Here is a 57,671-nt window from a genome sequence, read left to right on the forward strand (position 1 = left end):
CCAACCTCTGCTGTCGCCTCCTGTTGCAACCGAACCTGTAGCAACTGCTCCTGTATAAATTTCTTTACCCATATTTACAAGATAAACTGCGTTATCAGAATCATTTGCTTTAATTTCTTCAATCGCAGTATAACCTGCCGGGAAATTTCCGTTTACATCATCTATATAAACTTCATTAGCCGGATTAAAATTAGCAACCTGAACCAGATTCTTCAATGATGTAACACTAGCTTCTGTTACCTGATCAATGTTTGTAGCACCCGTAATTTTACCCGCTGCCATCATAATTGATGAATTCAAAACTACTTTAAAATTACTTCCCGAATAAAAAGCAAGATCCCAGTCTGTTCTATTGGTAAGGACTTGAGAATTTGTCCCCAAATCAAACCAAACCTGATTGGGCTGAGTTGCTCCACCTACATCAGGATTTACAACTTCACCATCAGAAGGAGCGATAAAAACAGGATCTTCATTATCATTAATACATGACTGAGAAATAAAAGAAGCTCCTATTAAAAGGCAAAATAGTATTTTTTTCATTTTTAATTTATTTAAAAATTATAATTTAATCTGGCAAAATAACTTCTGCCATAGAATAGATTTGAAGCTGAATCGGCTGCATTATGGGCAGTTCCGCTAATGGTAGTATCATTTACTGAAGACACATCAAAAATATTTTTAACACCAACACTCACATCAAAATGATTTTTAAAGAAAGGTTGTGTTACAATAAAGTTCATCATGCTAAAGTCTTTTCTTTCACCAATTACAAAGTAAGAAGTTGCAAGATCAGGAGAAACTAATACAGGAATTTTGGTCTTTCCAGTATATTTATAGTATAATGAAAGTGTAGTATTAATTTTTGGAAGTGTATAATTTGCTGCTAGATTTGCTTCAAGAGTATAAAAGAAATCATCCGGCGAAGTTACTCCTCCCGCTTTCAGCCTTCTTGAAATTCCATAATATGATGCATTAGCAGAAACACTGAAACTGTCTTTCTGAGCTCTGAAATTACCTTCAAATAGATAGGATTCAAAATGATCTATATTAATGTATTGATATTTAAGAGGCGATTGATTAATAAGTGCTAATTCTATTCTGTTCTTCAGATTTAAATAAGTTCCGCTTGTTCCTACTTTTAAATTCCAGCCAGAATTGGTATTAATTTTTTTATCTGCATTTAGCGAAACAGTCATTCCTTCTTCAGGAACAAGATCTTGATTTCCCTGTATATCATGATTACTATCAACCATATAAGTATAAAGCTCATCAAAATTCGGAAATCTGTTTGCACTTCCAACTACCAATCTTATATTATCGTTATCTGTAATTTTGGCTCTTGCTGTTAACGAGTAATTATGCTGAGTATCAAACTTATCGCTTAGTGCCAAACGATATCCGGGACGAATAGATAACCAATCGGTTGCTGTCCATTCTAACGTCATAAAGTTAGCGTAATTGAAAATCTTTCTTTTTACATCATTTACGCTTTCAAAAGTACCTGCAGCATTTCCTGCAAAACCTGAGGTATGATCTAATTCATAACCCAATTGAAAATCAACTTTTTTGTTGTCTAAAAAATTACTGAATACTCCTCTAGAATATAAAACGTCTGCTTTATTGTAGGATTTATATTCATTTTTTTCTTCTGCTTTTCTATTAGGAACATCATATTCGAAGTCTCTGAATTTTCTATCCTGAGTCTGGTATGAAAAATCTCCTGTATAGTTAATTACCCCAAGTTTTGTCTGTACATTTAGTTGATTAAGATATCTTGTAGTAAGATAATCTCTATCGGTTGCCATGTACGTTCTGTTTCCTCCTCCTAAATAAAGTTCGGTAACTAATGGATTATAAAAATTTAGCTTTTCGTTTAAAAAACCAAACTTATAGAAAATTGAAGTTTTATTTTTACTATATCTTAAGATTCCATCAACATTCAAAACATCTTTTGGCTGCCAATCATATCCTCTTTTTCCGTCGTTAGTTTCTGTGAAATATTTATAGCCTTCTCTAGCTCCCTTGAAACCCTGAAAATCATTATGATTAATATTAGCACCTACATACCAATTCTCATTGATATTATATCCTACATTAAGATTTTGAATATGTCTGCCTTCTCCTTTTTTATACCAATCATATTCTTTGCCTACGGTTTCCTCCTGTAAAGACGCTGACAGAGTAAGCTTTTTCTGACTGTTCTTTTTTGTAATTATATTAATAACCCCTGCAACAGCATTAGAACCATAATCTACCCCCATTGAGCCTCTTACAAGTTCTATTCTTTCAATGTTGTTTACATTTAATTTGGTTAAATCAATATTATTTCCCAAGCCGATATCACCTACAACAGGAATATTGTCAATTAATATTTTTGTGTATTCACCTCCAAGTCCCATAAGACTAGCCGTAGAATTTCCAGAATTACGATCAGGTATGATAAGAACATTTAAACTTTGATTAAGAACTTCTGCAACATTTGTTACAGCCATATTTTTAATCTGCTGCGCATCAATCACCTCAACTTTGTAAATAGATTTATTAATTGACTGCTGCATGTATTGCCCTGTGATGACAACTTCCTCTATTTTCTTTTGATTAAGAGAATCATTTTCCTGTGCATTCATCCATAAAACTGTGGATAAAGAGAGAATAGAAAGCACTTTCTTCTTCATAGACGCAAAAATTTTCGACAAATATAATGCTTTATTTAGAATAGTTAAAAATAAATATGTATTTTTGTGGAATAATTCTAAATAAAAATAACGTTATGAAATTAAGACTACTTATTGGAACTTTAATGTTTACGGCTCTTACAGCGAATGCACAAGTAGCTACAATTAATGAAAATTTTAATAGTTTTACACAAGGTCAGGGACAAACTGTTTTCCCTCAAAATCAATGGACTGCTATTTATCCTGCTGCTGTAGGTAATCCTGCTCCTATGATGAACGTGATAGCTAATGGTGCTACCGATAATTTTATCCAAGCTTATTCCGGAGCTAATCAAAATAGTCCTGAATATTTAATTACACCACAAATTGTTGCTCCGGCGGGAGACAAAACTTTAACATTTAAAGCAAGAAGAAATACAGGATCTGCTCCAGGATCGATACAGGTTGGTTTAGCTTCTAATCCGGCTGATATGACAACTTTCGTAGCTTTGGCGAATGCTACAACTTTAACAAGTGATGTATTCCAAACAATTACAGTTCCTGTAACCGCTTCAACTTCTCAGTATATTGTTTTTAAATTCGTAGGTGCTTTTGCTCCACATACTGTATTAGAAATTGATGATGTTGCTTACAATACAGCTTCTAACCTTGCAGTTTCAGACAATGTAAAATCTAAAGCAGACGTTCAGTTTGCTGTAAATGCTGATAACACTGCTTTACAATTCGTAACTAAAAAAGATCCTAAAAATATCAATATTTACTCTGCTGCGGGACAAAAAGTAGCTGAAGGTAAATTAAACGGACAAGAATTCAATATCAATGCTCTTCAGACGGGTGTTTATTATATCATTATTGAAACTGCAGAAGGTTCGGTAGTGAAATCAAAATTCATTAAAAAGTAAGATTTATTAGACTAGCTTACAATTTTAAAAAGGCTGATTTATGATATTCATAGATCAGCTTTTTTTATGAACAAGATTTAACAAAGTGATTCAAAATATGATCGTTAAAGAGATTTCATTTAAATAAAATGTAAAACACGATAAATGTCATGTTTCTATTTAGAATAATTAAAAATAATTATTTAGTTTTGTGGAATCATTCTAAATAAGAAAATATAACATTAAGATATTATGAAAATAAAATTATTTTTTGCTGCGATGCTTGCTTTTGGGATAAATCAAACAGTTTTATCTCAGGTAGATGCAAATGGATATACTACAGTAAATCTTACAACCGGAGCAAATTATCAGAACCGTGTGTTTTTTGATTTTAGTGATAATGCTATTGTTTCTCAGCCTGCAGATTCTTGGGACATTGCTTTTTACAGAAACTCCAGCATGAATTTTGGATCAAGAGTAAATGACGCGCAGAATATTGAAGTTTATCAGGCTTCAAGTGTACCGACAGACTGGGATAATATCAATATTGCTAATATTTCGTCTTGGGGAAGTCCAAAATACAATCCGGATCAGACAACTTCACTTCAGAATGGAGCATTCGAACAAGGTTCTGCAACTTATGGATGGGGAGAATATAATGTAGGAAATCACCATATTGATGGGAAAGTAATTTTTGTTTTAAAATATCTAAACACCAACACTTATTATAAATTCATGATCACTGATTATTACAGTGGTTATACCTTCAAATATGCAAAATGGAACGGTACAACTTGGGATGCTACACAGACAAAAACGATAGCAAACGGTACTGATGATGCATTTTTCAACTATTTTTCATTCACAACAAATGATAAAGTAGCCAACATGGAACCTGCGAAGGCAAGTTGGGATCTTATGTTTACAAGATACTGGACTTTTTATGCAAACATCATGATGTACAGATTATCGGGAGTTATCCAAAGTCCAAATATTTCTGTAGCAAAAGTACAGCCGGAAACTCAGGAGACAGCAACTGCTACTCTTCCTGCATCAACTGCTTTTTCAAATAATATTACAACCATTGGTCACACTTGGAAGCCTACAACTGGCGTTTATGGAGATGTCGTTTATTATGTAAAACAGGGATCTGATTATTACAGAATGTATTTTACACAAAACGGAGGTGCAACAACAGGAAATATGTATTTCAAATACAAAAATATTAACTCAGTTCTTGGAACCACAGATATTGCGAATAAAAAAGCAACTTTCGGAATTTATCCAAATCCTACAACTGCAGACAAGCAAGTGACTGTTTTATTTGATGTTAAAGAAAAGGTAAACAGCAAAGGTAATGTGGAAGTTTATGATATGTCCGGTAAAAAAGTATATTCGGCAGAACTGACAAATCAGACAGGTTTCTATAAGCAGGATCTAAATCTTTCTCACCTTTCTTCAGGAAATTACTTAGTTAAAATTTCTTTCGGAGGAAGCACAGAGACTAAAAAGCTGATTGTAAAATAAATAAAAAAGTGAATTGTGAATCAAACGGTTAATTTTTATACCTAAAAAAACAATTCAATCAAAAACTAAAATTTTAATACTTTCTATTTTTTCTAATAAAAGGCTGCTCACAATTGTGGACAGCCTTTTAGATTTTATATAAATTTTAAACTCTCTATAAAGTTTTAAATCCTTTATAAACCAAAGTCGAACTTTCAAGCATTTTCGAAACATCTCTTCTGAAATCAAGTAAGTGATCCTGTCCATTGTGACGGTTCAGATGTTCTTCGCTTTCCCACAATTCAACCATAAAAAAAGTGTCTTTATTGTCTTTATCTTCAACAAGGTCATATTGCAGACAACCTTCTTCTTTTCTGGTTTCTCTTACCAAGATCTGAAAAAGTTCCACCGCTTCCATCAAATAATTCTCATTAAATTTAAAAAGCGCAACTACGTGTAAATTCATTTATTATTTTTTTAATGGTGTAAATGTAGAATATTTTCGAAGCTGAATGTATATTTCAAACCTTTATTTTTCAACATTTAAGAGAAATTAGCATTAAAAAACAGATTTATAAATAGTTATAGAACTCATCACAATTACTAAAATCCCGATGACTATAAACATACTTTTCACAGGAAGTTTTGCAGTAAGCATTGCGGAAAAAGGCGCAGTAACAATACCTCCGATTAAAAGTCCCAGAATAATGTTCCAATGTTGGATTCCTAAAGTAAAAACAAAAGTAATTGCGGCAGTTAGAGTCAAAATAAACTTAGCTACAGTCGAACTTCCTACTGCAAATCTTGGGGTGAAAGAATTCTTAATTAATGTTCCTGTTACAAGCGGACCCCATCCTCCGCCGGCAAAAGAATCGATGAAGCCACCGATCAATCCTAATCTTGTAAGATTGGTTTTCTTTTTTAATTTTTTATCCTGTTTTCCTTTAAAAGCATTCGACAAAATCTGAATTCCCAGATATAAAGTATAAAAGGAAATAATGGTTTTTGTGATTTTTGAATAATATTCTCCAAGATAAGTCAGCGAAACAGCTCCGATAATCGCTCCGAAAATTGCAGGAATCGCCAGTTTTTTGACTAAACCTTTACTTACGTTTTTCAATTTGATATGACTGATGCTTCCGGCTGCCGTTGTAAAACTTTCCGCAGAATGAATACTTGCACTTACCGCATGTGGAGGAATTCCCAAAAATAAAAGTGTTGTAGTGCAGATTACGCCATATCCCATTCCCATTGATCCTGCGACAATTTCAGCTAAAACTCCAACCAACATCATCCAGTAAAAAATGTAGTTGTCTTTGGCTAAAATAGTTAAAAGTTCATCAAGATAGCCCATTTCGTACATCGAAAAAACTACGACAAACAATAAAGCCAATGTCACAAAAAACACATTAAGCCTGATCTGAATTTTCCTTGAGATTACCATAATTATAAAATCATTACAGCTCCAACAGTCGAATTACTTGTCTCGTCGATCAAAACAGCATTTCCTATTGCACTATTCTCTTCAAAACTGTCAAAAACCAATGGTGAAGCTGTTTTTAAACGAACTTTTACCACTTCATTTAGTTTTACACTTTCAGAAATTGGTGTTTTCTCCAATGTATTGACATCAATTTTATAATCAATTTCTTTTACGATTGTTTTTAAAATCTTGCTTTTATGTTGAATGAAATATTTGTTGCCTTCATTTAATTCCTTTTTATCGAGCCAACAGACAATGGCTTCAATTTCATTCTCAACTTTAGGAAGGCTTTCAGTTTTTACTAAAAAATCACCTCGACTGATATCGATATCATCTTCAATATGTAAAACGGCAGGCTGATTGGTAAAAACAGATTCCACTTCTTTTCCGCCGGTTTCTATTTTTGAAATTTTAGTCTGAATATTTTGTGGAAGAACTGTAATTTCGTCGCCTTTTTTATAAATTCCTGAAATCACTTCTCCTGCGTAACCTCTGTAGTCGTGCAATTCATCGGTTTGCGGACGAATCACATACTGCACCTGAAATCTTGGATTTTCAAAATCTTTAGCAGGATTAATTTCAACTTGTTCTAAGAAATCCAACAATGTAAAACCTTCATACCAAGTCATATTTTCAGATCTTTCGACAATATTGTCACCGTGAAATGCAGAAATCGGGAAATAATTGATATTTTCCAAGCCCAATTTCTTTGCAACCAATTGATATTGAGCTTTAATATCGCTATAAACTTCTTCAGAATATTCCACCAAATCCATTTTATTAATCGCCACAACAACATTTTTCATCTTCAACAAAGAAGCAATAATAGAATGCCTTCTGGTTTGTTCGATCACACCTTGTCGTGCATCAATTAGAATCACAATCAGTTGTGAATTTGAAGCACCCGTAATCATATTTCGAGTGTATTGAATATGTCCCGGCGCATCTGCAATTATAAATTTCCTTTTCGGTGTCGAAAAATATCGGTAAGCGACGTCAATCGTAATTCCCTGTTCTCTTTCGGCTCTTAATCCGTCCGTTAAAATCGCAAGATCAATTCCGTTTTCGTTCTTGTTTTTCGATTGTTTTTCCAACGCTTCAAGCTGGTCAATCAATATATTTTTGCTGTCATACAAAAGCCTTCCGATCAGGGTACTTTTCCCGTCGTCTACACTTCCAGCTGTTATAAATCTTAATATGTCCATGAGTTTTTTTTTATTAATGATAATTGATCAATGATAAATCATTCATTTTTTAAGCATATTTCAAAATCATTTATCAACTATCTTTCATCATTTATAATTAAAAGTATCCTCCTTTCTTTCTGTCCTCCATTGCGGCTTCCGTCACTTTATCATCGATTCGGGTTTCGCCACGTTCGGAAATTCTGGAAGCGGTAATTTCTTTGACAACTTCATCTAATGTTTCGGCAGAACTTTCAACCGCTGCGGTACACGTCATATCTCCAACGGTTCTGTAGCGAACTCTTTTGTTTACAATCGTATCATTTTCATCAATTTGAATAAAATCAGAAACAGCGATTAACTGTCCGTCAAACTCAATCACATCACGATCATGAGCAAAATAAATCGGAGGAAGTTGGATATTTTCTTTTTTAATATAATTCCAGACATCAAGTTCCGTCCAGTTGGAAATTGGAAAAACTCTTACATTTTCACCTTTATTGATTCTTCCATTGTAGATATTCCATAATTCTGGACGTTGCAATTTCGGATCCCATTGTCCAAACTCGTCACGAACAGAGAAAAAACGTTCTTTTGCTCTCGCCTTTTCTTCATCTCTTCTCGCACCTCCAATGCACGCATCAAACTGAAATTCTTCGATCGTATCTAATAAAGTATGAGTTTGCAGCCAGTTTCTGGAAGCAAATTTTCCTTTCGGTTCTGTTAAATTTTTAGCTTTAATCGTATCTTCAACTTTTCTTACAATCAGTTCTGCACCGATATTTTCCGCCAGATAATCTCTGAACTGTAATGCTTCCGGGAAATTATGTCCTGTGTCAATATGAACTAACGGAAATGGAATTTTCATCGGAGCAAAAGCTTTTTTCGCCAAATGAACCAATGTGATAGAATCTTTTCCGCCACTGAAAAGCAACGCAGGTTTTTCAAACTGAGCCGCAATTTCTCTCATGATATAGATGCTTTCAGCTTCTAACTGTTCCAGATAGTCTAGTTTATATGTACTCATTTTAGTTTAAATTTTTGAATTAATGCGTATGCAGGCCGCATTCTTTTTGTGAAATTTCCCACCACCAACGCCCGGCACGAGGGTTTTCTCCTTCCTCGATTGCTCTCGTACAAGGCTGACAGCCAACACTGATGAAACCTTTTTTATGCAAAGACAATTCCTGAACTTTATTTTGTTCCAAGTAATCTAAAACATCTTGATAACTCCAGTGAATCAATGGATTATATTTGAATAATTTCCTATCTTCTTCCCACTCGATGATCGGCATATTTTCACGGTTTTCTGATTGCTCGGAACGTAACCCAGTAATCCAGATTTTTGCATTTTCTAATGCTCTGTTTAAAGGTTTAACTTTCCGGATAAAACAACATTCTTTTCTATTTTCAATGGAATGATAAAAAGCATTGATGCCTTTTTCATTCACATATTTTTCTACATCAGAAGGTTCCGGAAAATAGACTTCCGTTTTTATTTTATACCGTGAATTGTTTTGTGAGAGTAATTCGTAATGCTCATAAAAAAGTCTTCCTGTGTCTAATGTGAAAACTTTTATCGGCAATTGGTTTCTGAAAATTATATCGGTGATCACCTGATCTTCCTGACCAAGTGATGTGGAGAAAACAACTCCATCCGAGAATTTTGATGAGATGAATTTCAATCCCTCCTCTGCTGAAAGTTGCTTCAGTGTATCTGCATCTTCTTTTGAAATCATATTTTGTTCATTTGAAGTAATGCAAATATCTGATAAAATAATTATCCTACCAAACAAGTAGACTAATTATTCAAAAAAAGGATCAGATCAATCGATCAAATCCAGTAAAGTTTTTTCTTCCAATATCTTAAGCGAGGCATCACGAACTTCTATCAAAACATCATGCAAACTACAGTGATCTTCGTTGCAATCATCACATTTTTCGTAGAAATTTAAGCTTACACAAGGAAGAAGTGCAATCGGACCGTTCACTAAACGAATAATCTTTGCCAATTTTACATTTTCAGGATTCTCCTTGAAAAAATATCCTCCTCCTTTTCCCTTTTTACTATCAAGAATGTCCGCTTTTTTGAGTTCAAGCAAGATATTTTCTAAAAACTTTAAAGGAATTTTCTTTCGTTCCGCGATTTCGGAAATAAGAATTGGCCCGTCATTCCTTCTTTCTACAAGATATGACAGTGCCTTAAAAGCATATTGAGATTTTTTAGACAGCATTACAGCAAAAATAAGAAAATAGTTTTAAATAGTGGAAAATCATAAAATCGATGAATTATTAAACTCTGAAGGCTTAAAAAAAGCAATTTAAAAGCTTGCATTTTTGCAATTTTACCTATTAATCATTAAGTTTGTTATATGTTCAGTAAACAGGAAGCACAGCAATTAAAGAAAGAATTTTGGACGGCTTTTGGAAAGTCTTTCCCAAGAAAATGGATTTTATATGATACAAAAGTTAAGGATTTTTCATTTAAATTCAATGCAGATAATAAAAAAGCGGAAGTTTCTTTAGATATCGAAATGAAGGATGAAATTTTCAGAGATGCTTATTATAATAAAATCTGGTCTTTGGAAGATATTCTCAAAGATTTTATCGGAGATTTTCAAAAAGAAGAATATTTTACTTTAGAAAACGGAAAAATAATCGCCAAAATTTGGGTTGAAAAATATGGTGTTTCAGTTTTTAATAAAAATACTTGGCAGGAAATTTTTGAATTTTTTGTTGAGAAAATGGATGGTTTTGAGAAGTTTTATTATGAATATGAGGATTTTATAAAAGATGTATAAACCTTAAATATATTTAAACTAATAACAAAAACTCAATGAAGAATAAAATTAAAAGTATTGTAGGAAATGGCCTGCCTTACGGAATTACCTTTTTTGGACTTAGCTTCATGATTGGTTACTTTTTTCATGTAGATTTACAGCAAACTTTAGAAATGTCTGTTCTTTTAGGTATTGCAGCTCTTTTGATTAACGGATTTATATACAGCAGATTCAGCAAGCCTATAAAATCTTTAAATGAAATTTCTGTCAGTTTGAACAATTCAGAATTATTACTTCTTCAATCTCCCGCAAATTATCTAATTGAAGATAGTTTGGTTCCCGGAAAGTTATTTTTAACTGACTTAAGATTAATATTTAAATCTTACGAGAAAGAAACTATATCACAAAAAGAACACTTTTGGAATATAAATTCTATTACACCTGTAGATTTTTCGTGGTCACTTTGGAATTCTGGAGGTGAATTTATACTAAGATCGGAATCCCAAAACAGACTGATGTTTGAAGTTGACAAAATAAAGATATGGAAAACACATCTTTCCAAATAATCACTAAAATTTAAAACAATATTAAATCACAAAATATTCAAATACAATGGAAGAAAATCCAATATTTTTCGCAGACGGTGCAGATCCAAAAATGCTTAAAGCTTACAAGAAAGCTCAGGAAACCTTCAAATATTTCTGGAGAGAACAATCCTGGGAATACAGAAGAATTATTCCGGGGTTGAGTGTTTCCTGTGTAAAAGTTGCTTTTTCTCAGGAAGATCCAGATTCTGAAACTCCGATTGTAGAGCATATGTGGATCAATGAAATCAATTTCGACGGCGATAAAGTGAAAGGCTATCTTATTAACCAGCCAAATGAATTAACCAACATTCAAGTTGGAGACTATGTTGAAGTTCCTTTAAATGAAATCAGCGACTGGCTTTTTGCTATGCCACAAAAAGCTAAAAAATCTAAGGGACTTTCGAAGTTATTTTCATCATCTTCAGATTCTTTACCTCCGAAAGCTTATGGTGGATTTACCATTCAGAAAATGCGTTCTGATATGTCTCCGTCACAAAGAAAAAATCATGATGATGCTTGGCAGATGGATTTTGGAGATTTTAATGATATTGAAGTCGTTTATGAACAAAAAGAAAATCCTGAAAATCTTATTGAACATCCGATGAGTAGAAATATGAAGGAAGACTTCGTAAAATTCATTAACGAAAATCCCGACGAAATTACAGGTCAGGACGCCAACGGATATTCTCTTTTACATGCCGAAACAATTGCAGGAAATTTAAGTTCTGTGGAGGTGATTCTAAAGGCAGGAGCGGATAGAAATTTAAAGACAAATTCAGGAAAAACTGCTTTAGATTTCGCCAAACAACTGAATTGGGAACATTTGATCCCGGTTTTAGAAAATTAATCATACAGAGAGACTTTCGGGTTTCTCTTTTTATTTTTATATCTTTAAATTAAGTTCTTTATTTATAAAATAATTATGCTTCTTGAAATCATAGTAGAAATATTATTTGAATTCATATTTTTCAAACTTCCTGTCATTATTTTCAGGAAGACAAAAGTTTTTTATATTAAACAAAATAAAATCAGAAAAACTAAATTGGATCTTAAATAACATTTTTTACCAAATGGCAAATGTCATAAAATTCCCTTTACTTAAATTGCATTCATGAAAGAACTATTCGATTTTATCCTGAGATTTGGAAACCTCAACCAACAACAGATGGATTTCATTGCAAGCAAAGCAACAGAACTGAAGCTTCCAAAAGAAGAATATTTTTCTGAAGCTGGAAAAATTGCAAAGCAAGTCGGATTTGTTGTTGACGGAATTCTTCGTGTTTGCTACTACAACAACAAAAGTGAAGAAATCACAAAATATTTTATTGAAGAAAATAACCTTGTCGTAGATCTGGAAAGTTTTGATAATCAAATTTGTTCGAGCGCTTATGTTCAGGCGGTGACTGATTGTAAAATGATTGTTTTTCAAAGAAAAGACTGGCTGGAACTTTTACAGACTATCGTAGGTTTTGATGCTATTGTTAATAAAATTATTTCACGGGCACTGATGCAAAAAGTAGAAAGAAGAAGTCCGCTTGTTTCGGAAGATGGAACAACTCGCTACTTAAAATTTTTAGAGATCTACCCTACTGCGGTCAATCGAATTCCGCTTTCTTATGTTGCTTCTTATTTGGGAGTTACACAATCTTCTTTAAGCAGAATCAGGAAAAATATAAAATAAATGAAAAGTGAAAAACTAAAAATGAATAATAATACGTTCAAATTTTAAATAAAAAATCACTTTTTGCCAAATGGCAAATGTTATCCTGCTTAATTGACGGAATTTTACACCATCAATTAAACAAAAAATGAAAACAGTATTAATTACAGGAGCCAACAGAAGCATTGGTCTTGAAACAGCAAAACAACTTTCCGAAAAAGGATTATTCGTTTACTTAGGAAGCCGTAATCTCGAAAACGGTGAAAATGTCGTAAAAGAATTACAGGAAAACGGATTTCAGAATATCAAAGCAATTGAAATTGATGTTACCAACCCTGAATCAATTACAAAAGCAAAAAACATTGTCAAAAACGAACAGGGGAAACTTGATATTCTGATCAATAATGCCGGAATTTTGGGTGTAAATCCACAAACGGCGGCTGAAGCTTCTGTTAATGACATTAAAGAAGTTTTTGAGACTAATTTCTTTGGAGTAATCAATGTTACACAGACTTTCTTAGATTTGCTTAAAAAATCTGACAGTCCGAGAATCAGCAACATTACTTCAGGACTTGGATCTTTAACGTTACACAACGATCCGACATGGAAATATTATCATGTAAAAGCCGCAGCTTACGGGCCATCAAAATCAGCTTTGAACGCTTATACAATTGTTTTAGCTTATGAATTGAGAGAATTACCTTTCAAAGTGAATGTAATCGATCCAGGTTATACAGCAACAGACTTCAATCATCACAGCGGACCAGGTTCTGTAGAAAGTGCAGCTTCGTTTATCATCAAACATACTTTGACAGACGAAAACGGACCAACCGGACAATATTTCAGTAATGACATTGAAGATGAATCGGGAATCAGCCCTTGGTAATTTTTTTAAACTAACAGTATAAAGAGAGACTTTCGGGTTTCTCTTTTTGTTTTTTTATATCATTCACGATTTGGACACATCATTCATTGATTGAGATACTTTTTCCATTCCGCAACTTTCCATCTTTGTACCATCATTTAAAACAAAAAAAATATTTAAAAATGGAAACAAAAAAAGTATGGTTCGTAACAGGAGCTTCAAAAGGGTTGGGATTGGTTTTAGTTAAAAAATTATTGGCAGAAGGATTTCCTGTTGCTGCAACAAGCCGAACTGTGGAATCATTAATTTCCGAGATCGGAGAAACTTCCGAAAACTTTTTACCGCTTGGGGTAAACATTACAGATAACGATGATGTAAAATCTGCCATCGCAAAAACAGTTGAATATTTCGGACAAATCGATGTCATTGTAAACAATGCAGGATACGGACAACTGGGAACTTTGGAAGAACTTTCGGACGAAGAGGCAAGAGCAAATTTTGATGTGAATGTTTTCGGATCATTAAATGTGATTAGAAATGCAATGCCTTATCTTCGTGAGCAAAAATCAGGAAACATTTTTAATATCTCGTCTATCGGAGGATATTCCGGGAATTTTCCGGGTTGGGGAATTTATTGCTCTACAAAATTTGCAGTAGCCGGATTTACCGAAGCATTGGCAGAAGAAGCAAAGGATTTTGGAATTCATGCTACAGTCGTTTATCCTGGATATTTCCGTACAGATTTCTTAACTAAAGATTCTGTAAAAACGCCTGTAAATTCAATTGAAGCTTATGAAACAGCAAGAAATTCTGAACAGGCACACCTTAATGAAATCAATGGAAATCAGCCAAACGATCCTGAAAAAGGCGCAGAAGTTCTGATCCAGATCAGTAAAGAAAAAAATCCGCCGGTACATCTGTTGTTGGGTGTTGAAACTAATGATTTCCTGAATAATAAAATTGAGGCAATTACGAAGGATGCCAAAGCTTGGGAAAATTTGACGGTTTCTACTGCTATTTAATTTCTTGAAGTATTAAGTCGTTGTCAAGCTGAGGTTCTCGAAGCGTTTTATAAATAATCGGGAATCCTTCGAGAGCCTCAGGATGACATCTCTAATACTAACTGTTGAGATTCAAAATAATTAAATAACTTAGCTATTATGAAACAGACATTCCGTTTTAATTCCATCTCCGAATTTCATGCTTTCTGTAATCTTCCGAATCCTGAACATCCGTTGATCAGCCTGATAGATTATAGCAAGGTTCGTTATCCTGTGAATGATGATGAACTAAAATGGATCCAGAATTTTTATTCAATTGGCTTGAAACGGAATGTCAATGCTAAGTTCAATTACGGACAGCAACAGTATGATTTTGATTCCGGAGTTTTGTGTTTTGTTTCACCGCTTCAGTTTTTGAGCCTTGAAATGAAACCTGATGTTGAAGTAGAACCGACAGGATATTTACTGCTTATTCATCCCGATTTCCTTTGGGGAACTTCTCTCATTAAGAAAATCAAATCTTACGAATTTTTCAGTTACCAGATTAATGAAGCGCTTTTCCTTTCTGATAAAGAAGAGAAAATTATTGTTGATTTGTTCAAAAATATCGAAAAGGAATATCAGACAAATATTGATAAATTTACTCAGGAATTAATTGTTGCTCAGCTTGAGTTATTTTTGATCTATGCTGAACGTTTTTATGAACGTCAGTTTTTTACCCGAAAAAAATCCAGTCACGAGTTGCTGGATAAATTTGAAGAAGTTCTTTCCCAGCATTTCAGCAACGGAAATCTTCTAGAAAATGGAATTCCTTCCGTAAAAACCATTGCCGAACAGATGAATATTTCGCCCAATTATCTGGGAACTTTACTGCGAATTCACACCCAACAAAATACACAGCAACATATTCAGAATAAGTTAATTGATTCTGCAAAAGAACGATTGAGTACCACAAATTTATCTGTGAGTGAAATTGCTTATGAGCTGGGATTTGAGCATCCGCAGTCTTTTAGTAAGTTGTTTAAGCAGAAGGTGAAACAGTCGCCGGGAGAGTTTAGGAGGTTGTTTAATTGATTTTAGAGATAAAATTTTCTTGAATTAAAATTACATTGTAAAAAACATAATAATATTTTTTGAAATAATAAGTCATATGACTATATTTGCAGTCACATGACTAAAAAAATAATTTATTATGGATATTTATCAAGCTACTCACAGAGGCTATTTAAAAATAGGAAATGAGGAAAATGGATTTGTAGAAATTCCTTGCGCAGTGTTAGAAAATAAAAAAAGAATCATTTCTCAAACAGGTTTATTTGCCGCATTTAATAGACCTCGAAAAGGCGAAAAAAGACAGGATGGCTTACCTTCAATTATTGGGGCAAAAAACCTTGTAGAATTTGTAAATGATGACGTTTTAGAAAAAATTCAGCCAATTCATTATTATCATAGTAATGGATTAAATGCTGTTGGATATGACGCAGAATTAATTCCTTTAGTTTGTGAGCTATATTTAGATGCTGAAGAAAAAGGTGTATTAATATCCTCTCAAGAAAAAATGCTAAAACAAGCTAAAATTATAATTCGTTCATTAGCAAAGGTAGGTATAAATGCCCTAATCGATGAAGCCACAGGATATCAATATGATAGAGAAAAGGATGAACTTCAAAGATTATTATCAAAATATATTCAAGAGGATTTTTTAAAATGGCAAAACCGATTTCCTAGAAAGTTTTACCAAGAAGCCTTTAGATTATTTGACTGGAAATATGATCCATTTTCATTGAAAAGACCAAGCTATCTCGGAAAATTTACAAATGAATATGTTTATAATGAACTTCCAAAAGGTGCCTTAGATAAACTAAGACAAATGAATCCTAAAAATGAAAATGGGAATAGAAATAGAAAACATCATCAACATTTGACTGAAGACATAGGAATTCCCCATTTGGATAAACATTTAATGAAATTAATAACTGTAATGGAGCTATCTGATAATTTAGCAGATTTCAAATCAAAATTTAGTAAGGTTTTTAATAAACCTGTACAATCTCAAATAGAATTTGAAGACTAATCAAATATCACAAATAATTTGTAATCCAAATACATCAATCGTGGATATTCAAACTAGAAAATTAAATTTAATCATTTATCTTGCTCAGCTTCAAGATGAGAGTTTGTTAGAGAAAATTGAAGAATATATTTTATCTAAATTGGAGAAAGAAGATCATTCTGAGTTTATTCCTTTTAGTGTCGAAACTTTAATTAATCGTATCGAAAAATCAGAAGATGATTTTCAACTTGGTAGATTTAAAAGTCAGGAAGATTTAGAACACTAATTTGTAAATGATAATCAAAACAAAAAAGAGAAGCCAAAAACTTCTCTTTTTTATATTCTATCCAAACTTTTTCTTCCTCAACCAGAAGAACAAACCTCCCAAAATTCCTATAATTGCTAATGGTAAAAGCAAATTAAACCATTGCCAATAATTTCTTTCTTCACCAATTAGATATCGATCTAGAAGTCTTTCTTCGATATTACGGTTTCTTAATTCCATCAGATTGCTATCATCCAAAAGATAATCTAAAGCATTTTTCAGGAACTGTTCATTTCCAAAACGTTCCTGTGTGAGAACATCCATTCCTAGAGGAAGCGGTTTTCCCTTTACTACTTTATTTCTTGCGATGTCTCCATCTGCAATGACGATCATTTTATTTTCAGGGCTTGAAGCTTTAAAGCCGGGATACGATTTTCTTTCAATTCTTGAAGCATACGCCGAAGTGAATTTCCCTTGCAAAGAAACTGCAAAAATCTTTGGAGTACTTGGTTTTTCCATTTGTCCAAGACTGTCAACACTGTTGATCTCTTCTAATGTCACATAGTTTGGAACCTGTTTCAGCAAAGTTCTTTCACTGGATTCGAAAAGTACATTTGTCTTAATATTTTTTCTTCCCAATGTATCAATAGAAGTCGGAAATTCAAATTTAACCGGATTGATATTTTTGGTGATCGGATTATCATTTTCTGCAATTCCCAAAGGAAAATAAGGCCACGGTTGTGTAGAATATTGTGCATTTCCGGCAACTTCACCCGCCACAAACTTCAGCTTCGCAAATTTCTTTACATCTTTTACCAAAGCAGGATTGATTCTGATCCCGTAATTGAAAAAGAAGTCCGTCATGTTAAGATCGATCGGGAAAGGCATCACCTTTTCAGACCTCATCAAAGTATCCATTTCGGCATTTACTGCATCAATCATCCAAAGCGTTTTTCCCCCGTTCATGATGTACTGATCCAACACTAATTTTTCCTGATCTGTGAATGCTTTTCTAGGTTTCGCAATCACTAAAGCACTCATTTGTTTCAACAACGGAACATCAGCCAAACTTAATTCCTTTTGATTTTTAGGAATAATTGGTTCTGCATCGTAATTTTCCAATGCAAGATTCATGAATCCCTGAAATTCTCCCGGACTTAATTCATCCTGATTAACCAAAACACCAACTTTTTTGAACGTTTCGTTGGTTGCCAGTTTAATTCTTGAAATAAAATTATATTCTAAATTTTCAATAGACTTATTCAGTAATTCTGCGTTATCAGCGTAATTCTGCTCTACGATAAGAGGTACTGTAACTTTATTTTTCCCGTTCTTGATAAGCGCATACGGATAAATTTCTATCTGTGAAGTTTTCCCGCTTTTTCTGTCATCCAACACAGATGGATACATCCCTTTTTTCTCTAAAGTATCTTTAAGCATTGATTTAATAGGATCAATGAACTTAAAATCTATGTTCGGATTTACCTTTCTGAAATTTTCAAGCATGAATTTCGTTTCGCTCTGAAGCTGCTTGAAATCCGCAGGAAAATCTCCTTCCAGATAAACATCGATCATTACAGGTTTTTTCACAGATTCCAATACTTTGATCGTACTGTCGGAAAGTGTATATCTTTTTTCTTTAGTTAAATCCAATCTGATTCCTGAAATTGCCAAGATAATTACCAAAGGCAAAACCACGAAAAGTAAAATTCCTACCGGAGATTTAAATTGTATCTTCTTCATAATTCTACTTCTTTTTATTAATAAAATGATTAGACAAAGCCAATGTAACAGCTATAATTAAAGCAAAATAAGCAACATCTTTAAAATCAATAAGACCTCTTGTAAAGCCTAAAAAGTGTTGATAAAAACCTAGATTCTGCAAAATAAAATCTGCCCCTCCCAATAATTTATAACTTGCCAGCTGTTCGATTCCGAAATACATGATGAAACACATGAAAACACCCAACAAATAAGCCATAATCTGGTTCTGAGAAAGAGAAGAAGCCAAAATTCCCACTCCGGAAAAAGCGGCGATCAGAATAATCATTCCTATATAGCTTCCGAACGTCATTCCCATGTCAATATTTCCTGCCGGAACACCCAAAACATAGACTGTATAAAGGTAAATTAATGAAGGAATCAAACATAAAATCCCAACGATCCAAACAGAAAGAAATTTCCCAAATACAAGATCTGAAACTTTCAAAGGCTGAGAAAATAGCCAGTTTAATGTTCCTGTCTGTTGTTCTTCCGCAAAAGTTTTCATCGAAAGCGCCGGAATAATGAACATCAGTAACCAGGGAACCAAAACGAAATAGCTTTGTAGTGAAGCGATTCCGATGTCGAAAATATTAGAATCATTTTCGAAAAAAAACAAAAACAAAGTCGTTATCAGACTGAAAGCCGCAATGATCACCCATGCGCTCCAGTTTCCGAAGTAACTCCAAAGTTCTTTTTTTAAAATTGCAATCATAGTTTTTTAATTTGCAGTAAGCAATATGCTATAAGCAGTAGGCAAAGCTTATCGCTTATTGCCTTTAGCTTAAAGCCATTATTATTTTTTCTTTTTTTTATTAACCAGTTTTACGGTCATCATGATCAAAAATACCAGAACGAAAAATCCTGAGATTAATTGCCACCAATATTCAATTACCTGAGATTTTAAGATCACTGTGAACACAACAAGGAACAAAATAAATGTTGCAATTTCGTTCGCCTGTCTTAGCTTTATATTGGCTGTTTCTAAGGTATTTCCGTTTAATTCTTTTAATTGTAAGACTTTTTTCCAGCACCAGTAATGGTAAAAAGCTAAACCAACGAGGAATGTCAGTTTTAAATGAAACCAAGGAGTTTTCATTAATCCTAAGTTCAGGAAAATCATAGTTAAACCGCAAACTGTCATAATGACACCTGCAGGAACTGTAATAATATTCCAAAGCCTTCTCGCCATGAAAGTGTATTGTTCTCTAAGGATTTTCTTTTTTTCATCCGGAAATTCGTCAGTATCTTTATAATAAACAAAAATTCTCACGAGATAAAAAATTCCCGCAAAATAGCTTACCATGAAGATAATATGAAGCGCTTTTATTATTGTATAAAGCATTTTTAATCAATAAATTATTTTATAGGAACAACTTTATGTTCTTTATCAAGCTTTTCTAAAAAATTAAAAAACATTTTTTTCGATTTCTTTGCATCTAAATATCTTGAAATAATTATAAATATAGACAACCCAAAATAGACAATTGCAACATAATAATCTTTTTCATAATTCTTGTATATCATGAATGATATCCAAGAGTAAAGCAAAAAATAAAGAATTACATCTAAATATCCAATCCCAACAATTAGCTCAAGAGTTTCTTCATTATTCTTATTTACAGTGAAATTCCCCTTAAAAGAAAAAGATTCTGTTCCCATTACTTTTACTTTAAATCCGTTTTCAAATACTTTTCCATTAAAATTTTTAGCAAACAAATTAGGAGTCGCTCCAAATATGCTATTTTTAATATTTTCTAATACTTCTCCTTTAGATTTAGAAAATTCAATTTGATATTTGGATTTAAAAACCATTTAAATGAAAATTAAGCGCAAATATAATGATTTTGCCATTTATGTTAAGCCAAAATACAAACAAGATTATTTGAAAATTAAGATAGCAGAATTATTTATTTATTGAACGAAATACTATCGACTTTTTTACCGTCTGCGTATTTTTTTATATAACGAAGATTTCCTTGTTCATCATAATATTTCCAGTCACCGAAATAATACCAATGACGTTGATTTTTATTAATATCTATTCTAGACTGTCCCTGTTGCATCAGTTTTCCACTTTGATAGTACATTTTGGTTTTTGTCACTTTACCTCCAATTTTATCTCTTTGAAAAAGTTGATTGTTCAACGTAGTTTTCCAAACTCCTATCTTTTCACCTTTTTTATACCTTCCGACCGCAACCAAAGTTCCTTCATCTGAAGAATATTCCTCCCTCCATTTGCCATGTCTCTTGCTCACATTATTTTCATTTTTGATATACTGATTCATCTTAGTTTTACAAGAAACAGTCACTAAAAACATCAACAGAAAAGCATATATTTTATTCATAAAAAAACTGGATTTCTGTAAATATAAGAAATCCAGTTTTAATTCTACAACTGTAGAGCTATTTTATTTTTAAGAAATTACTCCTAATTCTTTTCCAACTTTTTCAAAACCTGCAATCGCTTTATCCAAATGCTCTCTAGTATGCGCCGCAGAAAGCTGCACTCTGATTCTCGCTTTTCCTTTTGGTACAACCGGATAGAAGAATCCTATTACATAAATTCCTTCATCCATCAACTTTTCAGCCATTTTTTGAGCCAAAGGTGCGTCATAAAGCATTACAGGAACGATCGCAGCATCACCATCTGGAATATCAAAACCTTTAGATTTCATTTCCGCTCTGAAATATTCTGCGTTTTCCATTACTTTATCACGAAGAGAAGTATCGTCAGAAATCATATCCAAAACTTTCAAAGCTGCACCCACAATTCCCGGAGCCAATGAATTTGAGAATAAATATGGTCTTGAACGCTGTCTCAACATATCGATGATCTCTTTTTTACCTGAAGTAAATCCTCCCAAAGCACCTCCAAGAGCTTTTCCTAATGTAGAAGTAATAATGTCTACTCTACCCATAACTTCATTCGCTTCGTGAGTTCCACGACCTGTTTTTCCAATGAAACCTGTTGCGTGAGAATCGTCAACCATTACCAAAGCATCGTATTTGTCCGCTAAATCACAAACTCCTTTAAGATCTGCAACAATTCCGTCCATTGAGAAAACTCCATCAGTAACAATAATTTTGAAACGGTGATTTTTTTCAGAAGCTGCGATCAACTGAGCTTCCAGATCTGCCATATTATTGTTTTTGTAACGGTATCTTGCCGCTTTACAAAGACGAACACCATCAATAATTGAAGCGTGGTTCAATTCATCAGAAATAATAGCATCTTCTTCCGTAAATAAAGGTTCAAAAACACCTCCGTTTGCATCAAAACAAGCTGCGTAAAGAATGGTATCTTCCAATCCTAAAAAGTCAGCGATTTTTTGTTCTAATTCTTTGTGAATATCCTGAGTTCCGCAGATAAAACGTACAGAAGACATTCCGTAACCGTGAGATTCGATCATGTCCTGAGAAGCTTTCATTACTTCCGGATTGTTTGATAATCCCAAATAATTGTTGGCACAAAAGTTCAACAGCTTTTTTCCATTAGCTTCTATTTCCGCACTTTGCTGAGAAGTGATGATTCTTTCTCTTTTGTAAAGTCCGTCGTTATCAATATTTTGTAGTTCGTTCTGTAAGTTTTCAAGATACTTTTTAGAGATCATTTTAGATAAATTTTTTGATGCGCTAATTTAATAAAATCGTGGTAAAGTATCCTATTTTATGATTTTTATTCTAAAATGTTTAAATAAAATTTTAATATTTTTGATAATAGTCTATAATTTTAGTAGACTAATTATTATATTTGTTACTTCAAAACCAGGAAAATGAGATTATCACCAGTACAAAAAATTAAAAATATATCGTCAGAAGACTTTCTCAGCACTTATCTGAAACCCGCAAAACCTCTTATTTTAAAAGATTTTGTAGATCCTGAAAGTCCCGCTTACAAAAAATGGAATTATGACTATTTTAAAGAAATTGCAGGTGAACAAAAAGTGAATATTTATGGAAGCGAGATAGAATCTTTAGACAGAGTTGCAAGTAAACCTATTGCACAAAGTACATTTTCAGAATATTTAAATCTTATTACTTCCTCTCCTACCGAACATCGGCTTTTCCTATTTAATTTATTAAGCATTAAACCGGAACTTAAGAATGATATTCAATACAATGATGTTACTAAAGGAAAAATTTTAAAATGGCTTCCCTTTATGTTCTTCGGTGGCGAAGGTTCCATCACACGAAATCATGTTGATATTGATATGTCTCACGTTTTCATCACTCAATTTCAAGGTATTAAGCGAATTTGGCTTTTCCCTTGGGAACAATCGGATCTGATGTATAAACTTCCCTATAATTTTCACAGTGTAACCAATATTAAAGAACCTGATTATGAGGAATTTCCCGGACTTAAATATTTAAACGGCTATGAAGCAGTCATAAAACCGGGCGAAACTCTTTACATTCCTTCAGGTTGGTGGCATTATATTCAGTATGAAACTGAGGGTTATTCTGTATCGATCAGAGCGTTACCTTCAAGTTTACTGGAAAAATGGCGTGGTTTTAAGAATCTTGTACTGATAAGACATTTCGATAATGCCATGAGAAATATTTTCAAAGAAACATGGTTTGATTTCAAAGTGAGAAAAGCCAAACGAAAAGCAAACAGGGCGATCAAAAAGCAAAAAAATTTTCAGATTTAAATTTAAATATTAATAACCTTAAAATTATTTACAATGGAACTTATCTATTTAATAATCTCCGCGGAAAGATCTTTATTTTCGTATTATCCTATTCCAATTAACCTTTATTAATCAAAAAAACCTTCAGAAATTCTGAAGGTTTTGACTTTATTATTTCAAAAATTATTTTTTAATGAATTTGCTTGTGTATTTAGCTTCTTTTGTGATAACATTTACAATATAATTTCCGGTTGGTAATTGAGATACGTCAACCACAGAATTACTTTTGTCTACAACATCTGCTTTTACATATGAAATCGCCTTTCCGGACATATCATAAATTGAAATTCCCATAATCTGCTGATTATTTTTAAGGCTTATAGTAAGTTCTCTGTCAGCAATTGTAGGATATATAGAGATGCTACTTTTTTGTAATTGAACATCACTTGTAGCTAAAGTAGCTGTTCTCGTTACAGCAAAAGTATCTACACCTACAATATCAGAATTGGTTCCATCAGGTCCGCCATTCGTTACATAATAACGGAAAGCCATTCTCATGCTTGTATCTGCAGAAAGTCCTGTAACTGTATAAGAATATTGTGTCCAGGTAACAGGATAACCTGTTGTAGCCGAAGTACTTGTTGTAAGATTAGGATTTATGGAAACAGCTACATTAGTATATGAACCAACTCCCGTTGCACCAGAAGGAGCTGTAGATGAAGCACCCTGATCACTCAATCTGAATTCCAACCTGTCCGGATATGTATTGGCAGTTCCTCCTTTTCTGGAATAAAATGAAATAACATCTCCATTTTTAACCGTAATCGGAGGCGTCATCAACCAGTTACTGATTGTTCCTGCACCTGTTGTACTGTTGAAATTACAAAGTGTAAAAGAGGTAGTTCCTCCTGCTTGTCCGCCAGTCGAAAAGGCAGTTCCACCTCCTTGAGCCCATGTACTTGCTCCGACAGGGCTACTTTGATTCGTAGACGTCCATCCGGCTCCGGCTAAAGAGGTGAATGTATCGAAACCTTCGCTAAAAATTACCTGTGAAAATACTGTTGCACTTGAAAGCATTGACAGTATGAGTAAAGTTTTTTTCATAGTTGTTTGTTATTTATTATTAGAATATTGATAGTCAAATACTAATTAGATATATTAACAAACATTAACTTTAGTAATTAAAAAAAATCAAAATGATTTGTAAAAATATCTAATTGGTAGTTTTAAAACGTTGAACATCGTTCTTAAAAAATTATTAATTACTATTATATCAAAAAGTTACAAAAAAATATTTATAAACTCATACTTATTTAAGAAATTTTATGAAAAGTAGAATTATTTCTATAAATTGATTAGCATAAAAACGAAAAAACCTTCATTTCTGAAGGTTTTAATTTATTTCTTTAAGAATTTTACATTTTTATCTCTTATTTTAAAAATATAAGTTCCGGGAACCAATTCTGAAATATTAATTGACTTTTCAGGTTGATAAATTCCTTTTCTTACTAATTTTCCGTCTGTAAAATAAATTGTAAAATCTGTTGGTGTATTAATCCCTTTCAAATTCAATTCATTTTTGGCTGGATTTGGATACAAAGCAAACTCATCTTTGCTAAAATCTGAAGTATCTAATGTAGCATCCTGAGTTACTGTTGAATTCCTTTCTAAAATCTGATATTCATAATTAAATTCTACACTTGCCACCGGAAAAGTTACCGATTGAGTAAAGTATTGATTATTTGTTGTATTATTCAAGGCAAAATAAGCAACCTGACCTCCTGTTCCATTTACTTTAATCGGCAAAGGCATTTCGTAAAAACTTACCGATGGATGACTTTGCGTCTGAGATGCTTTAAAAGTAACTGTATTTCCTACCTGCTTCCATCTTATATCATAAATAGGATAACCTTCACCATAGATCCAGTCATTGAAAAATTCTGTAAAATTTTGTCCCGTTGAAGTTAATAATGATGCGTTAAAATCCTGAGTTTTTGCATAATTATAAGCAAGATTCGGTCTAGAATTATAATCCTGAAGTGCCTGATAAAAAGCTATGTCGCCCAAAATCCATTTAAGCATTCTCAAAACATATGCACCTTTAGAATAAGACAATCTGCTATTGAAAATTGTTCCGACATTCGTTAAGTTAGAATCCGCAACATAAACACTTCCTTCCGGCGCGCCTGTAACATAATTTTTTTGCACTAATAAATAACTTAAAAACTCAGCATTTGTCATTAATAATTTTTCATTTGCCAAATGTTCACCAAATGTTGCGAAGCCTTCATTCAGCCAGATATCATTCCATGCTCCGCAAGTTACTTTATCTCCGAACCATTGATGTGCAAGCTCATGAGCGATCAAACCTCTTCCCCAAGACCCTACTGAAGTCATAGTCTGATGTTCCATTCCGCCACCCGCTTGAAATTCCATATGTCCATACTTTTCATTTCTAAAAGGATACGCTCCGAAATAATTTTCAAAAGTATTCATTACAGTTTTCGTCCAGTCTATGTTACTCATGCTGGTTGTGTTCGCAGCCGTTGAAGGAAAAACGTAATTAATAAAAGGAAAAGGTGGATTTCCCATTGTATCCGTTAACTTTACATAATTAGTTATTGAAAGCGCAATCAGATAAGCTGCGGTGGGATATTGAGTTCTCCAGAAAGTAAGTTTTTGTCCTCCGGGAAGAGTAGTTTCGGACATTGGTTTTCCATTCGCTGCAACATTATATTGAGAAGGCGTGGTAATTTTAAAATCAAATCTTTCAATTTTATCATTTAAACTTTGTTTTGTTGGAAACCAGTCCTGCGCTCCGTAAGGCTCATTTAAAGTAGATAAAACTGCGGCTCCTCCTTGTGTTCCGTTGAAAAAAGAATTGTTTGCCGTTGGCGGAACTCCGGAGTAAGTTACTGTTAACGAATCTAATACATTGGCAGGAAGTGCAGACTGAAAATTAATCTTAAGTTCTTTGGTCGTTGCAAGCTGCTGAAAAACAAGAGAATTCCCATGATACTGAACCTGTGAAACTGTCATCTGACCATCCAGATCAAAATAAATACTGCTCATACTTTGATTAGGCTTGAAATGAGAAGTAATAGAACCGGAAATACTTCTTATTGCAGGATCAATCGTCACATTCATTCTCTGATATTGAAGATCGTAGTTCAGTGTATTCGGATTAATATTTCCTACTGCCATTTTATTTGCAAAAGACTTCATTTCCTTTGCAATCATTCCTTTTCGTTCAATATTATCATTCTGAGCGCAGAATTGCTGAAAAACAAAAACACTCAGAATTAAAAAGTAAAATTTTCTCATTCTTAAATTATATTATATCAAAGATATAAAAAAACCTTCTAATCATTGATTAAAAGGCTTTTATATTAATAAAATTTTAATAATTCTACAAATCTAATGCAGGTTCAAGAATTTTCTCCATTCTTTTCTTCACCATATCTACAGATCCTGCGTAATTGTTAACCATTAAAGAAAAAACCAACGTTTTTCCTGTATTCGTCTTCATGTATCCTGCCAAAGTTTTAACCTTATTTAAAGTTCCTGTTTTAGCAAAAACCTGCCCGTTTCCAAGTCCGTTGAACATTCTCTTCAAAGTTCCTGACTGACCTCCAACCGGTAATGAATTTAAATATGTTTTATAATATTTTTCATCCATTAAAGAAGTTAAAAATTTAGCCTGAGCAATTGGAGTTACATTATTACTTCTGGAAAGTCCGCTTCCGTCCATATAATTAAGACCGATCATATCAAAACCTTCACTTTTTAAATGCTCTGTAACTACTTTTCTGCCTGATTCTGTTGTCTGATCACCCAACCTCTGGAAACCAACTGTTTTTAAAAGAGCTTCTGCTAAACCATTATCACTATGTTGATTAGTGTAAAAAATAATATCACCCAAAGTTGGAGATTTATATGCTGAAACCAATTTTCTGCTTTCAGGATTAGCATCTGTCATTTTCGGAGTTACTTTTCCCGTTACTGCAATTCCGCTTTTTACTAAAGTTGTTCTAAAAGAATTTGCAAGAAAAGCCGGAGCATCAGGTAATTTTGTTGTCAAAACTCCGTCACCTTCGTATTTATCAGCATAAACCATCTGATTGTTATAAGGAGAAACATAGAAAAATTTCTTATCAGTAGAGAAATTAGTTCCTTTTTTTATGATCAGTTTTTCATTTGCAGGATTGATCTCACGCGTTGAACCTGCCGGTAAATAATAATTATTGTTCTCTAGCCAAACAACATTTTCCGGAAGCTTCGCAATGTTACCTTTGAAAAGCGCTGTCTGAATAATAATATCACCATTTACTTTTTTGATTCCCTCACGAGAAAGCCCTCCTATGAAATCTGAAACAATATCTTTGTAAGACCAAGCTCCCGCTTTATTGGTTCCTAAAGACGGATCACCGCTTCCTACAATGTAAAGATTTCCGTTCAACACTCCATTCTCATCAATACTTCCTGAATATTCCAGCTGTGTGTTCCAACGGTAATTTTCACTCAACAGATTCATTGCTGTTTCTGTAGTTAATAATTTCGTTGTAGAAGCCGGAACCAATGGAGTATTTTCGTTATACGAAGAAACTACCTTCTTCGTTTTCGGGTCGTACACTACGAATCCCCAGGTTGCGTTTTTCAGAACCGGGTCGGTCATCATCGTGTTTACATTAATGTCTACAAGCTCTTTTGGCGACAAAATAGTTTTTTCTACCATCGTAGCGATGGGAGAAGGTAAGTTTAAACTGCTTTTTTGATTGTCATAAGCCGGAGAATACAGAACTGTAGAAACGGTAGACTGTGCAAGGAAAAAACCTGAAGCAAGTACCGCAACGCTTGAAATATATCTTCTGAAATTTACCATCTATTTTTAATTTTGTTACAGTTTGGATAGGTTAAAAATCAATTGGTTAAATCGAAAGTTAAACGCCAAACATATAATCAACGATCAAATGTAGAAAATATTGTTGTATGGTGGTTCGGTAGACTATTATAAAAACACCATAAAGTTTGTTAAAAATTGTTAAAAATCTACAAAAACGTCTTTTTTAATACTTTGATAAGCCGTAATTTCTTCAAATTCTTTTAGACTTAATAAAACCAGCTTCTTATATTCTTCATATTTTTTGCCTTTTGGAAGCTTAAGCATGATCTGAAATTGATACAAATTGTTAAGTCTCGCAATCTGAGCTTTTTCCGGACCTAAAACGCAATCTCCCGGAAGATATTTTCTCAAAACCGAACCCAAAAACTGAGAAGCACGATTTACTTTATCCTCCTTTCTATGTTTCAGTTCGATCATGATTAATTTTGTGAAAGGCGGATAATGAAATTTCTGACGCTCCGTTAAAATATATTTATAAATTTTTGCCGGATTATTCATTTTAATTAACTGAAAAACAGAATGATCCGGATTAAAAGTCTGAATTAAAATTTTACCTTTCCCGGAAACTCTTCCCGCTCTTCCGGAAACCTGAGTAATCAATTGATATGCCCGTTCTTCAGCTCTGAAATCCTGAACATAAAGCATAGAATCCGCTTTCGGAATTGCTACCAATTCGATATGATCAAAATCCAAACCTTTTGAAATCATTTGGGTTCCGACAACAATATCCGTTTCTCGATCTTCAATTTTTTCGTATAATTTTTCGTAGGCAAATTTCTTTCGCATCGAATCGACATCCATCCTATCTACTTCATTATCAGGAAATAATTTTGATACTTCTTCATGAATCTGTTCCACTCCTACTCCTCTTTCATTAAGGTTTTCGGAATAACATTTCGGACAAGTTTTTGGTTTTGAAGCTCTTTGACCGCAATAATGGCATTTCATTTCATTCGCAGCTTTGTGATACGTCATCACGACATCACAATTTGAGCAATAATTTACATAACCACAGGTTTCACATTCAATCACATTCGCATAACCACGGCGGTTGTGAAGAACAATAGCCTGATTTTTTTCGTCTAATGTTTTCTTAATTTCATCAATTAATTGTAAAGAAAAATTTCCTGACACCTTTTTGGAATCCTGAGCTTCTTTAAAATTAATCAACTCATATTCAGGGAGATTTACATTTCCAAAACGTTCTTCAAGGAAAATATATTTCATTTTTTCCTTTCGGGCGTTGTAATAACTTTCAACTGAAGGTGTTGCAGAGCCCAAAATAACATTCGCTTTGTAAAAATTTCCTAATACCAAAGCTGCATCTTTTGCATTAAAATAAGGCGAAACTTCTCTTGGTCTGTAAGCCGAATCATGTTCTTCATCGACAACGATTAATCCCAAATTCTGATAAGGCAAAAATAAAGCATTTCGAGTTCCAATTAAGATTTTAATGTCATTTTGTTTAATTCTTCTCCAAACTTCTACACGCTCAAAATCAGTGAGTTTCTGATGATAAAAACCAATATTTTTGCCGTATTTTTTTTCTAATCTTTGCGTGATCTGTTTCGTTAAAGAAATTTCAGGAAGTAAAAACAAAACGTTTTTCCCTTCTTGAATGCACTCTCCTATCTTTTCTAAATAGATATGCGTTTTTCCAGACGAAGTCACACCGTGAAGCAACACATTTTTCCTTTCTTCAAAAGCTTCATCGACTTCAGCTTTTGCCAATTTCTGAGCTTCGGAAAGCTCTTCAATTTCTTCAATTTCACCATCATAACTTTCGATCCTGTCTTTTTGCATATAATATTCCTCAACAAAATTTTTATCTGCCAAAGATTTAAAATGTGAACTTCCAAAATATCCGTCTTCAAAAAGTTCGGATTTTTTGATATGCAAATCAGGATTTTCGGTTTGTTTTTCTAGAATATGAAGGAAAAGATCTTTCTGTTTCTGAGCTCTTTTTAATGACAAAAGAATTTCCGTAAGATTTTGTCTTTGTAAAACCTCATCATTGATTTTTACATACGCAACTTCCTTTGCTTTATATTTTTCTGCAATTTTTTCATCAATTTCGATGTATTGTAAATCAATTAAAGAGTTGATTGTCTTAATGATATCTTTTTTCGGAATAAAAGCTTCAATATCAGTTAAATTAATCAACTGTCGAACTTCTAAAGCCTGAATAAGATACATTTCATTAACATCCAGATTTTCAAAATCAACCGTGATATTGGGTTTTAATTTTAAATACGTTTCACTTTCCAATTTCAAAGAAGAAGGAAATGCAAAACGGTAAATTTCACCCAAACCGCACAAATAGTAATCTGAAAGCCAATTCCAGAAATTAATCTGCTCTTTCGGAACGATCGGTTTGTCATCTAATATACTGATCACTTCCTTTGCAACGAAATTTTCGGGAGCATTATCATGAAGTTCAAAAACAATTCCCGTATAAATTTTCTTCCCGCCAAAAGGAACCAAAACACGCATTCCTACCTGAATTTCAGGCATAATTTCTTCAGGAACTTTGTAGGTGAAAGAACCTTTTAAATTTAACGGTAAAACTATTTGAGCGTATTGCAAAAGAAATATTTAAAGTGTAAAATTAGATTTTTCTTTAGAGAACTGCAATATTTTCTATTTTTATCGTTCTTATATCAATTTGATTTTTCAATTTAATACAACTAACCATGAAAAAAATCTTTGCATTATTATCTTTATTTCTTGTTGTTATTATTCAGGCTCAGGAAAAAATTTCTTTAAACAAGGGAGAAATTACGATTCCCATTGGTAAAAAAATCTTACTTAACCCACAGTTCAAAAATGATAAAATCATCAACTTTGAAAAAGTTAAAGAAGAAAATATAACAGAAAAAATTGATCTTTTTGATATGATGGAAAATTTCAAAAAAGACGATATTAAAGATAACAGCATAGAATTTACATTTTCTGAAGCTAAAATGATGACTTCTTCTGTTTATGCCTTACTCACAGTTCAAAAAACAGGAAAGAGCATGACGTTTAAAGCAAAAATAAGACTAAAAGGAGATACTCAATATCATCCAACTTCCATTTTACCATCTGCAAGTAATTCTTCGCATGTAGAGCAATGGCAGGACAATATAGATTCTATTATTTTGTATGATTTTGAGTTAAATTAAAATATAAATTCAATAATTTCATACCAAAACGCAGAAGTAAAAAGTCCGACGATGATGCTGAATCCGATTGTCAAATTTGTGAGTTTGGTATTTAACCGAAATTGTTCTGCGATGATGCTTGAAGTTAAAACTGTCGGCATTGCAGATTCAAAAATGGTGATTTTGGCGATGTTTCCTTTTATTCCGAGCAATAAAGCCAATCCTAAAGTGATTGCGGGAGCTAAAATTAATTTATACAACATGGAAACCGACATTTGAGGAATCAATTTTTTCCAGCCGTTGAATTTTAACTGCAAGCCAACTGAAAATAAAGCCAACGGACTTACTGTTGCTGCTAACTTATCGAAAAACGGTTCCTCTGAAGTGAAATCTATCCATTGAGATAAAACCAAAGCAGCAATACAACCAACAAGCGGTGGAAAAGTAATTAATCGTTTTAAAATAAATTTTGCACTTACTTTTCCGGATCTGCTTCCACCTTTTAAGGCTGCAATAATTCCTAATGTTGAAAGGGAGAAAAACATGGTCTGGTCACAAATAATGGCAATACTTAGAAGACTTTCACCATAAAATGCAGAAATTAAAGGAAATCCTATGAATGATGTATTGCTGTAACCGCTTACTAATTCAAGTGTGCTTCTCGAACGCCTTGAATAACCTTTGCTTTTACTGTAAAACATCATAAAGAAAAAGCAAAAAACTGAAGTCAAAAAAGTCGCGACAATCGGAAAAAACATTTCTGTCGTCCAATGAACTTTCGGTAAATATTTGAAAGAAACAGCGGGAAGCGCAAGATAAAGAATCCATGTATTGATTCCTTTGTGCGCATCGGGATGGATAGATTTTGTTGCCTTGAAAACCATTCCTGCGATAATGCATACTGCGATCAGAACAAAATTTACCATAGCTTCTAAGAATATCTCACAAATTTACGGATTCATAGTATCCCATAAACTCATTGTCCCAATTTTTTCTAAAGGTTTGGAAAGTTTAATTTTTTTAGAGGTTTTTGGAAGTAAATCAAAAAAGTTGTCACTGAAATGAGTGTCGCCAATTAAATAAACGTCTTTTGCCAATACATCGGTTGATATTTCGATTTCAGTTTCGGAAATTTTCTTGATTTTAATTGTTGGTTTTGAAAGTTTTAAATCTTTTGGTTTTGCAAAGAAATAATTGTTTTGAGCAATGATTTTTTGATTCTTATCTTTTAAAGTTAATTTTAAAAAGACTTCATTTTTATTGGAATCTGGAATTAAATTCTCAATTTCAATCGGATCAAATTTTACAATTTCTTCTAAAGTTTTCCCATCCGGGACAGTTGTAATTTCGTTTAAAACTTTTCCATTAAAATCAACAACCTGAATTTCTACTTTTACATCTTCGAACTTTTTCAATTCATCATTAATCGCATAAAAATTCAAAACTCCATCTTTTTCCTCAGTTAAAATCACCTGATTTTCAAAACTTCTTTTGATCTGATAATGTAACGCTTTCCAGTTTCCCAAATAATCAATCGAAGACCAGGAAATAACTGGCCAACAATCATTCAATTGCCAATACAAAGTTCCCATATTGTAAGGTTTTGCACGACGATGAGCATCAATAGCAATCTGCATTCCACGAGCCTGAAGTAATTGGGAAACATAATTGTATTTCACAAAATCCATCGGAATATTGTAATCCCGTTTCATATAATTATCAATAATTTCCCAACCTCTGGAATGTTTTTCGTGAGCTTTTATCGTTCCGTTTTCTAAGTTTAAATCTGGAGTTCCTGAGAACATTGATTTAGTAGTTTCCAATGTCGGCATTCCCTGAAAACCATATTCAGAAGCGAATCTCGGAACTTTCTCGTTGTAAATTTCAAACGGTTGTTCTCCCCACCAAACTCCCCAATAATGAGAATCTCCTTCGGTTAAACTTTCTTTGTGTCCCCATCCGATTGACGGTGAACTTTCCCAATAAATCGACTTATCTTTTGCCGCAATTTCATTAATTGTGTTTGGAATAACTTCATGAAAAACCTTTTTATAATCCTCCCAAACCTGCAGAGAATCTTCTTTCGAATATTTAAATTGTTTCTGATATCCCCAATTGACAATGGCTTCATCAATTTCATTATTTCCGCACCACAAAGCGATCGATGCATGATTTTGAAGTCGGTTCACCTGATCTTTTACTTCTCCTTTTACGTTTTCCAAAAAGTTTTCATCGGACGGATAAAAACTTCCCGCAAACATAAAATCCTGCCAAACCAAAATTCCGTTTTCGTCGCAAGCTTTGTAAAATTCATCGTCTTCGTAAATTCCGCCGCCCCAAACACGAATCATATTCATGTTCGCATCTTTTGAATCTTTTATGAGTTTTTGATATTTTTCTTTGGTAATTCTTGGCGAAAAACTGTCGGAAGGAATCCAGTTTGTGCCTTTTGCATACATCGAATTCCCGTTAACTTTAAAATAAAAAGATTTGCCTTTTTCGTCTTTTTGCTGAATTAATTCGATCGTTTTTAATCCGATTCGCTCAGATTTTTCTGCAATAATTTTTGAATCTTTTTGTAAAGAAATTTTAATATTGTACAAATTCGGATCGCCCCATCCATTCGGTTGCCAAAACTTCGGTTTTTCAATCGTAAACGGAAGCTTAATACTATTTTTTCCTTTTTTTAATTCAATATTTTTGATTTTATTATTAATTGAAATTATATATTTTCCTTCCTGATCAGCAAAAATTTCATTGTAAATATTTAATTCAGCTTTTTCTTTAGTTAAAGCTTTTTGTTCAATTTTTACGTTTTCAAGTTTGGCATTATTCCAAAAACTTAACTTAACATCTTTCCAGACTCCTGCATTTACTAATCTCGGTCCCCAATCCCAACCGAACTGATATTGAGCTTTTCTCACAAAACTTCTCGGTGATTCCGGCATTGTAAATGGAACTTTCTTGGCTAATTCTTTTCCTACATTTACCGCAGATTTGAATTTAATTTGCAGTAAATTATCTCCATTTTTCAAATATTGTTTAACAGGAATTTCCCATTTTCTAAACATATTATCTGTTGATTGTAATAATTTTCCATTCAAGTAAATCTCTGAAAACGTGTCTAATCCATTAAAAATTAATTCAGCATTTTGATTTTCTAATTCTTTTGACGAAATTTTAAATGAAGTCTGGTAATCCCAATCTTCATTTTCTACCCACTGAACTTTTTTCTCATTCTCATCTTTGTAAGGATCGGGAATTATTTTATTATTCATCAAATCCAAATGAACTGTTCCCGGCACGGTGGCAATGAGCCAATTTTTATCTTTGGAATTTTTGAACTGCCATTTTTCAGAGGATAAGTTTCGCTCTGAAAATTGAGCCTTGATTAAAGTTTGTATGAAAATAAAAGAAAAAAGTAGAATTTTGTTCATCAATAATTTGATTTATATAATTTATAATCATGAAGTTGTCCTTCTGACGAAGGAAGAATCTAAACCATTAAGATTAAAGTTAAGCTTTTAAGAATATTAAGCTTAGATTCTTCACTACGCTTTGCTTCGTTCTGAATGACAAACATCCCGTTGAATTACGAAAATGATTATTTATTCTTCAAAGCAACCACCTCATCCGCATTTGCAGAAGCACTTCCATCAATAATCGCAGAAGAATGAAAATATACTGCATTTGTATACTCTCTAAGTTCTTCAATATTAGTGGAACGAAGTCCGCCTCCGACAAGAATTTCAATTCTTTCGTTGGATAATTCTACTAATTTTTTCAAATTTTCTTTTCCTTCTGAAACGTTTGGTTTCTGACCGGAAGTAAGAATTGTTTTAAAGCCACATTCAATCACTTTTTCTAAAGAATTTTCTAAATCTTTTGCTCGGTCAAAAGCTCGATGAAATGTACATGGATAAGGTTTCGCCAATTCAACCAACTCTTTATTTTGTTCGATATTTACCTCATCATTTTCATTTAAAATTCCGAAAACAAAACCGTCAATATTTAATGATTTTAATTGAATTAATTCTGATTTCATTTGTTCAAATTCTTCATCAGAATAGGTGAAATCTCCACCGCGAGGACGAATCATTACAAAAATCGGGATGTTTATTTTTTCTCTAAGTTGTCTTGCTATTTCAAAGTTCGGTGTAGTTCCGCCTTCGCTTAATCCGTCGCACAATTCTATTCTGTCTGCTCCGTTTTCAAACGCAATGATTGCAGATTCTGGATTGAAACAGGCTATTTCTATTTTTGACATCGTATTTTATGATTATCTTTTTTAATATTTACTGCAAAACATCACCTATAAGATAAGAATTCTGATGTTTGAAAACACTTATCTGTATCGGATAATTTGCATTGTTTTTTTTGTCTGTAAGAATCACATCAAACAAATATGTATTCTCTGATTCTAAAATTGCATCACACTTTGTGATCGTAATCTTATCCCAATCCTGACCTGTAATTAAAAAGCCGACTCCGACTCCTGCTTTCTGCACATCAAATTTAGTTTTCCATTTTTTCTGAAAATCCTGCAACGAAAGACTTCCATCAACATCCATATCAACATTGGTAGCATCCGTCTTAAATTCATAATAATCTTTGGTCGTGATGTTCTGCATGATTTTTTCCTGATCCGAAATATCTGCGCTAAAATAATTTTCAATACTCTTTTCCAGCCATTCTTTTGCGGCTTCTGTTTCTGCAGAATTTACTTTCGAAATATTTTCTGTTTCGGAACTTTTACCATTTTCTTTTTTGGTTTCCTTACATGCGATAATTAGAAATAATGATGCAAAAATTACATTTCTCATGTTTTCAAATTATATGTAAAATTATTTCAAAGCAAATTCCGGTTTTTCCAGACGGTTTCCTTTTTGATCGTAAACAGCAAAATTAAATCCATCCTGAATACAATAAGAACCATATTCCCCTTTTTTACTGATCGCAATAAAACCAACCTGAATATCTTTTAAATTTTTATTTCTAGCTTTTGTAATTTTCACAATTCTCTCAACCGCTTCTTTACAAGCCTGTTGAGGATTTCTGCCTTGTCGCATCAATTCAACCACTAAATGAGTTCCGACTGTTCTGATCACTTCTTCTCCATGACCAGTTGCCGTCGCTGCACCTACCTCATTATCAACAAATAAACCTGCCCCAATGATCGGGGAATCTCCTACTCTTCCGTGCATTTTAAAAGCCATTCCGCTCGTTGTACAAGCTCCGGAAAGATTTCCTTGTGCATCCAATGCGATCATTCCTATTGTATCGTGATTTTCAATATTTACAACAGGTTGATATTTACTGTCTTTCAGCCATTCTTTCCACTCTTTTTCAGATTCTGCAGTTAAGATATTTTCTTTTTTAAAACCTTGTGAAACCGCAAATTGCAAAGCTCCATCACCAACCAACATTACATGTGGTGTTTTTTCCATTACAGCTCTTGCTACAGAAATTGGATTTTTAATATTTTCCAGAGCCGCAACCGAACCGATATTATAATTTTCATCCATGATACAGGCATCCAAAGTCACTCTTCCGTCTCTGTCGGGACGACCTCCGTAACCAACGCTTCTTTCAGTGGGGTCATTTTCAACCAAACGAACTCCTTTCTCTACCGCATCCAAAGCTCTCCCGCCTTTTCCTAAGATAGTCCAGGCTTCTTCATTGGCTTTTAAGCCAAAGTTCCATGTGGAAAGAACAATTGGTTTATTGACTGTTTTTGTATTATTTTCAGGCAAATCTTTTGCAATTAAATCCAATGGATTCAATAATAATGCGGAAGAAGCCAATGCTGTATTTTTCAGAAATTTTCTACGTGAAGACATATTTTTACAAGATATTAGATTTAGATTTTTAATTAAAAAGATTTAGTTTGCTCCGATTTCGTCAACGAAAAGCCATGCTTTTGAATCTGCTCCCGGATTTCCAGCCGGAATAATTCCTGCGTTTTCTATTTTAATTTTAAGATATTTTGAGCTTTGATTTCCTACATTTAATGTGATTTTGCCTTTTGCATTTACAATCTCGTCTTTCCCGATTTCTTTGATCATCTTAAAGTTTGTTCCATCATCAGAAACAAAAATTTGAGCCGATTTTGCCAAATGAATCCAGCTTCCTTTATTTTCCAATGTATTAAAATACACTTCCGAAAACTGAGTTTTTTGTCCCAAATCAATCGTTGCAACCACATCTTTTCCATTAAAACCTAACCATGTTTTTCCTAATTGTTTTACGTTTCCGACAATTCCATCAATTAAAGTAAAAGCTCCTCCAAAAGAATAATTTTCGCTCGGCTGCTGTTCTAAAGTGATTTTTTTGCCTGTCGTTTTTGAAACCGTAAAAATTTGTACAGAAATCGCACTTTTTAACTGCCCGTTTTCAAAATAAGCCGATTTTATGGTCATTGACTTTGAAACAGGAATCGGATTTTGATAGGTTTGAGAATTTATCGTAGGCTCTGTTCCATCCAATGTATATCGGATTCCATTTGGATTTTGTGATGTTGAAAGTTCATAAGACACACCATTATTTGCAGCGGAAACTTTTCCGTAAATATTGTAAATACTTTTCGCATAATTCACATTCATTTTATCCAAAACCTTGAATTCATTAATCACTCTTCCTTCAAATTCTTTATAATTTTTAGGATCTGAAGTTCCCCAACCAACTTCCGAAATCGCGAATAATCTTGGGAAAATCATGTATTGAACCTGTTTAAAATCAAGAATATATTCCGTCCATAAATTTGCCTGAACTCCTAAAATATATTTTGATTGTTCAGCATTTAATTCACTCGGAATCGGATTATAAGAATAGACTTTATCCAACGGTGTAAAACCTCCGAAAGCATTCGGTTCCGTTGCAGGATCTCCTTGATAATGATCGAAATAACAATAAGAACCGGGAGTCATTACCGCGAAATGATTTGATTTTGCAGCTTCAATCCCTCCGTTTACGCCTGTCCAGCTCATTACCGCTGCATTTGGAGCTAATCCACCTTCCAGAATTTCGTCCCAACCGATGATTTTTCGTCCTTTAGAATTCACATATTTTTCAATTCTGTGGATAAAATAACTTTGTAAGCCATGTTCATCCTTCAAATTATTTTTTTTGATTAATTCCTGACAATGAGCACATTCTTTCCATCTTGTCTTTGGACATTCATCACCGCCGATGTGAATATATTGTGATGGAAAAAGTGTAATTACTTCATCCAGAACATTTTCTAAAAATTTAAAAGTCTCATCTTTCGGACAGAAAACATCATCAAAAACACCCCATTTTGTAGCCGATTCAAAAGGTCCTTTTGTACAAGCCAATTCAGGATAAGCCGATAAAGCCGCCAAAGCGTGTCCCGGCATTTCAATTTCCGGAACAACCGTGATATGTCTTTCTGTTGCATATTTTACAACATCTTTTATCTGATCCTGAGTGTAAAAATACGGTCCATAAGGTTTTCCGTCAAAAGTATTATCAACGTAAGCTCCGATCATAGATTCTTTACGTTTTGAACCAATTTCTGTTAATTTCGGATATTTTTTAATCTCAATTCTCCAACCTTGATCGTCCGTTAAATGCCAATGAAAAGTATTCAATTTATACATTGCGAGATAATCGATGTATTGTTTTACTTCTTCAACCGTGAAAAAATGACGGCAAACATCGAGGTGCATTCCGCGCCAAGCGAATTTCGGCTGATCTTCAATTTTTAAAGCAGGAATTTGTTTATCATTTTTAAATTCTTCAATTAATTGAATCAATGTTTGAAGCGCTAAAAAATATCCCTGTTTTGTATATGATTTAATGAGAATCTGTTTTGAAGTAATTTCAAGAGAATAAAACTCATCATTTTGTATTAAATTTCCAGACTTTGGTAATTGAGAATATACCAAATGTGCATCTGATTTGCCTGAATTTTGAAATTTTAGATTTGAACCTTCCTTATTTTTAAAGTATTCCGTTTCTTCTTTTGGTAAGTCACCATTTAACATAATAATATCCGGAATCGTAAAACTTCCCTCATTTATTTGAACTTTTTGAGGATAAGGAATTAAATTCAGTTTTTTTTGAGAATAAAATAGGTTTGAAACTAATATTAAAAATACTAAGAAAGCACGTATCATTGAATTCAATTAAGGTTTTGGCTAAGATAATTATTTTCGGAAAAACTTATCCATCCTTTTTAACTTATTAAGCAATAAAACATCTAATTTTGCAAAAAATATAAAATGAGAAAAACAATTTTATTGGCTGGAATATTATTATTTTCAGTTTCTGCAAAGGCACAAATTTTAGATGTAATAAAATCCACTGTAAAAGATAAAACAGGAATCGACCTGAATAATCCTAAAACGACAACCAGTTCTACCACTACTACAACATCAACAAAAACCTCAACAACTTCAACCTCTCCTATTAATTTAGGGAGTCTTACTTCAACTCAAATTTCATCAGGGTTAAAAGAAGCATTGAGCCTTGGTGTCACTGAAGGCGTGAAAAAACTGGGTGTAACAGATGGTTTCTTAAAAAATGAAGCTGTAAAAATCTTAATGCCTGAAAAGCTTAGAAAAATTGATACAACATTACGTTCAGTTGGTTTAGGAAGTTTAGCCGATCAAGGGGTAAAATTATTAAATAGAGCTGCAGAAGATGCTGTAACTGAAGCTGCTCCGATTTTCACTAAAGCAATTACTTCAATGACGATTACAGATGCTAAAAATATTTTGTTAGGAAGTGATAATTCGGCGACAAATTATCTGCAGGGAAAAACTCAATCTCAATTATTTACAGCTTTTCAGCCAAAAGTAAAAGCTTCATTAGGAAAAGTTGGTGCAGATACACTGTGGAAAAGTATTATTTCAAAATATAATACATTGACAGGACAAGCTGTAACGACCGATCTTAATGAATATGTTACGACTGAAACCATTAATGGTGTTTTCAAAATGGTTGCCGATAAAGAAAGCGGAATCAGAAATACTCCGGCAATGAGGACGACGAGTATTTTGCAGAAGGTTTTTGGAGCTCAGGACGGGAAATAAATTTGATTTCTTTTGTCTTGAAACAAAAGAAACAAAACTTCAAGACTTGGAACTCTTCGCTAAAAATAAAACCTATTCTCTAAAAATTCTAAAACTCGCGCGAATCGAAATTTGTTCTTTGTTTCAATATTTATGTCGCGCTCAAACAATAGAATTTTCTTAACGTTCACAGATTTTATTTTATTAACGCTACGATTTCCGATGTCGGTTTTTACTACTAGACGTTAAATATTTTCAATAAAAAAACCTTGTCAGTGACAAGGTTTTTATTTTATCTAGAATTGCATTTCAGGAATTTCTCCGTCAATGATCAAATCTGCTTCCGTTGATTGTACAATATGTTCTACCGAAACTCCCGGAGCTCTTTCAACAAGCTTGAAACCAGCCGGGGTTACATCTAAAACAGCCAGTTCAGTGACTACCTTTTTCACACAGTTGATTCCGGTAAGTGGAAGTGAACATTTTTTAAGAATTTTGCTTTCTCCCGCTTTATTTACGTGCATCATTGCAACGATAATATTTTCTGCAGAAGCTACCAAATCCATTGCTCCCCCCATTCCTTTTACCATTTTTCCGGGGATTTTCCAGTTGGCAATATCTCCGTTTTCTGAAACTTCCATTGCTCCAAGAATCGTAAGATCCACTTTCTGGCTTCTGATCATCCCGAAACTGAAAGCTGAATCAAAGAATGAACCTCCTTCCAATATAGTAATCGTCTGTTTTCCGGCATTAATAATGTCTGCATCTTCTTCCCCTTCGAAAGGAAATGGTCCCATTCCCAAAACTCCGTTTTCACTCTGAAATTCTACGGAAAGATTGTCCGGAACGTAGTTTGCGACCAATGTTGGAATTCCGATTCCTAAATTTACATAATATCCGTCCTTTACTTCTCTCGAAATTCTTTGTGCAATTTGTTCTTTAGTTAGCATAGCTTAATCTTATCCCGCCAAATTAGCCATTTTTTCAGAATTACGAAATAGTTTCTTTCTTATCCTATGATAAATTTTGCGTCTCAAATTGTTGTAAATTTGTGGACTTTTAATTTTACTAATGAAAATTTTATTATACTATTTAAAACCATATAAGTGGCTAATCTTCATCTCACTTTTGTTAGCCTCTGTAAATCAGGTTTTTTCGTTGTTTGCACCTGCAATTACCGGAAATATACTAGATAAGTTAGTTAATCATCCTAACTTTTTCGACAAAGAAAAACTCCTTCCGAGAAATATGAATGAATACCTCTACGGAACTGATATCTATCATGGTGTTTTCTATTTTTTAGGATTATTGGTCGGAACTGCGATGATAAGCCGTGTTGCGAAAGCATTTCAGGATTATGTGGTGAATGTGATTATTCAAAAGTTTGGTGCTAAAATTTTTACGGATGGTTTAAAACATTCAATGAGATTACCTTTTCAGGAATTTGAAGATCAGAGAAGTGGTGAAACCCTTTCTATTTTAACTAAGGTAAGGGAAGATTCTGTGAAGTTTATCAATAATTTCGTTAATGTATTTTTTGGAATTGTAGTAAGTATCATATTTGTCTCGGTATACGCCATCCGTTTGCATTGGTCGATCATGCCTGTTTATGTAGTTGGAATTATTTTTATTGCTGTTGTAACAAATTTATTAAGCAAAAGAATAAAAAATATCCAGAAAAACATTGTAACAGAGACTACTAATTTAGCCGGAAGCACTACGGAAAGTCTTAGAAATATTGAAATTGTAAAAAGTTTGGGTCTTACCAATCAGGAAGTTGAACGTTTGAATAATAACACCTACAAAATCCTTAATTTGGAGTTGAGAAAAGTAAAAAGCATCCGTTCTCTAAGTTTTGTACAGGGAACTTTGGTTAATTTTTTACAACAAATGATCACTTTTACATTATTGTTATTGATCTTTAAAAATGTTGTAACTCCGGGACAATATTTATCGTTGATGTTTTACGGGTTCTTTATTTTTGGACCGATGCAGGAAATTGGGAACATCATTATTTCTTATCGTGAAGCACAAGCATCACTCAACAATTTCGATCGCGTGATGAAGAAAGAAATTGAGCCAAAACCTTTAGCTCCAAAAAAGATCGGAGCTATTGAAGATTTAAAATTTGAAAAAGTTTCTTTTCAGCATCAAACAGCCCATTATAAAGCACTAAATTCTATTTCATTTAATGTGAAAAATGGCGAAACGATTGCTTTTGTAGGACCAAGTGGCTCCGGAAAAAGTACATTGGTAAAATTACTTGTTGGTTTATACAGACCACAAGAAGGCTCTATTTTTTACAATAATATCGACGGAAAAGAATTTGATTTTGATGAATTGAGGAACCAAATAGGTTTTGTAACACAGGATACCCAACTTTTTGCAGGAACAATAAAGGAAAATCTTTTGTTTGTAAATCCTACTGCAACAGAAGAAGATCTGCAGTTAGCTTTAAAAAAATCAAGCTGTACAGGTCTTTTGGAACGTGCAGAAAACGGAATTGAAACCGTTATCGGAGAAGGCGGATTAAAATTAAGTGGTGGTGAAAAACAAAGAATTGCCATTGCAAGAGCATTACTGAGAAAGCCTCATTTATTGATTTTCGATGAAGCAACTTCTGCATTGGATAGTATTACCGAAGAGGAAATTACGACAACTATTAAAGAAATTTCTAAAGAAAAGGAACAAATTACCGTTCTTATTGCACACAGATTAAGTACAATTATGCATGCAGACAGAATTTTTGTTTTGGAGCGTGGGCAAATTATAGAAACAGGTTCTCACTTGCAGCTTATTGAAGAAAAAGGTTTATACTATGCGATGTGGAGACAACAGATTGGTGAACGTAAACAGACTGCGGGAATTTAATTTTAGCTAATTATTTCAGCTTTAAATAAAAAATTACCCCGAAAATTACTTCGGGGTATTTTATTTTTAGAATAACGGTAAACTAAAAAATTAGTCTTTTTTTCTAACCGTTCTCTGTTCAATTCTTTTTTCAAATTTTTCTCCCTGGAAAATTCTTTGGATCATAATTCCCGGAATGTGAATTTGATTTGGATCTAATTCTCCTGGTTCAACCAATTCTTCTACTTCTGCGATAGTAATTTTTCCAGCTCCGGCCATTGGATGATTAAAGTTTCTTGCTGATCCTTTGAAAATAAGGTTTCCTGCATGATCACCTTTCCAGGCTTTTACGATGGAATAGTCTGCTTCGTAAGCATGTTCCAAAATGTGAGGTTTTCCTTTAAAATCTTTTACTTCCTTACCTTCCGCTACTTCAGTTCCGAAACCTGCAGGCGTATAAAAAGCAGGAATTCCCGCTTGTGCAGCTCTGCATTTTTCCGCCAAAGTCCCCTGTGGAGTAAGCTCAACTTCCAATTCTCCTGAAAGCATCTGTCTTTCGAACTCAGCATTTTCTCCTACATAAGACGAAATCATTTTCTTAATTTGTCTTTTGTGAAGCAATAATCCCAACCCAAAATCATCAACTCCTGCATTGTTTGAAATACAAGTCAATTCTTTCACATCGCTCTCTACCAAAGCATTAATTGAGTTTTCAGGGATACCGCAAAGACCAAATCCGCCCAACATCAACGTCATTCCATCCTGAATTCCTTCGATGGCTTCCTTTGCATTTTTTACTCTTTTATCTATCATGAAATATTAGATTTTTCTGTTGGCTAAATTTAATAATTTTTCTCATAATTATGATATTTTGGAAATATTTGAATTTTTTGTGGTCTGAATTTTGGTTAAATTTTAAAACATCACATCACAAATATTTACATTATGGAAACGAAAGACATTTCAAGAATTGCTTTGGGCACATTTCTTATCAGTGCAGGAATCGCTCACCTTACCTTTGCTAGAAAAGAGTTTCAGGCTCAGGTTCCGGAATGGGTTCCTTTGAAGAAAGATGACACCGTTGTTTATTCAGGAATTGCGGAAATAACTTTAGGAGCAGCAACCATTATAACTCCTAAAAAGTACAGAAAAACAATGGGGCAGATTGTCGTAGGATTTTTCGCAGCTGTGCTTCCGGGAAATATTGCTCAATATAAAAACAGAAGAGATTCTTTTGGTTTGAATACAGATAATACAAGATTTGCAAGGCTTTTTATGCAGGCTCCCTTGATTCTTTGGGCTTTGAAATCGACTGATGATAATTAATAACGTGGCGGCAAAAATTTTAATTTTTGCCGCCACCTATTTTTGAAAATATTGATTATTCAATTCTAATTCAATGTTGATTGGATTTTATCCAATCCTGTTTTAAATCGTCCTTTCAGGACTTTTTAGTTTCAAATTAAAAATTTACTGTATAATTAATTTTAAAGTGAATAATTTTCTTGTATAAACTTTCACGAAATAAACTCCTTTCGGAAGATTTTCATTCACTAAAGAAAAACGTTGATTATTAACATTTTTTGATTGGTATAATAAATCTCCGTTCGCCGAAAGTAACTCAATTTTATCAATTGGATAATCACTCTTGATGAAAGTTGGTTCGCCCGGTTTTGTTGGGTTTGGATATAAAACTACATTTTTCTCTGTACTTTTTGTTTCTTCTGTTGTTCCTAAGGTTGCTCCAGTAACCTGAAATAGAACCCTGTTCGAAACTTCCGTATAGGAATCATTTGTAAACATGACCATATAATAATTTCCCGGCGTCGCAGGAACCGCAGTTCCCTGAATTGTTTTTGTACCTTGAGTAATTCCGTCAAAATATGTGTAAGAAACGAATTGATCATCAGGAACTGAAATACTTTGAGGATAAATCCCCAACCAGTCTTTGATAATTCCCGGTGAATCTGTCCAAGAAGCTGTAATATTTTCACCTAAACTATAAACAGGTTTATTTGCCCAAAGTTCTGTAACAATGTCTCCGACTTTAAAGAAAACTTTTTCGCCAACTGTTGTATATCCGTCTTCAAGGAAATATTGAGCATAATAATATCCTTTCGCAAGACCTGTAAAATTCAGCGTTCCCGAAGCTGTCGTTACATAGCTCCATTGTGTAGAATTTACATTTCCTGGAGTGTGACCCATTTTGTAAATTCCGATCCAGTCTTTTGTAAGATTTGGTCCGTTATTAAAATTAACGACAACTGTTCCGCCAACAGGATAAACATCTGAAGTTGTACTTAAATTAACTTTCGGACCTACGTAGAAATTTTTTCTTGCTGTAATTTCCGTGTAACCGTTATTTGCAAAAAAACCTGCAAAATATTGACCTTTATTGGCAATTCCGTTCGGAATATTGGCAGTTCCCGCAGTTTGTCCGTTTGTATAAACAAAAGCTTGAGAAGTTACAGACGACGGAGTTTGACCCTTTTTATAAATTCCTACCCAATCCTGATTGTTTCCGGGACCGTCTGTGAAATTTGCAATAATAGGTTCATTTTGTGTATATTCTGTTTTATTTAAAGTAAATGTAGGATTCGAAACTACGCTTCCTGTTACCGTAAATTGTTTCACATCACTCCAATCACTCCATTCCAAGTTTCTGTCTCTGTAACGAACTTTTACATAATAATTTCCGTTTGTGACAGAGTTTGAAGCAATAGTAGCTTTTGTAATATCAACACCTGCGTTTTGATTTTTGGTATAGTCAGGAGTTCCTGTTCCTTCTTTTCCGAACCAGTCTTCATAATCCCTGTAAAATTCTTTTTCAATAATAGAAAAATCAGCAGCTTTACTGATTAAAAACTGAGTTGTATTTAATAATTCTCCGTTTGTACTCGAGAAAGTACTTCCGTTTAATGTTAAGGGTAACGTAATTGGTGCTGTGAAAGTATTTGAAATGGAAGGTTTCGCAGGTTTCGGCTGATTTTTATATCGATGGAAAGTATCGACCAGTTCATTATATTTTCTGTGATAAACTCCCCCGATTGAGTAAGATTCTACATCAACTTTTCCTGTATTTACATCAACTTCAACGATTTGATACGTCCAATCTGTCAATGTTTTCTGAACATCATCAAAATCCTGTTCAGTCGACATTCCCCAATATTGATCCCAAGCAACTCCACCTGAAATAATTTGATAATTCGGTGAATTTTTCAATTGACCTCTGTGGTACAAATGATGGTGGGCTCCAACGTGCATTAAATATTTGGAAGAAGTCGTCAAAAGCGGAACTGCAGTATTTCTAACCCAAGTCGAAATATCTCCGACGTATTGCTCTGCCTGATAAGGTCTGTGGCTCAAAGAAATGATCCAGTCAACAGTCGAATCATTGTTTGCTTCATTTAAAATCTGTTGAAGCCAAGTTTGTTGTGCAGCACCTGTATGCTCTGAGCTTAAGCTGATAAACAGAACATTTCCAGCTTGTTGAGCATAATAATTTTCATTTCCTGAAGAGATGTTTTTGTATTTAATTTCATCAATATAGAAGTGAGCATAGTAAGAATTCATGCCTAAAGTTCCGTACGTTTCGTGGTTTCCAACTGTCGTCTGAATCGGAAGATAAGGTGACAAATTGATATTTTTCTTAAAGTGAACATTTTCATAATGATCCAAAGTCCCCACGTCTACCTGATCTCCAACCATAAACGTCAAAGCAATATTATCAGAAGGATCAGAAGTCGGTCCGAATTTTTCTTTTAATTTTTTATATGCATTTAATGTTAAACTGTCGTATCTAGGTTCAGCTTTAATTTGGTTGTCACCCATAATTAGGAAACGGATTTTTCCGTTTGCTGTCACAGGCTGTCCCGGTAAAGGCAGTGTTCTGAAATTATAAACCGCAGATTCGCTTGTACCGGTTTTAATTTTATAATAATATTTTGTGTTCGGCTGTAAGTTGGCAATTTTTGCCGTGTGATAATAATAGTTGTTATTGTACCCTGTATCCGAGAAAATGTTGGTTGTTCCGGTAAAAGTTACATTCAAATTAGTCGGAGTTGTTCCGTAAATAACCGTTGTTTCGTTGTTTGAAGACGTTTTCCAGTTGACGATCATGGAATTTGGCGTCGGATTCTGTAAATAAGGATACAGAGCCTGACCAAATGCCATCTGGACGACAAAAAGAAAAAAGAAAAAATAATGTTTCATTTTAGTTTACTTTTTAAGTGGTGTGTATGAGATTAAAATTTGTAAATCAATAATTTAAGGAGTATTTTTGTCCCCGATTTTATTTTCGTGCAAAAGTAGAGTTCCCATGTAAACTCTATCTGATGGGAACTTCAAGGAAATATTAAATTTTTTATGAAAAATCTGTTGAAAAATCAATGAGATTTAATACTAAATTGTTTGGAATATTTAAAAAATGTTTTGTACATTTGCAGCCTGTTATTCAACCTCTGACGAAGTCCGTGTAAGTTGCTTAGCCTAAACATTTTATTTATTAATAATGGATTTATTAAAGTACGTACAAGACAAGTACATTACAAAAAAAGAATTCCCTGAATTCAAAGCGGGTGATACAATCACTGTTTATTACGAAATTAAGGAAGGTCAGAAGACTAGAACTCAGTTCTTCAAAGGAACAGTTATCCAATTAAGAGGTACTGGTTCTACAAAAACTTTCACGATCAGAAAAATGTCTGGTGATGTAGGTGTTGAGAGAGTATTCCCAATCAACATGCCAGCTTTACAAAAAATCGAGGTTGACAGAAGAGGTAGAGTTAGAAGATCTAGAATCTATTACTTCAGAGATCTTAGAGGTAAAAAAGCGAGAATTAAAGACGCTGCTTACAAGAAGAAATAATTCAGACAACAATACATACGAAAAGAGACTGCTAATTTTTAGCGGTCTCTTTTTATTTTGAATTAAATTTTCCATTATGTCATTTTGAACGGAACATAAATGGAGTGAAAAATCTATTATTTTTTTAAGTTTAATAAATTTACTGAAATGAATTGACGATTCACTTTTAAACCACCCCGTCAAAAATTTCGTTGAAATTTTCGCCACCCCTCCAAAGGAGGGGAATTTTACTCAACAAAAATGTCGGTTCTTAAATTTTCAGTCTTAGAAGTTAGGTAAAGCAAAGAATATCCAAACTCATTTAAATTTCCATCATCCAGCTTCCCTACTTTATAAAATCATACAAAGCATTCCAAAATTTGTCATAAACTTCAATATGTGGAAGATGCCCTACATTTTCAATCTCAACTAATTTTGAACCGGCAATCTGTTGCTGTGTTTTCTTTCCTAATTCCTGATATTGTCCCATTTTCGGTTGTAATTCTTTTGGAGCTCTATCTTTTCCTATCGCAGTTCTGTCTCTTGTTCCGATGATTAACAATGTTGGAACTTTGATATTTTTAAATTCATAACAAACAGGCTGATTGTAAATCATATCAGAGGTCAAAGCTGCATCCCAAGCAACTTTTGGGTAATCTTGGTGTAAAGTCCAACCTGCAATTAAATCCAACCAAGGTTGATATTCTGCTTTCCATTTATTATCATAATAAAATTTCAACTGATAATTTTTGTATGTTTCTGCAGTATTTTTTAGTTCAGATTGATAAGCCTGATCGATCGTTTGATAGGAAGCAAAAGTTTTATAATCTTCCAATCCGATTGGATTTTCAAGAATTAATTTCTGAACCATATTTGGATAAAGTAATGTAAATCTTGTTGCAACCATTCCTCCCATTGAATGTCCTAAAACAATCGTTTTATCAATTTTTAATTCATCTAAGATCGCTTTTGTATTTTCTGCCAGTTGAGAAAAAGAAAATTGATAACTCTGAGGTTTTGAAGATTTTCCAAACCCGATCTGATCCGGAATAATCACTCTAAATCCTTTATCTGAAAGGTCTTTCGCTGTTCTTTCCCAGTACGCTCCATTGAAATTCTTCCCATGAAGAAGTATTATCGTTTTTCCATTTGATATTTTTGGCTTTACATCCATATAAGCCATTTTCAAATCGTTATTTTGAGATTTAAAATTAAGAAAATATACTTCATAAGGATATTGATAATTTGTAAGTTCAGCATCCAAAGGTTTTACCTGCGCTAAAGTAAAATTCGATGCAATCGATAACATTAAAACAGCAACAACATTATTAAAATTTTTCATGAAATTTTATTTAAGTATTAAAATTAAAAAAACCGCTTCAAAAGAAACGGTTTATATTTATTAATTATAATTTATTTAAGATATTTCGGCTACTTTATAGCTTTTTTGCGAGGGTAAATTCATTAAAACAATCGCAAAAAGAATCAAAGCAATTCCTACCCACTGAATAGCTATTACTTTTTCACCAAGTAAAACGAAAGCCATCGTTACAGAAACGGGAAGCTCCAATGATGAAACAATACTTCCCAATCCCAGACCTGCATTCGGAAAACCTATATTAAATAAAATCGGCGGAATAATAGTCCCAAAAATCGCTAAAACAAAACCGTATTTCCATAAAATTGAATATCGGAAAGAATGGATATGCTCGGTATTTTCGGTAAAATTTAAATAAATTGATTTTAATCCATCAAAATGTAATGGTCCAATTTGAGCAAAAAATAGAAAGGCAAAAATCACAATTGATCCTCCTGAAAGCATAATAATACTTTTTCTGAAAACAGGAAGATGCGTTGCCAAAGTATTTGACGTAAACATCGTTAAAGTATAAGAAGCTGCTGCTAATAATCCCCAGAAAACACCTTTGAAATCCAGTTCAATTTCTGTATTGACTAGATTTGTTGCTAAAATTGTTCCTATCAAAACGATAATTACGGATATAATTTTTCTTGCATTTGGTAATTTCTTCGTCAAAAAGCTTTCCGCCACAACGCTAAACCAAACCGATTGCATCAACAATACAATCGCTATTGAAACATTAATATACTGAACTGAAATATAATAAAATAAGCTTGTACAACCAAGCGAAGTTCCCGCTATCATTAGGTTTCTTACTTCTTTTCCAGTTGGCGAAGGTAACGTCTTTTTTGAAGTTATCGTCTGAATAAAATTCAAAATTAAAAGACCAACCAATCCCAATAAAAATTGAGATGTCGTCACTTCCGAAGTAGTATAGCCTTCCTGATAAGCAAGTTTAACAAAAGTCGCCAACATACCATATATACTTGCTCCAATTCCTACAAATAAAACCCCTTTTAGTATATTTTTCTTCTCCATATTCATTTTTTACAGCCTGCAAAATTACAACTTATTTATTAAAAGAATCAAGAAGTATTAAATGATAGATAAATAAAATCGGGTCAAGCTAAGCTTGACCCGATTGGTAATTATAATAAATTATTATTTTAAATTATTTTTTAACAATAACTTTTGATGCAGCATCCATACCGATACCTTTTACTTTCACCATATAAGTTCCGTTTACCAATTTATCTGTCGAAATTGATTTTTTAGCATCTGGAGAAATTTTATCTTCGGAAGAAACCAATTTTCCTGACATATCATAAATCTCAACGCTTACTTTTCCTAAAGTATTACTTGGGAAATTAATGAAGAATTCATTTTTAGCCGGATTTGGATAAATTGAAATATTATTTTTAACAACTTTTACCTCATCAGTAGCCAATACACATTCTGCAGGTACTGAAAAATCCTGAACCTGGTCATTAATGTTCGTTTTCACTCCAGCTGAAGCATTTACTCCTAAACCTCTTTTAGCGAAAGTTCTCCAAATCATACATTTATCTAAACCTTGTGTTGTCGCTAATTCAGCTTGTAAGATTGCATTTCTACCATCAATGAATGTTGGGCTACATGCCTGAAGTTTTAAAGCATCAGTTACCAATTGTAGAACTCTTGAACTACCATTCGTTGCATTTGATGTTACATCAGAAGCATATCCATATTTAGCAACATATTGCCAATTAAGATCCCACAACATCGTTGCCCATACAAATCCAATAGAGTGCACATCGGGAACCAGTGTAGAACCATTTGAGAATTCCATTCCGTTAGTATCACCATAAGTATAGTCATTAATAGTAAAATCAGGTGAATATTTAGCTGGTCTGATACCTGCTCCTGTAATACCTTGTGCAGATACATAAGTTCCAATACCTCTTGGAACGGAAGCATTATCTCCAGCTTTATTAGTTAACATTAATGCAAAGAAATCAGACCATCCTTCTCCCATCTGTTCTTTACTTTGAGTATACTGTAAACATGTGTATCCATTTCCTGTTAATCTGTTTGAAATACCATGTCCATATTCGTGAATCATAACCCCATTATCAAAACTTCCATCCTGCTTAGTACTGTAACTCATCGAAACATTTACAGGAACATTATTTGCCAATTGTGTCTTAATATATTCTCCTTCTGTATTATCAATTAGCTCAGACATAATATAAATATTCGCATTCGTTCCTCCCATATTTCCAGGAGCTGCCGAACTTACTGCATTATAGATAATTGCACCTGTTGCACCCGCATTTTGCATATTTTCAACTTTTGTAACAAAGTCACAAGTTCCTCTCTCTGCCAAACCGATAAATCCTGTTAAAGATCCAGCTGGAAGAGCTGTACAAGCATCTAAAACTGGTGATAATTTAACACTTCCTGTAATCGGTTCACCTGTTATTTGTTGTCCAAAAGCTGCTGTATAAGAAACTGGAGTTCTTGTAGTTGCGGAAGCAGGAGCATTATAAAATAATTTTTGAGCATCATTTACCCATAAATACATTTGCATTCTACCACTTCCTCCATCTTGAGGTGTTGCAAAGTTTGCATTATTATAGTTTTGAACAGTTGAAGTTACAACAGTTCCTCCACCATCTTGAGCTTCTGCATTTACAAAATCGTTTCCTGCGCCTCCTAAATTAAAATTATTTTTCTGGAAATTTCTTGTTGCAGGAGTGAATCCAAACTTATAGAAGATATCATGCATCATATTATTAGCATAAAACAAGTTTGTTATGGAAGCGTCTTGATTTGTTAAAGCTAATGCTCCTGCAGTGTATGGAAAGTTAAAATTTCTTGAAGTTCCTCCATCAGCAGTTATACCAGTAAAATAATCATCATCATATAAATCCTGATAAGCAAAAACATTATTCCCTTGAGCATTCGTGTAATGAGTAGTTCCATCAGAATGCCATCCTTCTGGTGATGCTGTAAGACTCCAAGGATTCGTAATAACTGATCTTGATCCAAAAGTTGGAGCTTCTATTGGGAAAGGAAATACATTATATGAAGCATTATCTGGAGAAAATAATAAACTTGTAGTTGGGTTTGTCTGTTGATAATTTTCTTTCCCTAATGGAAATACTGCTAATTTATTTTCATGAGAACTCTCGAATGGATGATCAACAAAATTACAACTAAGATTTAGATTATTTTTTTGTACAATTTCACCTGTAGTTGCATTTACTAAAACATCCCAATAATTTGGTGTTTTTTTCTCAGGAAAAGTAAATTCATAGCATAAAATAAGATTCTGATCTTTCTTAAGATATACTAATTGCTGCTTAGCAAATAGCATATCTTTTTTGTCTGCATCATGAAAATTCAGAATTGTAATTTTACTAGGATCTTCTATCGTTGTTCCTTTTGAAGCAAATCCAAAAGCAGCTTCTTTTGTAATTGAAGGAACATTTGAATCGACAGCCTCATAATCTTTTTCAAAAGTATCATTGTAGATCACTACCTGATTATTTTTTATCAAAATCGAGCCTAAAGATCCATAAACAGGAATACCTTTATACAATTGTTGTATTTTCACAACATCTCCATTCATACTTTCAGAATGGTCATTCACATCAATACTAAAATTAGTAAGGTCAGCTTTTTTATATTCTCTAATTTTATTTTGAGAGATATAATCTTTAATTATTTTCTCATTGTTTTGAGAAAATAAACTCGAAGATGAGAAAACTGCTAAAGCAGCAAACATAAGGGGTAGAGTTCTCTTTTTCATATTGATTAATAAAGGTGCTAATTTACAAATATTATTCAATCGAAAACTTTTTTTCTAATATATTTTAAAACAATAATGACCATTCTATTAAGAACAGTCATTATCATATATTTTGAATTAATTATTTGTTATTTTTTAACAATAACTTTTGATGCAGCGTCAATACCAATACCTTTTACTTTCACCATATAAGTTCCGTTTATCAATTTATCAGTAGAAATTGATTTCTTAGCATCAGGAGAAATTTTATCTTCTGAAGAAACTAACTTTCCTGACATATCATAAATTTCAACACTTACTTTTCCTAAAGTATTACTTGGGAAATTGATAAAGAATTCATTTTTTGCAGGATTTGGATAGATTGAAATATTGTTTTTAACAACTTTTACCTCATCAGTACCTAATACACATTCTGCTGGTACTGAAAAATCTTCAACCTGATCATTAATATTTGTTTTAGACCCTGCAGCCGCATTAACACCTAACCCTCGCTTAGCAAAAGTTCTCCAAATCATACATTTATCTAAACCTTGAGTTGTTGCTAACTCTGCCTGCAAGATTGCATTTCTACCATCAATGAAAGTAGGGTTACAAATCTGAAGTTTTAAGGCATCTGTTACTAATTGAAGAACTCTAGAACTTCCATTTGTTGTATTTGCCATTACATCTGAAGAATATCCATACTTAGCAACATATTGCCAATGAAGATCCCACAGCATTGTAGCCCAGATAAAACCGATAGAATGTACATCTGGAACAATTGCAGAACCATTATTATATTCCATTCCGTTTGTATCACCATAAGTATAATCATTGATCGTAAAATCCGGAGAATATTTAGCAGGTCTAATACCTCCTCCTGTGATAGGCTGTCCAATCGCGTAAGTTCCTGTTCCTCTTGGAACCGAAGCATTATCTCCAGCTTTATTTGTTAGCATTATTGCAAAAAAATCAGACCAACCTTCTCCCATTTGTTCTTTATCTGATGTAGAACTTAAACATCCTACTCCAGTACCTGTCAATCTATTTGAAATTCCATGACCATATTCATGGATCACAATTCCGTTATCAAAACTTCCATCCGGAGTAATACTTGTAGCCGGATCATTTTTTAGAGTAACATTTACAGTTGTACTTGTTGAAAGTTGACTCTTAATATATTCCCCCTCCGTATTACCAATTAATACCGATGGAATCGTAATAGTACCATCTGTACCAGACATATTTCCAATGGTATTTCCATTTGCTGTATTATTGTAAATAATTGCTGCTGTAGCACCTGCATCCTGTAGGTTTTTAGTCTTTATAGTAAATGCACAGGTTCCTCTTTCTACCAATCCAATTTTTCCTGTAAGCGAATTTGCAGGTAATGCTGTACAACCATCTAGAACAGAAGACAACTGCACATTTCCTGTAACTCCTGTTGCATCTAAGGCATTCCCAAACAAGGCTGTACCTGCTAAAGGCTGACGTGAAACCGCCGCACTTGGTGCATTATAGAAAAATAACCTGTTTACTGTTGACCAAAGATACATTTGCATTCTTGGTTTACTACCATCTGAAGGACTTGCAAAATTTGCATTATTAGTTCCTCCTCCATCTTGAGCTTCTGCAAGCACATAATCATTTCCAACACCTCCTAATCCAAAATTTGTTGCTTGGAAATTTCTTGCTGCTGGAGTAAAACCAAACATATAGAAAATATCATGAACTTTATTATTGATATAAAATAAATTTGTAATAGCCGCACTTTGGTTGGTAGATGGATCTGCATTAATACTAAATGGAAAATTAAAGTTTCTAGATGTTCCACCATCTGGAGAAAAACCTATAGAATTTAATCCTGAAGTATCTTCATAGGCATGTACATTATTTCCTCTTGTAATTGTATAATGAGTCGTTCCATCATAATGCCACCCTTCTTGTGAAGCGGCAAGAATCCAAGGATTATTAACAGTTGCCCTTGATCCGAAAGTCGGAGCTTCCAATGGTAAAGGGAAAATATTATATGAAGCATTATCTGGAACTAAGAAGTTTACATTTTTATTTGCAATATTATTTAAAGGACCAATTAAATTACTTTGAAAATGCGTATGATCGTGAGAAAAAGCATCATCATGGAAATTACATGATAAATTTAAATCCAGCTTACTAATAATATTCCCATTCGTAGCATCAATTAAAATATCCCAATAATTCGGAGAATCCGGTTCAGGAAGAGAAAACTGATAAGCCAATTTTAAAATACCAGCATCTTCAACATATACTAATCTTTGCTTAGCGACTTTTACATTTTCTGGTTCAGAATCATTAAAACCAAGAATGGGATATGATTCTACTTTTTGCTTCTGAAGATTTTGTGATATTTTCTGCAATGCTGCATTTTTGCTTATAGAAGCTACATTTGCCACTGATGAGCTATAGTCTTTCAAAAAACTATCTGAATAATAAATAATTTTATTATCTCTCACAAGCACAGTTCCTTCTGCATTATAAACAGGAAGACCATTATATGTCTGTTGGAATTTCACAACGTTACCATTCAGTGATTTTGATTCATCAACATTACCGATGGTAAAATTTGTAAGATCAGATTTTTTATATTCTTTAATCTTATTTTGAGAAATATAATCCTTAATTAACTTCTCGTTATCTTGTCCAAACAGAATGGAAGGAAATACTGCAGATACTGCAAACAAAAGGGGTAAAGCTACTTTTTTCATATACACTAATAAAGCCGCTAATCTACAAATATTTAACAAAAAAATAACATTTTTATAAAATAAATTTAAATATAATTCTATTTTATTAAATATATAAGCAATAATATCAATTTAAGAATTAATTTTCTAGCTTATTTATAGCGTAATCACTAATTCTAATAATAGTTTTAAACAAAAAAGCCACTCAAAAGAGTGGCTCAATATTATAAAATGAATTAAAGATTACTTACCTTCTTCCATTTTTCTTTTCAATTCTGCTAATGCATCGATATCACCTAAAGTTGATCTTTCTTCGTTGTTTGAAGAAGACGATGTATTATTAGATCTGTTGTTAGAGTTGTCTCTTACATTTTTCTTCTCTTCGTCTCTGAAGATACCTGTATGAGAAACTACTACTCTCTTGAATTCTTTGTTGAATTCAATTACTTTGAATTGAGCATCTTCACCTTTTTTGATTTTAGATCCATCTTCTTTCTCTAATAATCTTGAAGGGCAGAAAGCTTCAACTTCAGCATCTTCGAACTGTACAGAAGCACCTTTATCGTGTACTTCTACCGCTTTACCAGCGTGGATAGTTCCTTCAGCATATTTAGTTTCGAATGCATCCCAAGGATTGTCTGTCAATTGTTTGTGACCTAGAGATAATCTTCTAGCTTGGATGTCTAATTCAAGAACTACAACATCTAATTTATCACCAACTGCACAGAATTCAGATGGGTGCTTGATTTTCTTAGTCCAAGAAAGATCAGAGATGTAGATCAAACCGTCGATACCTTCTTCTAATTCTACGAATACACCAAAGTTAGTAAAGTTTCTTACAGTTCCTACATGCTTAGATCCTACTGGATATTTAGCTTCGATATTTTCCCATGGATCTTTGCTTAATTGCTTGATACCAAGAGAAATTTTTCTGTCTTCTCTATCTAAAGTAAGTACTTCAGCTTCTACTTCATCACCTACTTTCACGAAATCACCTGCAGATCTTAAGTGAGTAGACCAAGACATTTCAGAAACGTGGATCAATCCTTCTACACCTGGAGCGATTTCTACGAATGCACCATAGTCAGCAAGAACTACTACTTTTCCTTTTACTCTGTCACCAACTTTCATATCAGCAGAAAGAGCATCCCAAGGATGAGCTTCTAATTGCTTCATACCTAATTGGATTCTTGTTTTCTCGTCATCAAAATCAAGGATAACAACTTTTACAGTCTGTCCGTCCTCTAGGATCTCAGATGGGTGGTTCACTCTAGACCAAGAAAGGTCTGTAATGTGGATCAATCCATCAACACCTCCTAAGTCAATGAATACACCATAAGAAGTAATATTCTTAACAGTACCTTCAAGAACCTGACCTTTTTCAAGCTGAGCGATGATTTCTTTTTTCTGACCTTCGATATCTGCTTCGATCAATGCTTTGTGAGATACTACTACGTTTTTGAACTCAGGGTTGATTTTCACAACTTTGAACTCCATAGTTTTTCCTACGAACTGATCGTAATCTTTAATTGGCTTAACATCAATTTGAGAACCTGGTAAGAATGCTTCGATTCCGTGTACGTCAACGATCATACCTCCTTTAGTTCTAGACTTAACAAAACCGTTAACGATTTCTCCAGTTTCGTGAAGTTCGTTTACTCTATCCCAAGCTTTAAGCGTTCTAGCTTTTCTGTGAGATAATTG

49 protein-coding genes (2 of these 49 cut by a window edge) are annotated in these 57,671 nt (G+C 33.3%); 17 read left to right on the forward strand and 32 right to left on the reverse strand.

Features of this window, described 5'->3' with window-relative positions; translation table 11 throughout:
- Both ABD940_RS08720 and ABD940_RS08725 read right to left on the reverse strand, forming a co-directional pair.
- Window positions 1-540, reverse strand: the beginning of a protein-coding gene (locus ABD940_RS08720) for an HmuY family protein (RefSeq protein ID WP_345202457.1). The gene continues 546 nt to the left of window position 1, outside the view; 540 of the gene's 1,086 nt are visible here — the first part of the coding sequence; it begins with the start codon at window positions 538-540; its stop codon lies beyond the left edge, outside the window.
- Between the two features lie 11 nt (window positions 541-551).
- The gene (locus ABD940_RS08725; protein WP_345202460.1) at window positions 552-2,675 is read right to left on the reverse strand and encodes a TonB-dependent receptor plug domain-containing protein; all 2,124 of its coding nucleotides are present in this window, start codon (window positions 2,673-2,675) and stop codon (window positions 552-554) included.
- Window positions 2,676-2,770: 95 nt separating this feature from the next.
- On the opposite strand from ABD940_RS08725, the gene ABD940_RS08730 reads away from it, so the two are divergent.
- Both ABD940_RS08730 and ABD940_RS08735 read left to right on the forward strand, forming a co-directional pair.
- Window positions 2,771-3,577: a T9SS-dependent choice-of-anchor J family protein gene (locus ABD940_RS08730; protein ID WP_345202463.1), complete on the forward strand. Its 807-nt coding sequence runs from the start codon at window positions 2,771-2,773 to the stop codon at window positions 3,575-3,577.
- 231 nt (window positions 3,578-3,808) lie between these two features.
- Window positions 3,809-5,083 (forward strand): T9SS type A sorting domain-containing protein, encoded by a 1,275-nt coding sequence (locus tag ABD940_RS08735; protein WP_345202465.1) that lies wholly within the window; start codon window positions 3,809-3,811, stop codon window positions 5,081-5,083.
- Between the two features lie 154 nt (window positions 5,084-5,237).
- Here the strand turns inward: ABD940_RS08735 and ABD940_RS08740 are convergent, their stop codons facing one another.
- From ABD940_RS08740 to ABD940_RS08765, 6 genes are all read right to left on the reverse strand, one after another.
- Window positions 5,238-5,528, reverse strand: a complete 291-nt coding sequence (locus ABD940_RS08740) for a putative quinol monooxygenase (protein ID WP_345202468.1) — start codon at window positions 5,526-5,528, stop codon at window positions 5,238-5,240.
- A gap of 93 nt (window positions 5,529-5,621) precedes the next feature.
- Complete coding sequence (locus ABD940_RS08745; RefSeq protein WP_345202470.1) at window positions 5,622-6,506, reverse strand: sulfite exporter TauE/SafE family protein; 885 nt, start codon at window positions 6,504-6,506, stop codon at window positions 5,622-5,624.
- Between the two features lie 2 nt (window positions 6,507-6,508).
- The gene (locus ABD940_RS08750) at window positions 6,509-7,750 is read right to left on the reverse strand and encodes a sulfate adenylyltransferase subunit 1 (RefSeq protein ID WP_345202472.1); all 1,242 of its coding nucleotides are present in this window, start codon (window positions 7,748-7,750) and stop codon (window positions 6,509-6,511) included.
- Between the two features lie 97 nt (window positions 7,751-7,847).
- Window positions 7,848-8,756: a sulfate adenylyltransferase subunit CysD gene (gene cysD / locus ABD940_RS08755; protein ID WP_345202474.1), complete on the reverse strand. Its 909-nt coding sequence runs from the start codon at window positions 8,754-8,756 to the stop codon at window positions 7,848-7,850.
- Between the two features lie 19 nt (window positions 8,757-8,775).
- The gene (locus ABD940_RS08760) at window positions 8,776-9,468 is read right to left on the reverse strand and encodes a phosphoadenylyl-sulfate reductase (RefSeq protein WP_345202476.1); all 693 of its coding nucleotides are present in this window, start codon (window positions 9,466-9,468) and stop codon (window positions 8,776-8,778) included.
- Window positions 9,469-9,555: 87 nt separating this feature from the next.
- Window positions 9,556-9,963: an RrF2 family transcriptional regulator gene (locus tag ABD940_RS08765; RefSeq protein WP_047398206.1), complete on the reverse strand. Its 408-nt coding sequence runs from the start codon at window positions 9,961-9,963 to the stop codon at window positions 9,556-9,558.
- Window positions 9,964-10,101: 138 nt separating this feature from the next.
- Between ABD940_RS08765 and ABD940_RS08770 the strand changes: the two genes are divergently transcribed.
- The 9 genes from ABD940_RS08770 (at window position 10,102) to ABD940_RS08810 (ending at window position 16,961) form a co-directional block, all read left to right on the forward strand.
- Window positions 10,102-10,530, forward strand: a complete 429-nt coding sequence (locus tag ABD940_RS08770; RefSeq protein WP_345202478.1) for a DUF4268 domain-containing protein — start codon at window positions 10,102-10,104, stop codon at window positions 10,528-10,530.
- Between the two features lie 35 nt (window positions 10,531-10,565).
- Window positions 10,566-11,075 carry a hypothetical protein gene (locus ABD940_RS08775; RefSeq protein WP_345202480.1) on the forward strand — a complete coding sequence of 170 codons (510 nt, stop codon included), beginning with the start codon at window positions 10,566-10,568 and terminating at the stop codon, window positions 11,073-11,075.
- A 46-nt stretch (window positions 11,076-11,121) separates the two neighbouring features.
- Window positions 11,122-11,943, forward strand: coding sequence for a DUF2314 domain-containing protein (locus ABD940_RS08780; RefSeq protein WP_345202482.1), 822 nt, complete (start codon window positions 11,122-11,124; stop codon window positions 11,941-11,943).
- 264 nt (window positions 11,944-12,207) lie between these two features.
- On the forward strand, window positions 12,208-12,777 hold the full coding sequence (locus ABD940_RS08785; protein WP_345202485.1) for a Crp/Fnr family transcriptional regulator: 570 nt from the start codon (window positions 12,208-12,210) through the stop codon (window positions 12,775-12,777).
- Window positions 12,778-12,904: 127 nt separating this feature from the next.
- Window positions 12,905-13,642 (forward strand): SDR family oxidoreductase, encoded by a 738-nt coding sequence (locus ABD940_RS08790; RefSeq protein ID WP_345202488.1) that lies wholly within the window; start codon window positions 12,905-12,907, stop codon window positions 13,640-13,642.
- A gap of 161 nt (window positions 13,643-13,803) precedes the next feature.
- Window positions 13,804-14,643 (forward strand): SDR family NAD(P)-dependent oxidoreductase, encoded by an 840-nt coding sequence (locus tag ABD940_RS08795; protein WP_345202491.1) that lies wholly within the window; start codon window positions 13,804-13,806, stop codon window positions 14,641-14,643.
- A 138-nt stretch (window positions 14,644-14,781) separates the two neighbouring features.
- On the forward strand, window positions 14,782-15,696 hold the full coding sequence (locus ABD940_RS08800) for a helix-turn-helix domain-containing protein (protein WP_345202493.1): 915 nt from the start codon (window positions 14,782-14,784) through the stop codon (window positions 15,694-15,696).
- 118 nt (window positions 15,697-15,814) lie between these two features.
- The gene (locus ABD940_RS08805) at window positions 15,815-16,696 is read left to right on the forward strand and encodes a P63C domain-containing protein (RefSeq protein WP_345202495.1); all 882 of its coding nucleotides are present in this window, start codon (window positions 15,815-15,817) and stop codon (window positions 16,694-16,696) included.
- A gap of 40 nt (window positions 16,697-16,736) precedes the next feature.
- Window positions 16,737-16,961, forward strand: coding sequence for a hypothetical protein (locus ABD940_RS08810; protein WP_345202498.1), 225 nt, complete (start codon window positions 16,737-16,739; stop codon window positions 16,959-16,961).
- Window positions 16,962-17,018: 57 nt separating this feature from the next.
- Here the strand turns inward: ABD940_RS08810 and gldG are convergent, their stop codons facing one another.
- The 6 genes from gldG to kbl form a co-directional block, all read right to left on the reverse strand.
- A complete protein-coding gene (gldG, locus tag ABD940_RS08815; protein WP_345202500.1) occupies window positions 17,019-18,683 on the reverse strand; it encodes a gliding motility-associated ABC transporter substrate-binding protein GldG in 1,665 nt (554 codons plus the stop codon).
- A 4-nt stretch (window positions 18,684-18,687) separates the two neighbouring features.
- Window positions 18,688-19,416, reverse strand: coding sequence for an ABC transporter permease subunit (locus tag ABD940_RS08820; RefSeq protein ID WP_345202503.1), 729 nt, complete (start codon window positions 19,414-19,416; stop codon window positions 18,688-18,690).
- An 81-nt stretch (window positions 19,417-19,497) separates the two neighbouring features.
- Window positions 19,498-20,046, reverse strand: a complete 549-nt coding sequence (locus ABD940_RS08825; protein WP_345202505.1) for a CopD family protein — start codon at window positions 20,044-20,046, stop codon at window positions 19,498-19,500.
- A 14-nt stretch (window positions 20,047-20,060) separates the two neighbouring features.
- On the reverse strand, window positions 20,061-20,516 hold the full coding sequence (locus tag ABD940_RS08830) for a hypothetical protein (protein WP_345202508.1): 456 nt from the start codon (window positions 20,514-20,516) through the stop codon (window positions 20,061-20,063).
- Window positions 20,517-20,611: 95 nt separating this feature from the next.
- Complete coding sequence (locus tag ABD940_RS08835) at window positions 20,612-21,049, reverse strand: toxin-antitoxin system YwqK family antitoxin (protein WP_345202511.1); 438 nt, start codon at window positions 21,047-21,049, stop codon at window positions 20,612-20,614.
- A 69-nt stretch (window positions 21,050-21,118) separates the two neighbouring features.
- Window positions 21,119-22,315 carry a glycine C-acetyltransferase gene (gene kbl, locus ABD940_RS08840; RefSeq protein ID WP_345202513.1) on the reverse strand — a complete coding sequence of 399 codons (1,197 nt, stop codon included), beginning with the start codon at window positions 22,313-22,315 and terminating at the stop codon, window positions 21,119-21,121.
- A gap of 162 nt (window positions 22,316-22,477) precedes the next feature.
- On the opposite strand from kbl, the gene ABD940_RS08845 reads away from it, so the two are divergent.
- Window positions 22,478-23,356: a cupin-like domain-containing protein gene (locus tag ABD940_RS08845; RefSeq protein ID WP_345202516.1), complete on the forward strand. Its 879-nt coding sequence runs from the start codon at window positions 22,478-22,480 to the stop codon at window positions 23,354-23,356.
- A 162-nt stretch (window positions 23,357-23,518) separates the two neighbouring features.
- On the opposite strand, the gene ABD940_RS08850 is transcribed toward ABD940_RS08845, so the two are convergent.
- From ABD940_RS08850 to priA, 4 genes are all read right to left on the reverse strand, one after another.
- The gene (locus ABD940_RS08850; protein ID WP_345202518.1) at window positions 23,519-24,439 is read right to left on the reverse strand and encodes a T9SS-dependent choice-of-anchor J family protein; all 921 of its coding nucleotides are present in this window, start codon (window positions 24,437-24,439) and stop codon (window positions 23,519-23,521) included.
- Window positions 24,440-24,733: 294 nt separating this feature from the next.
- Window positions 24,734-26,659, reverse strand: a complete 1,926-nt coding sequence (locus tag ABD940_RS08855) for a M1 family metallopeptidase (protein WP_345202521.1) — start codon at window positions 26,657-26,659, stop codon at window positions 24,734-24,736.
- An 85-nt stretch (window positions 26,660-26,744) separates the two neighbouring features.
- Window positions 26,745-28,217, reverse strand: coding sequence for a D-alanyl-D-alanine carboxypeptidase/D-alanyl-D-alanine endopeptidase (gene dacB / locus ABD940_RS08860; protein ID WP_345202523.1), 1,473 nt, complete (start codon window positions 28,215-28,217; stop codon window positions 26,745-26,747).
- Window positions 28,218-28,376: 159 nt separating this feature from the next.
- A complete protein-coding gene (priA, locus tag ABD940_RS08865) occupies window positions 28,377-30,824 on the reverse strand; it encodes a replication restart helicase PriA (RefSeq protein ID WP_345202526.1) in 2,448 nt (815 codons plus the stop codon).
- Window positions 30,825-30,931: 107 nt separating this feature from the next.
- On the opposite strand from priA, the gene ABD940_RS08870 reads away from it, so the two are divergent.
- Entirely contained in the window at window positions 30,932-31,402 is a 471-nt protein-coding gene (locus tag ABD940_RS08870) for a hypothetical protein (RefSeq protein WP_345202527.1), read from the forward strand.
- On the opposite strand, the gene ABD940_RS08875 is transcribed toward ABD940_RS08870, so the two are convergent.
- The 6 genes from ABD940_RS08875 to ABD940_RS08900 all read right to left on the reverse strand — a co-directional run bounded on the left by ABD940_RS08875 (window position 31,399) and on the right by ABD940_RS08900 (window position 39,519).
- On the reverse strand, window positions 31,399-32,307 hold the full coding sequence (locus tag ABD940_RS08875; RefSeq protein ID WP_345202530.1) for an AEC family transporter: 909 nt from the start codon (window positions 32,305-32,307) through the stop codon (window positions 31,399-31,401). The two genes, ABD940_RS08870 and ABD940_RS08875, sit on opposite strands and share 4 nt — an antisense overlap.
- Before the next feature lie 24 nt (window positions 32,308-32,331).
- A complete protein-coding gene (locus tag ABD940_RS08880) occupies window positions 32,332-34,818 on the reverse strand; it encodes a beta-mannosidase (RefSeq protein WP_345202533.1) in 2,487 nt (828 codons plus the stop codon).
- Window positions 34,819-34,985: 167 nt separating this feature from the next.
- Window positions 34,986-35,648, reverse strand: a complete 663-nt coding sequence (locus tag ABD940_RS08885; protein WP_345202535.1) for a copper homeostasis protein CutC — start codon at window positions 35,646-35,648, stop codon at window positions 34,986-34,988.
- A 28-nt stretch (window positions 35,649-35,676) separates the two neighbouring features.
- Entirely contained in the window at window positions 35,677-36,204 is a 528-nt protein-coding gene (locus tag ABD940_RS08890; RefSeq protein WP_345202538.1) for a hypothetical protein, read from the reverse strand.
- A gap of 21 nt (window positions 36,205-36,225) precedes the next feature.
- Window positions 36,226-37,221, reverse strand: coding sequence for an isoaspartyl peptidase/L-asparaginase family protein (locus ABD940_RS08895; protein WP_345202540.1), 996 nt, complete (start codon window positions 37,219-37,221; stop codon window positions 36,226-36,228).
- A gap of 42 nt (window positions 37,222-37,263) precedes the next feature.
- The gene (locus tag ABD940_RS08900; protein ID WP_345202543.1) at window positions 37,264-39,519 is read right to left on the reverse strand and encodes a glycoside hydrolase family 20 protein; all 2,256 of its coding nucleotides are present in this window, start codon (window positions 39,517-39,519) and stop codon (window positions 37,264-37,266) included.
- 105 nt (window positions 39,520-39,624) lie between these two features.
- Between ABD940_RS08900 and ABD940_RS08905 the strand changes: the two genes are divergently transcribed.
- Window positions 39,625-40,437 carry a DUF4197 domain-containing protein gene (locus tag ABD940_RS08905; protein ID WP_345202545.1) on the forward strand — a complete coding sequence of 271 codons (813 nt, stop codon included), beginning with the start codon at window positions 39,625-39,627 and terminating at the stop codon, window positions 40,435-40,437.
- A gap of 275 nt (window positions 40,438-40,712) precedes the next feature.
- Here ABD940_RS08905 and ABD940_RS08910 read toward each other — a convergent pair whose 3' ends face one another.
- Complete coding sequence (locus tag ABD940_RS08910) at window positions 40,713-41,366, reverse strand: CoA transferase subunit B (RefSeq protein WP_345202548.1); 654 nt, start codon at window positions 41,364-41,366, stop codon at window positions 40,713-40,715.
- Between the two features lie 121 nt (window positions 41,367-41,487).
- Between ABD940_RS08910 and ABD940_RS08915 the strand changes: the two genes are divergently transcribed.
- On the forward strand, window positions 41,488-43,287 hold the full coding sequence (locus ABD940_RS08915) for an ABC transporter ATP-binding protein (protein WP_345202550.1): 1,800 nt from the start codon (window positions 41,488-41,490) through the stop codon (window positions 43,285-43,287).
- 90 nt (window positions 43,288-43,377) lie between these two features.
- On the opposite strand, the gene ABD940_RS08920 is transcribed toward ABD940_RS08915, so the two are convergent.
- The gene (locus ABD940_RS08920) at window positions 43,378-44,079 is read right to left on the reverse strand and encodes a CoA transferase subunit A (RefSeq protein WP_345202552.1); all 702 of its coding nucleotides are present in this window, start codon (window positions 44,077-44,079) and stop codon (window positions 43,378-43,380) included.
- 132 nt (window positions 44,080-44,211) lie between these two features.
- Here ABD940_RS08920 and ABD940_RS08925 point away from each other — a divergent pair, with 132 nt between their 5' ends.
- The gene (locus ABD940_RS08925; RefSeq protein WP_345202554.1) at window positions 44,212-44,592 is read left to right on the forward strand and encodes a DoxX family protein; all 381 of its coding nucleotides are present in this window, start codon (window positions 44,212-44,214) and stop codon (window positions 44,590-44,592) included.
- 144 nt (window positions 44,593-44,736) lie between these two features.
- Here ABD940_RS08925 and ABD940_RS08930 read toward each other — a convergent pair whose 3' ends face one another.
- Window positions 44,737-47,478, reverse strand: a complete 2,742-nt coding sequence (locus ABD940_RS08930; RefSeq protein WP_345202556.1) for a fibronectin type III domain-containing protein — start codon at window positions 47,476-47,478, stop codon at window positions 44,737-44,739.
- Window positions 47,479-47,776: 298 nt separating this feature from the next.
- Here ABD940_RS08930 and rplS point away from each other — a divergent pair, with 298 nt between their 5' ends.
- The gene (gene rplS, locus ABD940_RS08935; protein ID WP_034709455.1) at window positions 47,777-48,133 is read left to right on the forward strand and encodes a 50S ribosomal protein L19; all 357 of its coding nucleotides are present in this window, start codon (window positions 47,777-47,779) and stop codon (window positions 48,131-48,133) included.
- A gap of 325 nt (window positions 48,134-48,458) precedes the next feature.
- Here the strand turns inward: rplS and ABD940_RS08940 are convergent, their stop codons facing one another.
- From ABD940_RS08940 to rpsA, 5 genes are all read right to left on the reverse strand, one after another.
- A complete protein-coding gene (locus ABD940_RS08940; protein ID WP_345202568.1) occupies window positions 48,459-49,454 on the reverse strand; it encodes an alpha/beta fold hydrolase in 996 nt (331 codons plus the stop codon).
- Window positions 49,455-49,529: 75 nt separating this feature from the next.
- Entirely contained in the window at window positions 49,530-50,510 is a 981-nt protein-coding gene (locus ABD940_RS08945) for an EamA family transporter (protein WP_345202570.1), read from the reverse strand.
- Window positions 50,511-50,643: 133 nt separating this feature from the next.
- The gene (locus ABD940_RS08950) at window positions 50,644-53,265 is read right to left on the reverse strand and encodes a T9SS-dependent M36 family metallopeptidase (RefSeq protein ID WP_345202573.1); all 2,622 of its coding nucleotides are present in this window, start codon (window positions 53,263-53,265) and stop codon (window positions 50,644-50,646) included.
- A 128-nt stretch (window positions 53,266-53,393) separates the two neighbouring features.
- The gene (locus tag ABD940_RS08955; protein WP_345202575.1) at window positions 53,394-55,988 is read right to left on the reverse strand and encodes a T9SS-dependent M36 family metallopeptidase; all 2,595 of its coding nucleotides are present in this window, start codon (window positions 55,986-55,988) and stop codon (window positions 53,394-53,396) included.
- A 222-nt stretch (window positions 55,989-56,210) separates the two neighbouring features.
- Window positions 56,211-57,671, reverse strand: the 3' portion of a protein-coding gene (rpsA, locus tag ABD940_RS08960) for a 30S ribosomal protein S1 (RefSeq protein ID WP_345202578.1). 339 nt of this gene lie beyond the right edge of the window; only the last 1,461 of its 1,800 coding nucleotides appear in the window; its start codon lies off the right edge, out of view — the gene reads right to left on this strand; it ends in the stop codon at window positions 56,211-56,213.

It is taken from the genome of Chryseobacterium ginsengisoli, assembly GCF_039542325.1.
Classification (GTDB): Bacteria; Bacteroidota; Bacteroidia; order Flavobacteriales; family Weeksellaceae; genus Chryseobacterium; species Chryseobacterium ginsengisoli.

Coding starts and splice junctions, on each gene's coding strand:
- ABD940_RS08725 (WP_345202460.1), bottom strand. CDS start 2,675: ATGAAGAAGAAAGTGCTTTCTATTCTCTCTTTATCCACAGTTTTATGG.
- ABD940_RS08730 (WP_345202463.1), top strand. CDS start 2,771: ATGAAATTAAGACTACTTATTGGAACTTTAATGTTTACGGCTCTTACA.
- ABD940_RS08735 (WP_345202465.1), top strand. CDS start 3,809: ATGAAAATAAAATTATTTTTTGCTGCGATGCTTGCTTTTGGGATAAAT.
- ABD940_RS08740 (WP_345202468.1), bottom strand. CDS start 5,528: ATGAATTTACACGTAGTTGCGCTTTTTAAATTTAATGAGAATTATTTG.
- ABD940_RS08745 (WP_345202470.1), bottom strand. CDS start 6,506: ATGGTAATCTCAAGGAAAATTCAGATCAGGCTTAATGTGTTTTTTGTG.
- ABD940_RS08750 (WP_345202472.1), bottom strand. CDS start 7,750: ATGGACATATTAAGATTTATAACAGCTGGAAGTGTAGACGACGGGAAA.
- cysD (WP_345202474.1), bottom strand. CDS start 8,756: ATGAGTACATATAAACTAGACTATCTGGAACAGTTAGAAGCTGAAAGC.
- ABD940_RS08760 (WP_345202476.1), bottom strand. CDS start 9,468: ATGATTTCAAAAGAAGATGCAGATACACTGAAGCAACTTTCAGCAGAG.
- ABD940_RS08765 (WP_047398206.1), bottom strand. CDS start 9,963: ATGCTGTCTAAAAAATCTCAATATGCTTTTAAGGCACTGTCATATCTT.
- ABD940_RS08770 (WP_345202478.1), top strand. CDS start 10,102: ATGTTCAGTAAACAGGAAGCACAGCAATTAAAGAAAGAATTTTGGACG.
- ABD940_RS08775 (WP_345202480.1), top strand. CDS start 10,566: ATGAAGAATAAAATTAAAAGTATTGTAGGAAATGGCCTGCCTTACGGA.
- ABD940_RS08780 (WP_345202482.1), top strand. CDS start 11,122: ATGGAAGAAAATCCAATATTTTTCGCAGACGGTGCAGATCCAAAAATG.
- ABD940_RS08785 (WP_345202485.1), top strand. CDS start 12,208: ATGAAAGAACTATTCGATTTTATCCTGAGATTTGGAAACCTCAACCAA.
- ABD940_RS08790 (WP_345202488.1), top strand. CDS start 12,905: ATGAAAACAGTATTAATTACAGGAGCCAACAGAAGCATTGGTCTTGAA.
- ABD940_RS08795 (WP_345202491.1), top strand. CDS start 13,804: ATGGAAACAAAAAAAGTATGGTTCGTAACAGGAGCTTCAAAAGGGTTG.
- ABD940_RS08800 (WP_345202493.1), top strand. CDS start 14,782: ATGAAACAGACATTCCGTTTTAATTCCATCTCCGAATTTCATGCTTTC.
- ABD940_RS08805 (WP_345202495.1), top strand. CDS start 15,815: ATGGATATTTATCAAGCTACTCACAGAGGCTATTTAAAAATAGGAAAT.
- gldG (WP_345202500.1), bottom strand. CDS start 18,683: ATGAAGAAGATACAATTTAAATCTCCGGTAGGAATTTTACTTTTCGTG.
- ABD940_RS08820 (WP_345202503.1), bottom strand. CDS start 19,416: ATGATTGCAATTTTAAAAAAAGAACTTTGGAGTTACTTCGGAAACTGG.
- ABD940_RS08825 (WP_345202505.1), bottom strand. CDS start 20,046: ATGCTTTATACAATAATAAAAGCGCTTCATATTATCTTCATGGTAAGC.
- ABD940_RS08830 (WP_345202508.1), bottom strand. CDS start 20,516: ATGGTTTTTAAATCCAAATATCAAATTGAATTTTCTAAATCTAAAGGA.
- ABD940_RS08835 (WP_345202511.1), bottom strand. CDS start 21,049: ATGAATAAAATATATGCTTTTCTGTTGATGTTTTTAGTGACTGTTTCT.
- kbl (WP_345202513.1), bottom strand. CDS start 22,315: ATGATCTCTAAAAAGTATCTTGAAAACTTACAGAACGAACTACAAAAT.
- ABD940_RS08845 (WP_345202516.1), top strand. CDS start 22,478: ATGAGATTATCACCAGTACAAAAAATTAAAAATATATCGTCAGAAGAC.
- ABD940_RS08850 (WP_345202518.1), bottom strand. CDS start 24,439: ATGAAAAAAACTTTACTCATACTGTCAATGCTTTCAAGTGCAACAGTA.
- ABD940_RS08855 (WP_345202521.1), bottom strand. CDS start 26,659: ATGAGAAAATTTTACTTTTTAATTCTGAGTGTTTTTGTTTTTCAGCAA.
- dacB (WP_345202523.1), bottom strand. CDS start 28,217: ATGGTAAATTTCAGAAGATATATTTCAAGCGTTGCGGTACTTGCTTCA.
- ABD940_RS08870 (WP_345202527.1), top strand. CDS start 30,932: ATGAAAAAAATCTTTGCATTATTATCTTTATTTCTTGTTGTTATTATT.
- ABD940_RS08875 (WP_345202530.1), bottom strand. CDS start 32,307: ATGGTAAATTTTGTTCTGATCGCAGTATGCATTATCGCAGGAATGGTT.
- ABD940_RS08880 (WP_345202533.1), bottom strand. CDS start 34,818: ATGAACAAAATTCTACTTTTTTCTTTTATTTTCATACAAACTTTAATC.
- ABD940_RS08885 (WP_345202535.1), bottom strand. CDS start 35,648: ATGTCAAAAATAGAAATAGCCTGTTTCAATCCAGAATCTGCAATCATT.
- ABD940_RS08890 (WP_345202538.1), bottom strand. CDS start 36,204: ATGAGAAATGTAATTTTTGCATCATTATTTCTAATTATCGCATGTAAG.
- ABD940_RS08895 (WP_345202540.1), bottom strand. CDS start 37,221: ATGTCTTCACGTAGAAAATTTCTGAAAAATACAGCATTGGCTTCTTCC.
- ABD940_RS08900 (WP_345202543.1), bottom strand. CDS start 39,519: ATGATACGTGCTTTCTTAGTATTTTTAATATTAGTTTCAAACCTATTT.
- ABD940_RS08905 (WP_345202545.1), top strand. CDS start 39,625: ATGAGAAAAACAATTTTATTGGCTGGAATATTATTATTTTCAGTTTCT.
- ABD940_RS08910 (WP_345202548.1), bottom strand. CDS start 41,366: ATGCTAACTAAAGAACAAATTGCACAAAGAATTTCGAGAGAAGTAAAG.
- ABD940_RS08915 (WP_345202550.1), top strand. CDS start 41,488: ATGAAAATTTTATTATACTATTTAAAACCATATAAGTGGCTAATCTTC.
- ABD940_RS08920 (WP_345202552.1), bottom strand. CDS start 44,079: ATGATAGATAAAAGAGTAAAAAATGCAAAGGAAGCCATCGAAGGAATT.
- ABD940_RS08925 (WP_345202554.1), top strand. CDS start 44,212: ATGGAAACGAAAGACATTTCAAGAATTGCTTTGGGCACATTTCTTATC.
- ABD940_RS08930 (WP_345202556.1), bottom strand. CDS start 47,478: ATGAAACATTATTTTTTCTTTTTTCTTTTTGTCGTCCAGATGGCATTT.
- rplS (WP_034709455.1), top strand. CDS start 47,777: ATGGATTTATTAAAGTACGTACAAGACAAGTACATTACAAAAAAAGAA.
- ABD940_RS08940 (WP_345202568.1), bottom strand. CDS start 49,454: ATGAAAAATTTTAATAATGTTGTTGCTGTTTTAATGTTATCGATTGCA.
- ABD940_RS08945 (WP_345202570.1), bottom strand. CDS start 50,510: ATGGAGAAGAAAAATATACTAAAAGGGGTTTTATTTGTAGGAATTGGA.
- ABD940_RS08950 (WP_345202573.1), bottom strand. CDS start 53,265: ATGAAAAAGAGAACTCTACCCCTTATGTTTGCTGCTTTAGCAGTTTTC.
- ABD940_RS08955 (WP_345202575.1), bottom strand. CDS start 55,988: ATGAAAAAAGTAGCTTTACCCCTTTTGTTTGCAGTATCTGCAGTATTT.